The organism is Pseudomonas sp. LH21 (assembly GCF_036549575.1).
Classification (GTDB): Bacteria; Pseudomonadota; Gammaproteobacteria; order Pseudomonadales; family Pseudomonadaceae; genus Aquipseudomonas; species Aquipseudomonas peradeniyensis.
In genome coordinates, this window is the sequence record NZ_CP144367.1 from 4,581,866 (window position 1) to 4,637,521 (window position 55,656).

The window sequence follows — 55,656 nt, forward strand, 5'->3', positions numbered from 1 at the left end:
GTCTGGGCCTACCAGCAGCCGCAGCAGGTGTGCATTCGCGAGATCGTGCTGGCGGCGACCGCCCAGCAGCCCTGAGAGGGATGCGCCCCGCTCGTCGGCAAGCCCCACCCCGGGATGAAAATCCAGGCAAAAAAAATGGGCGACCGAAGTCGCCCTAAATGCCTTGCGTGCTCGTGAATCGGGAAGGATCAGCGCTGATTGCGCTTTTTCGAGTCCTTCCAGATGAAAATGCCCAGACCGGCGAAGAACGCCAACATCAACCCGACCGTTACCACACCGGCGATAACCACGTTGTCGAAGAACATGTCGGCCCCTCCCTTGATGTGCCGTCATCCGATGGGTGCAAGGTAACCAATGCCGGGAGGGGGAAAATTGACCGGAGTCAATGGCGCCCGGGGCCGGGCGCGCGAGGCGGGTGCAGGGTTGACCTGCATCAAGTTTCAGCGCTTCTTGGGTTTGCCCTTGGGCTTTTTCTTCTTGGCCTGGGTCAGCGGCATGGCCTGCTCGAAGGCCTGGCGCATGTCGTTCAGGCGCTTGTCGTTGAGGTCATGGATGCGTTTGGCGCGTTCGGCGCCGAAATCGATCAGGTTGTCTTGGCTCATGGCGGGCTCGACGGACAGCAGAGGCCTTCATGATGAAGGCAAGCGACGGTGCTGACTAGTCAGACTTCGATATCCACCAACAGCCCCTGGCGCGTGCGCTCGCCCATAGGCGCTACCGGCACGGTGTTGTCGGCGTTGAGCTCCTCGCCGGGCACGGCTTCATAGCGCTCCCCTTCGGTCTGCTTGCGCCGTTGCTGCTGGCGGCGCTGCTCCTCGCGCAGCAGCAGGGTCTGCTCCTCGGGGTCGCGGTGGTGCTTGAGATCGATGGTGCCGTCGCTGGAGGTCGGCTGCGCGGGTACTACCGGCGGGATGGTCGGCGGCGGCTTGACCGGATCCTGTTGCGAGGTCACGGGGGCGGCACTGAGCGGGATGATCGGCGGCAGCATGGTGGGTCTCCTGTAGCCTTGTTATCGGCTGGTGGTGCGCCGCCTTGAATGCCCGCGGTCGAAGGTGTGCGGCGTGTCACGGCGCCGCACCGGGCTGAAGTATAGCGCGGGCTTACTCGGCCTCGTCGTCCGGGTCGTCGTCGGGCGCGGCGCTCGACTCGCTCCAGGGCCGCTTGTAGACCTGCTGCCAGACCGCGTCCATGTGCTCGCGCACGTCCTGCGGGGCGCTCTTGAGCGAGGCGCTGTCCTCGCGCTCGCCGCCGAACGCGTCTTCACCGGGCGGGCTGATCAGTGACTGACCGGTGATGGTGTAGATCGCCTGCCCCTCGCGCATCTCGATGGCAATGTCGTGGGGATCGATGCCGCCGCCGCAGAAGGCGTGGCTGGCCACGGTCACTTCGGCGACACCGTCCTTGTTCAGGTCACCGACATCGCTGACATCGGTATAGAAGTCGACGTCCAGGTCCAGCCCGGCGCAGGTGGTCTCCTGCTCGATCTGCCAGCGCGCCTTGAAAGCATCACCGCCGGCGGCGCGGCCATACAAGGTGGCCTTGAGCACCACCTTGTCGACTTCCTCTTCGGTGTCGGGGTCGGTGGCCTGACCGTCGACCCGGCTAAGCACCAGCAGGCCTTCCCCCTCGCGGTCATGGAAGTGCACGCTCTTGATCGGTGTCTGCACACCGAGCACCTCCAGTTGCTCGACCGGAATCGGCGGCAGGACTTCGAAGCTCTTCTGTTCACAGGCAGCCAACAGCGCGAGGCTGCCCAGGCCCAGGGTGACGTTCAACCAGCGGTGCTTGGCAACCATGTTGGCGCGTGGCCCTCGTGACGGGACGGTGTTCGTCGATGAAAGCGCTAGACTCTTCACATTCATTGGTCTGGCGAAGCCGATCCGTTAACATAGCCGGCTTTTTCATCGCGGGAGTTTTGGCAGTATGGCGCAGCAGTATCAACCGGGGCAACGCTGGATCAGCGACAGCGAAGCCGAGCTCGGTCTTGGGACCATCCTGGCGCAGGATGGCCGCCTGTTGACCGTGCTCTACCCGGCCACGGGCGACACCCGCCAGTACTCGCTACGCAATGCGCCGCTGACCCGCGTGCGCTTCTCGCCCGGCGACCTGATCACCCACTTCGAAGGCTGGAAGCTGACCGTGCAGGAAGTCGAGGACATCGACGGCCTGATGGTCTACCACGGCATCGACGGCCAGAACCAGCCGCGCACCCTGCCCGAGACGCAGTTGTCGAACTTCATCCAGTTCCGCCTGGCCAGCGACCGCCTGTTCGCCGGGCAGATCGACCCGCTGTCGTGGTTCTCGCTGCGTTACAACACCCTGCAGCACACCAGCAAGCAGATGCTCTCCTCCTTGTGGGGCCTGGGCGGCGTGCGCGCTCAGCCTATCGCCCACCAGCTGCACATCGCCCGTGAAGTAGCCGACCGCATCGCCCCACGGGTCCTGCTGGCCGACGAAGTGGGTCTGGGCAAGACCATCGAGGCGGGCCTGGTGATCCACCGCCAGCTGCTGTCCGGGCGCGCCAACCGCGTGCTGATCCTGGTGCCCGAGAACCTCCAGCACCAGTGGCTGGTGGAAATGCGCCGGCGCTTCAACCTGCAGGTGGCGCTGTTCGACGCCGAGCGCTTCATCGAGAGCGACGCCAGCAACCCGTTCGAGGATGCCCAGCTGGCGCTGGTCGCCCTGGAATGGCTGGTCGAGGACGAGAAGGCCCAGGACGCGCTGTTCGCCGCCGGCTGGGACCTGATGGTGGTCGACGAGGCCCATCACCTGGTCTGGCACGAGGAGCAGGCCAGCGCCGAGTATGCGTTGGTCGAGCAACTGGCCCAGGTCATCCCGGGCGTGCTGCTGCTCACCGCCACCCCGGAACAGCTTGGCCAGGACAGCCACTTCGCCCGCCTGCGCCTGCTCGACCCCAACCGTTTCCACGACCTGGCCGCGTTCCGTGCCGAGAGCGAAAACTATCGCCCGGTCGCCGAAGCGGTGCAGGAACTGCTCGACGAAGGCCGTCTGTCGGCCAAGGCCCACGCGACTATCCAAGGCTTCCTCGGTGCCGAAGGCGAAGCCCTGCTGGCCGCGGTCAGCGATGGCGACAGCCAGGCCAGCGCCCGCCTGATCCGCGAGCTGCTCGACCGCCATGGCACCGGCCGCGTGCTGTTCCGTAACACCCGCGCGGCGATCCAGGGCTTCCCCGAGCGCCAGCTGCACCCCTACCCGCTGGCCAACCCCGACGCCTACGCCGAGCTGCCCTCGGGCGAGCGCGCCGAGTTGTACCCGGAAGTGGCCTTCCAGGCCCAGGGCGAGACCGGCGACGACGAGCGCTGGTGGCGTTTCGACCCACGGGTCGACTGGCTGATCGACACCCTGAAGATGCTCAAGCGCACCAAGGTCCTGGTGATCTGCGCCCACGCCGAGACCGCCATGGACCTGGAGGACGCCCTGCGCGTGCGCTCCGGCATCCCGGCCACGGTGTTCCATGAAGGCATGAGCATCCTCGAACGCGACCGCGCCGCCGCCTACTTCGCCGACGAGGAATTCGGCGCCCAGGTGCTGATCTGCTCCGAGATCGGCAGTGAGGGCCGCAACTTCCAGTTCGCCCATCACCTGGTGATGTTCGACCTGCCGGCCCACCCCGACCTGCTCGAGCAGCGCATCGGCCGTCTCGACCGGATCGGCCAGAAGCACACGATCCAGCTGCACATCCCGTACCTGCAGGACAGCCCGCAGGAGCGCCTGTTCCAGTGGTACCACGAAGGCCTCAACGCCTTTCTCAACACCTGCCCGACCGGCAACGCCCTGCAGCACCAGTTCGGCCCGCGCCTGCTGCCGCTGCTGGCCGACAGTGACGAGAAGAGCTGGAACAAGCTGGTGGCCGAGGCCCGCGCCGAGCGCGAGCGCCTGGAAGCCGAGCTGCACACCGGCCGCGACCGGCTGCTGGAGCTCAACTCCGGCGGTGCCGGCGAAGGCCAGGCGCTGGTCGAGGCCATTCTCGAACAGGACGACCAGTTTGCCCTGCCGATCTACATGGAAACCCTGTTCGACGCCTTCGGCATCGACAGCGAGGACCATTCGGAAAATGCCCTGATCCTCAAGCCGAGCGAGAAGATGCTCGACGCCAGCTTCCCGCTGGGCGACGACGAAGGCGTGACCATCACCTACGACCGTGGCCAGGCGCTGTCGCGCGAGGACATGCAGTTCCTCACCTGGGAGCACCCGATGGTCCAGGGCGGCATGGACCTGGTGCTGTCCGGTTCGATGGGCAACACAGCGGTGGCGCTGATCAAGAACAAGGCGCTCAAGCCCGGCACCGTGCTGCTCGAGCTGCTCTACGTCAGCGAAGTGGTGGCTCCTCGCAGCCTGCAGTTGGGCCGCTACCTGCCGCCGGCCGCGCTGCGCTGCCTGCTCGACACCAATGGCAACGACCTGGGCCCGCGGGTGGCGTTCGAAACCCTCAACGACCAGCTCGAAAGCGTGCCCAAGGCCAGCGCCAACAAGTTCGTCCAGGCCCAGCGCGACGTGCTGGCCAAGCGCATCGCCGCCGGCGAGGCCAAGGTCCTGCCGACCCACGACGAACGCGTGGCCCAGGCCCGGCAGCGGCTCACCGCCGAGGCCGACGAGGAACTGGCGCGCCTGACCGCGCTGAAGGCCGTGAACCCGAGCGTGCGTGACAGCGAGATCGATGCCCTGCGCAAGCAGCGTGAAGAAGGGCTGGCGGCGCTGGACAAAGCGGCGCTGCGCCTTGAGGCGATCCGGGTGCTTGTCGCCGGTTGATCAGGACTCACGCTTCCTCTGTAGGAGCGGCCTTGTGCCGCGAAAGGGCTGCAAAGCAGCCCCAGGATTTCAGCGTTCATGCAAAGATCGCCGGGGCCGCTGCGCGGCCCTTTCGCGGCACAAGGCCGCTCCTACAGGGTTTGTGCGGTTCAGCGATATCCATTTAGACCATCCAGCTATTGCCCTCATATCCAAATGGTAGAAATCAAAGTGCCATTAATCAGGAAGGCTTAAGCACCCGTTTCTATACTCCTGCAGGAACAGTCTCCATCCGTGCTTTTTGGGGACGAGTGAAGACTCGACGAAGAGGCCTGCAATGGAGTGGCTGGGACTGCAATTGTTCGCCGAGCTGCCGGCGACCGGACAGATCATCCTCGACTGCCGACACAACCCCTTCCTGGTGCTGCTCGCCTTCATCGTGGCCAGCGCCGCCTGTTTCGCCACCCTGGACATGAGCGAACGCCAGAGCCACTGCGAAGACCGCTTCGCCCGTCGGCAATGGCGAGTGCTCGGCGCCTGCTGTCTGGCTGGCGGGATCTGGGCCATGCACTTCATCAGCATGCTGGCGTTCCAGGCACCGCTGGAGATCCACTTCGACGCGCCGCTGACCGGTTTGTCGCTGCTGGTGGCCCTGCTCGCCGCCTGGCTGGCGATGAACAGCCTCAACCGCAGTGAAATGCGCCTGCGTCACTACCTGCAGACCGCACTGTTCATCGGCCTGGGCATCAGTGTCATGCACTACACCGGCATGGCCGCCCTGCAGACCAGCGCCCAGCAGTACTACCAGACCGGCCTGCTGTTCGCCTCCGTCGCCATTGCCGTGCTCGCCAGCCTGGTCGCGCTGCTGATGGCCCGTTACTTCAACAAGGGCAGCGGCACCCTGCACCTGCTGCTCAAGTACGGCGCCAGCCTGCTGATGGCCAGCGGCATCGTGCTGACCCACTTCACCGGCATGGCCGCCATGACCCTGGTGATTCCCGGCGAAACCGCCCTGCGCCTGCCCTCGGCCGACAACAGCCTGCAACTGGCGCTGACCATCGCCGTCATCACCCTGCTGATCAGCGGCGGCAGCATCAGCGCGGCGCTGGCCGACAAGAAGCTGCAGAGCAAGGAGCACGACCTGCGCCGGGTCAATGTGCTGCTCAGCCAGCTCGACCAGGCCCGGGCCTCGCTGCAGCAGGCCGCCCACTACGATGCCCTGACCAACCTGGTCAACCGCCGCGGCTTCAACCAGGTGTTCGCCGAGCGCCTGGCCGAACAGGCCGCCCATGAGGGCATGCTGGCAGTGATGTTCCTCGACATCGACCATTTCAAACGCATCAACGACAGCCTCGGGCATGCTGCCGGCGACGAGCTGCTCAAGGTCATCGCCGGCCATATCAAGGCCGCCACCCGCAGCCAGGACCTGGTGGCGCGCTTCGGTGGCGACGAGTTCTGCATCGTCACCAGCCTCAACAGCCGCGACGAGGCCCGCCACCTGGCCCAGCGCATCATGCAGCGGATGAAGGAGCCGATCGACCTGGCGGGCCGGCGCATGGTGATGACCACCAGCATCGGCATCAGCATCTTCCCCGACGACGGCCAGAGCACCGAGGAACTGCTGAAGAACGCCGACCTGGCGCTGTACCAGTCCAAGGGTTGCGGGCGCAATAGCCTGAACTTCTTCAACAATGGCCTGAAGACCCGCGCCACCCTGGAGCTGCAACTGGAGGAGGAACTACGTGTGGCGCTGTTCGAGGAACGCGGCCTGTGCGTGCACTACCAGCCGATCTTCGACCTGCGCAGCGGCCAGGTGGCCAAGCTCGAGGCCTTGGTGCGCTGGCAGCACCCGCAACACGGCCTGCTCAGCCCTGACCGCTTCATTTGCATCGCCGAGGCCAACGGCCTGATCGCCGAACTGGACCTGTGGGTACTGCGCCGTGCCTGCGAGGACCTGGCCCAGCTCAATCGCCATGGCTATGGCGAACTGAAGGTCACGGTGAACTGCTCGGCGCTCACCCTCGGCCGCGAAGAGCTGGCCACCGAGGTGGAGATGGCGCTGTTCCAGGCCGGCCTGGCGCCGCGCCAGTTGGAACTGGAGGTCACCGAAAACGCGCTGATGGGCGACATTCATCACACCATCAGCCTGCTCAAGCGCATCCGCGCCCAGGGCGTGGCGCTGTCGATCGACGATTTCGGCACCGGCTATTCGTCATTGGCCTACCTCAAACGGCTGCCGCTGGACGTGCTGAAGATCGACCGCTCGTTCATCCAGGACGTGCCGGGCAGCCAGAAGGACCGGGAGATCGTCCAGGCGATCATCATCATGGCCCACACCCTGCACCTGAAGGTGGTCACCGAGGGCGTCGAGACCGTCGAGCAGCACGAGTTCCTCGCCAGCCACGGCTGCGACTACCTGCAGGGCTACCTGCTCAGCCGGCCGGTGCCGCTGTCCGAGCTGCGGCCGATCCTCGAACGGCTCGACCGCCAGCCGGGCGAACTCAGTCCTTGTTGCGATACAGCGCTACCAGGGTCGCCGGATCTTTTTGCAGATAACCCTGGCTACCGTGCAGGCGCATCAACTGCGCGGCGAGGCCACTGAGCGGCGTCGCCGAGCCCTGCTCGCGGGAGAATTTCACCGCGGTGTCGAGGTCCTTGAGCAAGGTGCGCACGTGCCACTTGACCGGCTCGAAGCGGCTCTCGGCCATTTGCGGGGCAAGGATCTGCAGCGGCCTGGAGTCGGCAAACCCACCCGCCAGCGCCTCGGCGATCAGCCGCGCATCGACCCCTGACTGCTCGGCCAGCGCCACTACCTCGGCGATTACCAATGCATTGCAGGCCACGATCATCTGGTTGCACGCCTTGGTCACCTGGCCGGCGCCCACCGCGCCCATGTGCGTGACCCGCTGGCCCAGGGTCAGCAGCACCGGCCGCGCCCGCTCGAGATCATCCGCCTCGCCACCGACCATGATCGCCAGGGTGCCGGCCTCGGCCCCCGGCGTGCCACCGGACACCGGCGCATCGAGCCAGGCCATGCCGCACAGGGCGGCCAGCTCGGCGGCCATCTCCCGGGTGGCGGTCGGCTCAAGGCTGGAGAAGTCCACCAGCAACTGACCGCTGCGCCCGCCCTGGGCGACGCCCTGCTCGCCGAACACCACCTCGCGCACCACCGCCGTGTCGGCCAGGCAAAGCAGCACCATGTCCGTCGCCTGGCACAGCTCGGCGGGGCTGGCGGCCAGTCGCGCACCAGCGGCGACCAGCTCGGCGCACTTGTCCGGGCTGCGGTTCCACACAGTCAGCGGATACCCGGCGGCCAGCAGCCGACGGCACATCGGCAGGCCCATCAGGCCGATTCCGGCAAACCCCAGCGAAGGCAATGCAGTACTCATGAGCGACTCCAGATTAAAGAAGCGTGACAAACGGACGATGCAATGCGGGTGCGAAGGGAAAAACCTTAGTCCGACTAAGGAAACCCCCTATCGCATAAGAAAAAGACGCACTGATAAAGTCGCGAAATTTCTCCGTGATGGCTAGATGACATGCATCACCGGGAAGCCAACCACACCAGGCAAATGGCGCACTATGACCTCTACGAACACTTCTGCCAATGCGGCTCCCGAGCCGACCCTCAGCCCCACCTCGCTGACCGCTGGCAGTGCTCGAGACCTACCCGCCGCCCGCAGCATGCCGGCGCAGCAGTACCTGTACTTCACCGAGCAGGACATCCAGCGCATCCTCGACAACCTCGACGGCCTGCGCGACCTGGTGTTCCCGCCGAACCTGCACGTCGAGGACGAGGACCAGCTGCGCCTGGAGCAGCAGTTCCCGTCGGTGTGCCTGATCGGCCTGGGCCGCTGCGGCTCGAACATCGCCCTGGACGTGGCGGAGCTGGTGTACAACGCCCGCACCTTCTTCCTCAACGAGTACAACAACGAGGACCGCTTCAAGGGCGAGGCCGGCTACAGCCCGGCGCGCTGGATCCGCCAGAACCTGCGCCTGGTGCAGAACAAGGCCGCCAAGCCGGTGTTCCTGGTCGAGCCGCTGGTGATGCTGGGTGACCTGGACAAGGACATCGCCGGGCGCATCCGTTTCTCGCGCAAGGGCGAGCGCGGCGGCTTCCTGCGCGACTACAGCAAGATGAAGATCATGGACCTGTCCGAGGTGCATGCCGGGGGCGCCGGTAACGCGCCGATCCTTGGCCAGTACCTGGCCAAGATCATCCTCAACAAGGACACCCAGCGCTTCTCCAGCGCCGACTGGAAGCTGATCCACTCGTACCTGATCGACTCCTGCGGCATCAAGGCCAACCAGTCGCGCCTGTACTTCTACATCTTCAGCGCCGGTGGCGGCACCGGCTCGGGGATGGCCTCGGAGTTCGGCCTGGCCCAGCAGTATTCGTACATGAACAAGACCTTCGACACCAAGCCGGCCGACGAGAACGACGGCAAGAGCGGGCACTCGTTCGTCTTCGAACCGATCTTCACCAGCGGCATCTGCGTGCTGCCCAACGCCTCCGACCACCGCAGCGAGATGTCCGAGGCGCTGCACATCAACGCCGGCCGCCTGCTGTGCAAATACCTGTCGGAGGAATGGGACTTCTCGTACAACTTCGACAACGAAGACAGCAGCGAAGCCAGCGTCATGGGCCGCATCCGCCCGTGGAACGCGATGATGCTGATTTCCAACGACATCATGCGCTACGCCGAAGAAAGCGATGACGGCACGATCCAGAACATCGACGTCAACGCCATGGAGAAGCACGCCAACCAGTACATCTCCCAGCAGATCTTCAACATCCTCACCGCCCAGGCGGTGACCACCGACTACGACCAGAACTACTTCCGTCGCGCCGGCATCGACATCGGCGAGACCATCCGCCTGGACGCCAACGACCTGTTCATGAGCCTGGCCGGCCCCGTGGCCATTGCCTACGCCGAATCGGTGGTGCCGGAAGTGCCGCCGGCGGGGTCGGACAAGTTCAAGGTGTTCGAGCGCGAGCAGCCGCGCCTGGACATCGACGACCTGTTCTTCCGCTCCATCGACCTGCCGCACTTCAACAAGCAGACCCAGGCCATCGAGGGCATCAGCCTGCTGCCGATCGAGTCGCGCCGCTACCGCGCCGCGCTGGAGCAGTACCAGGCCTCGGGCTACGACGCCGCGGCCTTGCACGACCTGCACTTCTTCAAGAACTGCTCGTCGGTGGTGTCGATCGTATCCTTGCCCAAGGACTACAAGCTGTCGTACATGGACCTGAACCGGCTCAAGACCCACCTCAACAGCCTGTTCCCCAACACCACGCTCAAGCGCTACGCGCTGGTGATCGGCGCCTCGGCCAACCTCTCGCTGACCACCCTGATCGCCAAGAGCCCGTGCCTGTCGGACGACTTCCTGACGCTGATCGTGGCGTTCATCAAGCGTTGCTTCGCGCGCAACCCGTACCGCTTCGACGACACCATGGACAACGCGATCCTGGAGTTCATCACCAGCGAGCACTTCGATGAAGACAGCATCGACGACCTGCTCAACGAGTTCGAGAACCCGGCGAAGATCCTCGACACCAACTGGTACGCGATCAAGCCGATGTACGAGAAGAAATACCGCGAGCTGATCAACGACAAGAGCAGGTTCGTCTCGATCAACGATATCCGCCTGTCGCGCGAGTGCGTGAAGAAGGCGGTGAAGTACCTGCGCGAGATCTTCCGCCATCGCATCGGCAAGACCCGGGTGATTTCGCTGAACAGCCATACCGGGCGCGTGGATTACTGATAGAGCAGGGGCCACTTAGTGGCCCTTTCGCGGCACAAGGCCGCTCCTACAGGAAATCGCGCCCTCCTGTAGGAGCGGCCTTGTGCCGCGAATGGGCTGCGCAGCAGCCCCAGTTACGCATGCCGTAAACTGTTACCGGCCCGCCAAATCACCCCGCCACTGTTACCAACTTCCACCTTACGTGAGCGTCAACGCGCACCAGCGTGGGGCATCTGCGCGTTTTTGCGCACTAAAAAAGCGCGTGCTTATTCCGCTTTCTTCGCCTGGATCACGATGAACGGCGAAACCACCACCGCCCAGATCTCTGGATCGCGGGTTTGCAGGTCGAGCGCCTGCTCGGCGGAAACCGGCCCGACAGTGCCATCACTACGCCACTTGGCAAAGATCTCGCTGCGATTCTCGGCCATCGCCTCGGCAACGGTGATGAGGTCGAGGCTGGGGTCGACCCAAATCAGGTCACCCTTGGCCCAGAAACGCTCCAGGGCTTTCCACTCGATGACGGCGGTCTCGCCGAGCAATTTGGCATAGAGGGTGCTTACTTGATCAGTCATGGGTTTACCTGCGCAAAGATCGTCCAACAAAAAGGCCGGCATTTTTGCAGAAAAACCTGGTTTCAAATACGTAATTTGGTCGATCAGGCCCGAACTTGTGGGGGCGAGCCGCAGATACAGGCAAAGTGATGGCGCTTTTCTGTATCTTTATGTCGACCAGGCGACACCCCTCGAAACAGACGCTTTTCGCCCGCTTTTCAAGCGCTCGGACGGCGCTCTACACTGTACCGGTACAGTTCCGGGACATGTTCCGGGGGAAGGTGGGCTCACGGCATGGCGTAGCCAGGCCGTAGATCCCGCCCGGTCTGTAGCCCTGGCCTCAGGACTATAAGAATTACAACAGAATGAGTGGAGCACTATGATCAAGATTTCCAAGCTGTTTGCCGCGATGGTTCTGGCCGGAGTCGCCAGCCATTCGTTTGCCGCCGACACCATCAAGATCGGCATCGCCGGTCCCAAGACCGGGCCGGTGACCCAGTACGGCGACATGCAGTTCGTCGGCGCCAAACAGGCCATCAAGGACATCAACGCCAAGGGCGGCGTCGATGGCAAGATGCTCGAAGCCAAGGAATACGACGACGCGTGCGACCCTAAACAGGCCGTGGCCGTCGCCAACAAAGTGGTCAACGATGGCGTCAAGTACGTGATCGGCCACCTGTGCTCCAGCTCCACCCAGCCTGCGTCCGACATCTACGAAGACGAAGGCGTGATCATGATCACCCCCGCCGCCACCTCCCCGGACATCACCAGCCGTGGCTACAAGATGGTCTTCCGCACCATCGGCCTGGACAGCGCCCAGGGCCCGGCCGCCGGCAACTACATCGCCGACCACGTCAAGCCGAAGGTCGTCGCGGTCCTGCACGACAAGCAGCAGTACGGCGAAGGCATCGCCACCGCGGTCAAGACCACTCTCGAGAAGAAAGGCACCAAGGTCGCCGTCTTCGAAGGCCTGAACGCCGGTGACAAGGACTTCTCCTCGATCATCCAGAAGCTCAAGCAGAACAACGTCGACTTCGTCTACTACGGCGGCTACCACCCGGAGCTGGGCCTGATCCTGCGCCAGGCGCAAGAGAAGGGGCTGAAAGCCAAGTTCATGGGGCCGGAAGGCGTGGGTAACGACTCCATCTCGCAGATCGCCCAGGGCGCCTCCGAAGGCCTGCTGGTCACCCTGCCGAAGTCGTTCGACGCCGACCCTGCGAACAAGGCCATCGTCGACGCCATCAAGGCCGACGGCAAGGACCCGAGCGGTCCGTTCGTGTTCCCGGCCTATTCGGCTGTCCAGCTGATCGCCGAAGGCATCAAGGCTGCCAAGTCCGAAGACACCGACAAGGTGGCTGCCGCCATCCACGCCGGTACCTTCAAGACCCCGACCGGCGACCTGTCCTACGACGATAAAGGCGACCTGAAAGACTTCAAGTTCGTGGTCTACGAATGGCACTTCGGCAAGCCGAAGACCGAAGTCTCCCCTCAGTAACTGCGTGACTAATAGCTGACCGAGAAGCCCACTGTGCGAGCAGTGGGCTTTGTTTTACGAGGTTCTATGGACCTGATTCCCGTGATCCGGGAGCCGGTTCACCTGAAAATCTTAAAACCGTCACCCGCGGTTTCCTGGTTGTGCCCGCACAAGATCACGTGGCGTAGACCACGAGAACATGGGCCGGGGTCATCCCCCGCCAGAGAAATGCAAATCAGGTTTTTAGGAGCGCTGTAATGCCTGAGATCTACCATTTCCTACAACAACTGGTTAACGGATTGACCATCGGCAGTACCTACGCGCTGATCGCCATCGGTTACACGATGGTGTACGGCATCATCGGCATGATCAACTTCGCCCACGGCGAGGTGTACATGATCGGTTCCTACGTGGCCTTCATCGCCCTCGCCGGGCTGGCCATGATGGGCATCCACTCGTTGCCGATCCTGATGACCGTGGCCTTCGTCGCCACGATCTTCGTCACCAGCGCCTACGGCTACAGCATCGAACGGGTCGCCTACCGGCCGCTGCGCAACAGCAACCGGCTGATCCCGCTGATCTCCGCCATCGGCATGTCGATCTTCCTGCAGAACACAGTCCTGCTGTCGCAGGACTCCAAGGACAAGTCCATCCCCAACCTGATCCCCGGCAGCTTCTCGTTCGGCCCGGGGGGCGCGGAGGAAGTGCTGGTCTCGTACATGCAGATCCTGGTGTTCGTGGTGACCCTCGTCGCCATGACCTGCCTGACCCTGTTCATCTCCCGTTCCCGCCTGGGCCGCGCCTGCCGCGCCTGCGCCGAGGACATCAAGATGGCCAACCTGCTGGGCATCAACACCAACAACATCATCGCCCTGACCTTCGTCATCGGCGCCGCGCTGGCGGCGGTGGCGGCCGTGCTGCTGAGCATGCAGTACGGGGTGATCAACCCCAACGCCGGTTTCCTGGTGGGCCTGAAGGCCTTCACCGCGGCGGTACTGGGCGGCATCGGCAGCATCCCGGGCGCCATGCTCGGCGGGCTGGTGCTGGGCGTGGCCGAAGCGTTCGGCGCCGACATCTTCGGCGACCAGTACAAGGACGTGGTGGCATTCGGTCTTTTGGTTCTTGTCCTGCTGTTCCGGCCGACCGGCATCCTGGGCCGCCCGGAGGTTGAAAAAGTATGAACAGAAATCTCAAACAGGCGTTCTTCAGCGCCTTGCTGGTCTGGGCCGTGGCCTTCCCGGTGCTGGGCCTGAAACTCAGCATCGACGGCATCAGCCTGATCGTGCACAGCCAGGGCTCGTTCACCATCAGCATCATCGCCGCGTGCTCGGTGCTGATGTTCCTGCGCGTACTGTTCGACAAGCAGTGGAGCGCGGTGATGGGCCGCCGCTCGGAGCGCAAGCTGGTACCGCCTTCGGTGACCAACTTCCTCACCCTGCCGAAGACCCAGCGCTGGGTCATCATGGGGCTGATCGTGGCGGCGCTGATCTGGCCATTCTTCGGCTCGCGCGGCGCGGTCGACATCGCCACGCTGATCCTGATCTACGTGTTGCTGGGCCTGGGCCTGAACATCGTGGTGGGGCTTGCGGGCCTGCTCGACCTGGGTTACGTCGGCTTCTACGCCGTCGGCGCCTACAGCTACGCGATGCTCTCGCACTACCTGGGCTGGAGCTTCTGGGTGTGCCTGCCGATCGCCGGCCTGATGGCCGCCACCTTCGGCTTCCTGCTCGGTTTCCCGGTGCTGCGCCTGCGCGGCGACTACCTGGCGATCGTGACCCTGGGCTTCGGCGAGATCATCCGCCTGTTCCTGCGCAACCTCACCGACTGGACCGGCGGCCCCAACGGCATCAGCAACATCCCCAAGCCGGAGTTCTTCGGCCTGACCTTCGAACGCCGCGCCGCCGAGGGCATGCAGACCTTCCACGAGTTCTTCGGGCTGGAATACAACTCGATCAACAAGGTGATCTTCCTCTACCTGGTGGCCCTGCTGCTGGCGTTGCTGGCGCTGTTCGTCATCAACCGCCTGCTGCGCATGCCGATCGGGCGGGCCTGGGAAGCGCTGCGTGAAGACGAGATCGCCTGCCGCGCGCTGGGCCTGAACCCCACCGTGATCAAGCTCTCGGCGTTCACCCTGGGTGCCTGCTTCGCCGGTTTCGCCGGCAGCTTCTTCGCCGCCCGCCAGGGGCTGGTGACACCGGAGTCGTTCACCTTCATCGAGTCGGCGATCATCCTCGCCATCGTCGTGCTGGGTGGCATGGGTTCGCAGTTGGGCGTGATTCTCGCGGCCATCGTGATGATCCTGCTGCCGGAGATGATGCGTGAGTTCAGCGAATACCGGATGCTGATGTTCGGTGCGCTGATGGTGTTGATGATGATCTGGCGTCCGCAGGGCCTGCTGCCCATGCAACGTCCGCACATGGAGCTGCCTCGATGAGCCGCGAAATTCTGCAAGTCAGCGGCCTGAGCATGCGCTTCGGCGGCTTGTTGGCGGTCAACGGCGTGGGCCTGACCGTCAAGGAAAAACAGGTGGTGGCATTGATCGGCCCGAACGGCGCCGGCAAGACCACCGTGTTCAACTGCCTCACCGGCTTCTACAAGCCCAGCGGCGGCACCATCCTGCTCGACGGCCAGCCGATCCAGGGCCTGGCCGGCCATCAGATCGCCCGCAAGGGCGTGGTGCGGACCTTCCAGAACGTGCGCCTGTTCAAGGAAATGACCGCGCTGGAAAACCTGCTGATCGCCCAGCACCGTCACCTGAACACCAACTTCTTCGCCGGCCTGTTCAAGACCCCGAGCTTCCGTCGCAGCGAGAAGCAGGCCATGGAGCGCGCGCAGTACTGGCTGGAGAAGGTCAACCTGACCGAGTTCGCCAACCGTACCGCCGGCACCCTCGCCTACGGCCAACAGCGGCGCCTGGAAATCGCCCGCTGCATGATGACCCAACCGCGGATCATCATGCTCGACGAACCGGCCGCGGGCCTCAACCCCAAGGAGACCGAGGACCTCAAGGCCCTCATCGCCTACCTGCGCGAATCCCACAACGTGACCGTGCTGCTGATCGAGCACGACATGAAACTGGTGATGAGCATTTCCGACCACATCGTGGTGATCAACCAGGGCACGCCCCTGGCCAATGGCACGCCGGAAGAGATTCGCGGCAACCCTGATGTGATCAAGGCCTACCTGGGGGAGGCGTAAATGCTGAAGTTCGAGAACGTTTCCACCTTCTACGGCAAGATCCAGGCGCTGCACAGCGTCAACGTGGAGATCAACCAGGGCGAGATCGTCACCCTGATCGGTGCCAACGGCGCCGGCAAGTCGACCCTGCTGATGACCCTCTGCGGCTCGCCCCAGGCGAGCAGCGGCAGCATCAAGTACCTGGGCGAGGAACTGGTCGGCCAGTCGTCCTCGCACATCATGCGCAAGAGCATCGCGGTGGTGCCGGAAGGCCGCCGCGTGTTCTCGCGCCTGACCGTCGAGGAGAACCTGGCCATGGGCGGTTTCTTCACCGACAAGGGCGACTACCAGGAGCAGCTGGACAAGGTCCTGCAGCTGTTCCCGCGCCTGAAGGAACGCTACATCCAGCGCGGCGGCACCATGTCCGGCGGCGAGCAACAGATGCTGGCCATCGGCCGGGCGCTGATGAGCAAGCCCAAGCTGCTGCTGCTTGACGAACCGTCGCTGGGCCTGGCGCCGATCATCATCCAGCAGATCTTCGACATCATCGAACAGCTGCGCCGCGATGGCGTGACGGTGTTCCTGGTGGAGCAGAACGCCAACCAGGCGCTGAAGATCGCCGATCGGGCTTATGTGCTGGAGAACGGCAAGGTGGTGATGCAGGGTACCGGTGAAGCGTTGCTGACCGACCCGAAGGTGCGCGACGCGTATCTGGGGGGTTGAATGATCAAAGGGCCTTCGGGCCCTTTTTTCTTGCGCCTGCACAGGCCTCATCGCAGCGTGGGAGCGGGCTTGCCCCGCGATGAGGCCCTTGTGATCCATGCGCACCCTGCGTAACGTGGCCAGCTCTTTTGCAAAGTTTCCCGGAGCCCGCCGCATGCGCCTCACCCCTTCCCTGCTGCTTACCGCCCTGCTGCCGCTGTTCGCCGGCTGCCAGATGCTGGCCGAAAAACCGGTCGACCCGAACCTGGGCACCACCCGCATGCAAGGTGAACTGAGCGCGGCCGGCGGTCATCTGCTGTTCAAGCCCTGCAGCGAAAGCCGTCGCTTCATCGTCAACGACGTTGCCGCCACCGGCATCCTGCAGGAAGCCGCCAACCTGGCCGACGACGCCGGTGACAAGCTGTTCGCCGACGTCCGCGCGCGCATGACCGGCAGCAAGCAGGCCGGCAGCGACGGCCAGCTCGACGTGACCCGCCTGTACCGCCTCGAAACCTCCGAGTATTCCGGCTGCGAAGATCCGAACTTCAAGCAGCTGACCCTGCGTGCCGGCGGCCACGAGCCGGACTGGGACATCAAGGCCAGCGGCAAGGGCATGGTGCTCAACCGCATCGGCCAGGATCCGCTGGCGCTGCCCTACCTGGAAGAGGCAATGCCCGGCGGTGGCCTGAGTCTGTCCAGCGAGGCCAACGGCCAGCGCGTCGAGCTGTGGGTCGCGCCGCAGCGCTGCGTCGACGGCGCCACCGGTGCCATCCGCCACCTCAAGGCCGAGCTGCGCATCGACGGCAAGACCCTGCAGGGCTGCGCCTACTACGGCGGCGCCCGCGACCTCTGATCGCCAGGCACTTTTATCCTGCCAGTCGGGGCGGCTAACAGCTTATACTTGGCGGTTTGTGTAAAGCCGCCGGCCGCCCATGGCCGGGATACTGGACCCTGCCATGCTACGAATCACCGAACTGAAGCTGCCCCTGGACCACTCCGACGACGAATTGCGCGCCGCCATCGTCCAGCGCCTGGGCATCAGCGATGAGCAACTGCTCGGCTTCACCCTGTTCAAGCGCAGCTACGATGCGCGCAAGAAGAACAGCGAACTGCTGTTCATCTACACCATCGACCTTGAAACCAGCAACGAAGCCGAGCTGCTGCGCCGCTTCGAAGGCGACGCCAAGATCGGCGTGGCCCCGGATGTCAGCTACAAGTTCGTAGGCCAAGCCCCGGCCGAGCTGACGCAACGGCCGATCGTGGTCGGCTTCGGCCCCTGCGGTATCTTCGCCGGGCTGCTGTTGGCGCAGATGGGCTTCAAGCCGATCGTGCTCGAGCGCGGCAAGGAAGTGCGTCAGCGCACCAAGGACACCTGGGGCCTGTGGCGCAAGAGCGTACTCAACCCCGAGTCCAACGTGCAGTTCGGCGAAGGCGGCGCCGGCACCTTCTCCGACGGCAAGCTGTACAGCCAGATCAAGGACCCGAACCACCACGGCCGCAAGGTACTGGAAGAGTTCGTCAAGGCCGGCGCGCCGGACGAGATCCTCTACATCAACAAGCCGCACATCGGCACCTTCCGTCTGACCAGCATGGTCGAGAAGATGCGCGAGGAAATCATCACCCTGGGCGGTGAAGTACGCTTCGAGCAGAAGGTTACCGACCTGCTGATCGACGGCGAACAGCTCACCGGCGTGGTACTGCAGAGCGGTGAACAGCTGCACTCGCGGCATGTGGTGCTGGCCCTGGGGCACAGCGCCCGCGATACCTTCCGTATGCTCCACGCCAAGGGCGTGTTCATGGAAGCCAAGCCGTTCTCGGTCGGTTTCCGTATCGAGCACCCGCAGTCGCTGATCGACAAGGCGCGCCTGGGCAAGTACGCCGGCCATCCGAAACTCGGCGCCGCCGACTACAAGCTGGTGCACCACGCCAAGAACGGTCGCTCGGTCTACAGCTTCTGCATGTGCCCGGGCGGCACCGTGGTCGCCGCCACCAGCGAACCGGGCCGCGTGGTCACCAACGGCATGAGCCAATACTCGCGTAATGAGCGCAACGCCAACTCCGGTATCGTCGTCGGTATCGACCCCGAGCGCGACTACCCGGGCGGCCCACTGGCTGGCATCGAGCTGCAGGAACGCCTGGAGGCCCATGCCTACGTGATGGGCGGCAGCAACTACCAGGCACCGGCGCAGCTGGTGGGCGACTTCGTCGCAGGCCGCCCGTCCACCGCGCTGGGCAGCGTCGAGCCGTCCTACAAGCCGGGCGTGACCCTCGGCGACCTGGCCCCGAGCCTGCCGGACTTCGCCATCGAGGCGATCCGTGAGGCGCTGCCGGCCTTCGACCGCCAGATCAAGGGCTACAACCTGCACGACGCGGTGCTGACCGGCATCGAGACCCGCACCTCGTCGCCGCTGCGCATCACCCGTGATGCCAGCTTGCAGAGCCTCAACCTCAAGGGCCTGTTCCCGGCGGGCGAAGGCGCGGGCTACGCTGGCGGCATTCTTTCGGCCGGCGTGGATGGCATCCGTATCGCCGAAGCGGTGGCGCGAGACATGCTCGGCCTGTAATCCGATCGCGGCTACAGGCAAAAGAAAACCCCGAACAGGCCAGGCCCGTTCGGGGTTTCTTTTGTACGGCGATCAGTGAGTGACGCGGCTGGTGCCATCGACGGTCATGATGCGCACACGCTCGCCCACGCGGAAAACCTCGTTCTGCTGCACTTGCTGCACATAGGCGCGCATGCTGCCGTCGTCTTCACGCACGGTGATCTCGACACCCTGGGTGCGGGTCAAGCCCTCTTCGGCGGCGGAACCTGCCAGGCCACCGGCCACGGCACCGATCACCGCAGCCACGACGCTGCCACGGCCGCCACCGATGGCGCTACCGGCGACACCACCGACGATGGCGCCAGCACCACCACCGATCGGGGTCTTGGTGCCTTCGATCTTCACCGGACGCAGGGATTCGATGGTGCCCATGCGCACGGTCTGCACGCGGCGAGCCTCATCACGGGAGTAGCTGTCGCCGGTCAGCGACGACTGGCAGCCGCCCAGCAGCAGCGACACGGTGGTGAAGCTGGCCAGCAGCAAAGCGGATTTACGCATGGGGTCAATCTCCATAAGACAGGTGTCCATTAGACTCCGCGCCTTGACAAGTGTCACGGCGCAAACGTTATAAAATTGTTTTCATTCAGCCCAGGTACAGCCTATGCCAACTGTGTGGCGGGCTTTTACGTGAGACCAAGGATAGCCATGGATTACTTCATCGTCGTCGTGGTGACTATCGCCGGCCTGTATTTTCACGGGTGGCTGTATGTGCGCATGCGGCGCTGGATGGACCGGGACCTGGCGCTGTCGCTGGCCGGGGAGGATCCGGCGAAGCGGGATTTCATGCTCGAGTTGCTGGAGCGGGCGCGGGTCGAGAAGGTGCGGCGCAAGGAGTTGGCGGCGTGGCTGGAGCGGGAGGCGGCCGGGTATCGGTAATGCTGGGGCTGCTTTGCAGCCCATCGCGGCACAAGGCCGCTCCTACAGGGGTTACGCGATCCCTGTAGGAGCGGCCTTGTGCCGCGATGGGCCGCGCAGCGGCCCCAGATGTCAGGGCGCCAAACGCTCGCGCAGCCACTGGCCATCGACCAACCGGAAGTTCAGCCGGTCGTGCAGACGACTGGCCCGCCCCTGCCAGAACTCGACACGCTCCGGCACCAGGCGATAGCCACCCCAGTGTTCCGGGCAATGCGGTTGCGTATCGGAAAAGCGCGCCTCGGTGGCCTTGACCAGCCCTTCCAGTTCCTCGCGGTCGGCAATCACCTGGCTCTGCGGCGACGCCCAGGCGCCCAGGCGGCTGCCCAGCGGACGTACCTGGTAGTAATCGTCCGACTCCTTGGCCGTGACCTTTTCCACCCGCCCTTCGATCCGCACCTGGCGCTCCAGCGCCGGCCAGAAGAAAGTCATGGCCGCGAACGGGTTCGCCGCGATGTGCTGGCCCTTGGCGCTTTCATAGTTGGTGAAGAAGGTGAACCCTCGGGCATCTAAGGCCTTGAGCAACAGCACCCGGCAATGCGGGCGGCCGTCGGCATCGACAGTCGCCAGGGTCATGGCGTTGGCTTCCACCGGTAGCTGCTCGGTCTTCACCGCATCGGCAAACCAGTGGTGGAACAGCGCGAACGGCTCCCCCGGGGCCTGGGCTTCGGCCAGGCCATCACGGGTGTAGTCGCGGCGCATATCGGCCAGGGATTGGGTCATGACTGCGTTTCCTTGACGATCAGTTGGTCTTCGCAGGGCTGTTGGCGGCGACTTTCTTGTCGGTGACGGCCTTCTTCGCGGCAGGTTTGGCCGGAGCGGCTTTCTTCTTCGCGGCGGTGCTGGCCTTGGCCGGCGCCTTGGCCTTGGCGGCCGGTTTTTTCGCAGCCGGCTTGGCAGCGGCCTTGACGGCTGGCTTGGCGGCCGGGGCCTTGGCGTCCTGGGTGGCGACCATCGCCGCCGGGGCCGGTGCCGGGGCGGCCTGCTGGTACTTGGCCAGCAACGCGACCATGGTGTTCTGCGGGGTCAGCAACAGCTCGACGCGGCGGTTCAGGGCGCGGCCCTCGGCACTGTCGTTGGCGGCGCGCGGCATCACCGAGCCCATGCCCTTGAGCATCAGGCGGTCACGCTGCAGGCCGCTGAGGCGGAAGATCGCCGACACCGAAGCAGCACGCTCGAGGCTGAGCTTCTGGTTGGCGACGGTGGCACCGCTGCTGTCGGCGTGGCCGAGGATCAGCACGGCGGTCTTGGTGTCGGTCTCGATGGCCTTGGCCACCTGGGTGATCGGGCCGAGAGTGACCGGCAGCAGCATGTTCGGGCGGTCCGGGTTGTAGGAGCTGTCTACCGGAATGGTCACCGCCAGCACATCTTCACGGCGTTCGAGTTCGAACTTGCTGCCCTTGATCGCTTCGCGGACCTTCGGCTCGTACTGGTCGAGCCAGGCCTGGGTGGCCTTCTGGTCGATCTTCGGCACCGCCGCGACCTTGTCCTTTTTCTCGTCGCTACCGAACGGCCACCACCAGCGGCTGGCGCTTTCGGACTTGGCATCGGCCTTGGCGACGTTTTCGACGACGGCCTCCTTCACTTCCTTGTCGGCGACCTTGTCCGAGCCAAAGGGCCACCAGTTCAGGCCACTGTCCTTGGAAGCGTCCTGGGAATGGCTGGCGCAGCCGGTCATGGCCAGGCACAGGGCGAGTGCTAAGGTTTTATGTGAAGACATCAGCGATACACCATGAAATAGAAAGAAATTTTGCCCATACGCGTCAGGCGTTGGCATTGAGGATAGTCAAAGGGTCCGGGCAATACCCGCGTTACCCGATCAAAGGCAACTGCCAAGGACCCGCACCAGGCGTTGGGCACGCGGGTCCATCAGCACGTAGGGGCCCAGGGTATTGGTGACGAAGCCAAAGGCCACGTCGTGTTCGGGGTCGGCGAAGCCGACCGAGCCACCCGCGCCGGGATGACCGAATGCCCGTGCGCCAAGGCCGAAAGTGGCGTTGGCCACCTCTGGCTGGTCGAGCATGCAGCCCAGGCCGAAGCGGGTCTGGGTCAACAGGGTGCGGTCCTGGCCGAGGCTGTGCTCGCGGGTCAGTTCGTCGAGCAGCTCGGACTCCAGCAGGCTGCCGTCGAGCAGGCCGGCATAGAAGCCCGCCAGGCTGCGGGCGTTGCCGTGGCCATTGGCCGCCGGCTGCTGCATGCGCCGCCATTCGGGCTTGTTGGTGCTGGTGAGAATCGCCGGCGGGTTGGTGAAGGCCCGGGTCGACAGGGCCTCGGGCTCGCGCATGGTGACCTGCAGCAGGCGCTGGGCCGCGGCATCGCCGGGGTTGCCCTTGCCGCGGGCGATATGCGCCACACGGTGGAATTCGTCGTCCGCCAGGCCGACATGGAAATCCAGCCCCAATGGCCGGGCGGTGCGGGCCACGATCGAATCGCCCGGGCCACGACCGTCGGCGCGACGGATCAACTCGCCGATCAGCCAGCCATAGGTGATCGCCGCATAACCGTGTTCGCTGCCGGGCGTCCACCAGGGCGCTTCGGCGGCCAGGGCATCGACCATGGCCTGCCAGTCGTACAGCGCCTCGGCCGGCAGCAGCTCACGAATGGCCGGCAGGCCAGCGCGATGGCTGAGCAGCTGGCGCAGGGTGACCTGCTCCTTGCCGGCCTGGGCGAACTCCGGCCAGTAGCGTGCCACCGGCGCATCGAGGGCCAGCTTGCCCTCGCCCACCAGTTGCAGGGCTGTGACGGCGGTGAAGGTCTTGGTGCAGGAGAACAGGTTGGCAATGGTGTCGCTGTGCCAGGCCTCGCGGCCGTCCTTGTCAGCGCTGCCGGCCCACAGGTCGACCACGGTCTCGCCGCCGACCTGGATGCACAATGCGGCACCACGCTCCTGGGGATCCTCGAACAACGCGGCGAAGGCATCGCGCACCGCCTCGAACTTCAGCTCATAGTGACCCTGGATCTGCACCCGACTACCTCTCTGTACGGCCTGGCTTGCAAAGGGGTGCATTGTTTCAGTAGTTGGGCGATTTGCAAACTGGATATGGCTGGGTGGTTGTCAGGGGCCTGCCTATATTCCCTGGTCTGACGCTATCGCGGGGCAAGCCCGCTCCCACGAAAGCGCTCCTGGGGACAGCACTCATTTTTTGGGAGCGGGCTTGTCCAGTTCGGTGCGTAGCTGCGTGAGGCTCTGCAGGTTGCTCCGGCGCACCGCCTCGACGAAGCCTGGGTAGCTCACGTCGGTAATGGCCACCAGGCCCAGGTGGCCGTTCTCGCCGTCCAGCAGCCTGCCGCTGGCCGGCTGGTCGAGGTACTGGAACCAGTGCGCGCCAACGATCATCGGCTGGGCCATGGCGGCCTTGAGGAAGTTGGCATAGGCCGGGCCGCGGTCTTCCTCACGAGCCACCTCCAGCGGGCCTGGCCAGAACGGGCCACGATCGCGGGAACCGAACTGGAACTCCGAGACCAGCACCGGCTTGTCCAGCTCGGTCAAACGGGCGAAGTCGTAGCCGTCTTCAGGCTTCAAGGTATAGAAGTTGAAGCTCAGTACATCGCAGAACCTGGCGCAGGCCTTTACCGCCTCGGGCGTGCTGACCGCATAGCGCCCGCCCAGCAGCAGATGGTTGGGCGCATGCCATTTCAGGGCATCGGAAATGGTCTTGAAATAGGTTTCGGCGAACACCTGCTGGAAATACTGGTAGTCACGCTCGATTTCCGGGTGTTCCGGGTTGGGCAAGGGCGCCTCGAAGCCTGGGTCTTCCATCAGCTCCCAGGCGGTCAACTCGATCCCCCAGGCCTTGGACAAGCCTTGCTGGTTGCGGTACTTGTCGCGCAGCTGCTTGAGGAACGCGCGCTTGGCCGGCACATCGGTGGTCAGGCGCAAGGTGCCGTAGGCCAGGCCGTAGCGTGCCTTGGGATCGTCGCCGGGGGCAGCCCAGGCCAGCTCGTTGTCGGCGAAATAACCGATCAGCCAGGGGTCGTCGCGGTGATCCCGGGCGGCGATGGCCACGGCGCGCTCGGTGGCCATGGCGAAGCGCGGGTCAAACGGATCGGGCATGCGGCCCCACCAGTCCATGCCGGTACTGATGCTGGCGTAGTCACCGACAATCGACAATGGCAAGGTGAACGGCAGGCGCTTGGCTTGAGCGAGTGCCGGGTCACTCCAGTTGCCGAGGGTGTTGAAGCCCCAGGCCTGCAAGCGGTCCAGGGTATGGGCCTGCCAACGCTGGGCGTCCAGGACCGGTGTCGGACAAGCCACGCCTTCCTGCGGGCAAGGCTTGCCGTAGGTGCGCTGCAGGTTGGCCGTATAGAAATCGAACCAGCGGCCTTGCTTGAATCCCCGGCCTTGGGACGAGGCATTGCCGTCGTCGTTGTTACCCTCGCCATAGAAGGCGCTCATCGCGTCGCCTTCGCCCGGCAGGGCCTTGAACATGCCTTCGCGGCCAGCGACATAGGTACGCCCGCCATCGGCGGCAACGGCATTGACGCCGAGCGAATAGAACGGATGCCCCTCCGGCGTCACCAGGTACCAGCGGCCGTCGCGTTTCTCGGTACGGAAGAAGCCCTTGGCTTCGAAAGCCGGCCCGGCGAGCAGGCCGCCATAGGTGTCCAGCTTGAGTTTTTCGCGCTCGGCCAGCCAGGCCTTGAGCTGTGCCTGTTCGCGGTTGTCGGCGGCCTTGAGCTGCTCATCGCCGACGATCTTCTCCGGCCAGCGGCCCCGAGTCGACTGCCCATAGGCATCGATCAACTCGCTGTAGGCGGCCTTGAGCGCCTGATCGTCATCCTGCAGGCCGACTTTCTCGATCAACAGGCTCTGGGCCACCTTGGGGCGGGGAATGCTCAGGCTGATCGAAGTGACCTGCGCCAGGTCCACCGCGCCTTCGCTGCTGGTGAGCAGCAGGCGTTGCCCCTCGAAGGTCCAGGGCATCGGTGGCCCGGCGCGCATGCCCTGGCTCAGCGGCGAACTGGCCTTGAGCGGAATCATCACGGTCTGCGCGGGCCCGGCCGGCAGGTCGATGCGGCTGGTGAGGGTGCGCCCGTCGCTGCTTTGCACCGTCACATCGACGGTCAGCGCCCAGTCCATCCCGCTCTGCAGGCGCAGGGTCAGTGCCTGACCGGCGCTCCAGTCCCAGGCTCCGCCTTGCGGCGCGAGGCGCAGGGTCGGCTGCGCCACTGGGTTGAACACCACCCGCCGCAACACTTCGCCTTCGGCTGTCTGTTCCGCGTTGTACTGCGGCAGGCTGGCGTCCTGGGTGACGACATTCACCACCGAGGCCGGGCGCACGAAGCTGAACAACGTCTGTTGCCCGGCCAGCAAGGGCGCGCTAAACAACAGGGAGAACACGACAGGCAGGGTGCGGCGGATCATAGGGCGATGACTCTCCTTTGGAGCCCGTCATGGGCTCGCAATCGAGTAATGGACAACGGGTTGTGCGTCTTGCTCCGGCGCTCAGCCGATTTCCCGTCGGAAAGGTGGCAGCGCATTGAGGATAGCCTTGCCGTAGCGTTGCGTGACCAGACGGCGGTCGAGCAAGGTGATGACGCCACGGTCCTGCTCGGTGCGCAGCAGGCGCCCGCAGGCCTGGATCAGGCGCAGCGAGGCATCGGGCACGGCAATTTCCATGAACGGGTTGCCGCCACGGGCCTCGATCCATTCGGCCAACGCGGCCTCGACCGGATCGTCCGGCACGGCGAAGGGGATCTTGGCGATCACCACGTGCTCGCAGTAGGCGCCCGGCAGGTCGACACCCTCGGCGAAACTGGCCAGGCCGAACAGCACGCTGTGCTGGCCGTCATCGACCCGCGCCTTGTGCTTGTTCAGGGTCTCCTGCTTGGACAGGTTGCCCTGGATCAGCACCAGCTTGCGCCAGTCGCGGTCCAGGCCGTCGAACACGTCCTGCATCTGCTTGCGCGAGGAGAACAGCACCAGTGCGCCACGCGCGTCCTCGACGATACCCGGCAACTCGCGAATGATCGCCGCGGTGTGCGCCGTGGCGTCCCGCGGGTCGGCGCCGAGGTCGGGCACCCGCAGCAGGCCAGCGTCGCCATGCACGAACGGGCTGGGCACCACGCACTGCACTGCGTCGCGGGGCAGGCCCGAACGCATGCGGAAGCGGTCGAACTTGCCCAGGGCGGTAAGCGTCGCCGAGGTCACCAGGGCACCATAAGCGACGTTCCACAGGCTCTTGCGCAGCATCTCGGCGGCCAGGATAGGGCTGGCGTTGACCTCGATGTCGAACAGCGCGCCGCTTTCGGCCAGGGTCAGCCAGCGGGCCATGGGCGGGTTGTCTTCCGGGTCTTCGGCAGTGAACGCGGTCCACAGCTCCCAGTTGCCCTGGGCGCGGGTCACCAGGCTGCCGAACAGCGGGTACCACTCCTCGGCCTGGTGGCTGGCGATACCGATGTTGTTCTCGCCGTCCATGCCTTCCTTGAGCAGGTCGGCCAGGCGGGTGAACAGGTCGTTGAGGCGGGCGAAGCCTTTCTTGAGCTCGATGCCGACTTCGCGGATCTGCTCAGGCACCACCCCGCCTTCGAAACGGTAGCGCGGGCGGTCACGGCCTTCCATGTCCTCTCCGGCGCGGAAATCCGCCACCTGCTCGCAGAGGGTGAACATGAACTGCTGCTGGGTGCGGACTTCCCGCGCCAGCTCCGGGACCTGCTCGATGTACTTGCCAAGGTCGCCCGGCAACGGATGCTGGGCCAGCAGCTTGGTCAGGTTCTTGGCGGTCTGCTCCAGCCAGTCGGCGGTGGAGCGCAGGCGCGAATAGTGGGCGAAGTGGCCGATGGCCTTGTCGGGCAGGTGGTGGCCTTCGTCGAACACGTACATGGTGTCGCGCGGGTCGGGCAGCACGGCGCCACCGCCCAGGGCCAGGTCGGCCAGGACCATGTCGTGGTTGGTGACGATCACGTCGACCTTGCCCATGCCTTCACGGGCCTTGTAGAACACGCACTGCTGGAAGTTCGGGCAATGCCGGCCGGTGCACTGGCCATGGTCGGTGGTCAGGCGGGCCCAGTCCTGGTCCTCGATGGTTTCGGACCAGCTGTCGCGGTCGCCGTCCCAGCGGTTGCCGGCGAGCTTCTCGATCATGCTGTTGAACAGCTTCTGGCTGCGCTCGTCGACCTCGATGCGAAAGCCTTCTTCCTCGAACAGCTGGGCAGTGGCCGACTGGGCATGGCCTTCCTGCAGTAGGACATCGAGCTTGGACAGGCACAGGTAGCGGCCGCGGCCCTTGGCCAGGGCGAAGCTGAAGTTCAGCCCGCTGTTGCGCATCAGGTCGGGCAGGTCCTTGAAGACGATCTGCTCCTGCAGGGCCACGGTCGCGGTGGCGATCACCAGGCGCTTGCCGGCGGCCTTGGCCGCGGGGATCGCGGCCAGGCTGTAGGCGACGGTCTTGCCGGTACCGGTGCCGGCCTCGACGGCCACCACCGCGGGCTCGCCGGCACGGCGGCCGTCGTCGTCGCAGGCGATGTCGCCGAGCACCTTGGCCACTTCGGCGATCATCAGGCGCTGACCGTAGCGTGGCTTGAGGCTTTTGGCTTCGAGGAAACGCGAGTAGGCGCCCTGGATGGTAGCTTTGAGTTCGTTGCTGATCATGGTCTGCAGGCGCCCGGAGGGCTGGATATATTTTCAGTGTTTCGCATGGGCCGGCTATCATACCCCGCTATTGCCCTTTGTGCCGCATGGAGATCCGGATGCTTGCCTTTGCCCTGCCCTACACCTTGCATGTCCTGGCCGCCCTTGTCTGGGTCGGGGGGATGTTCTTCGCCTGGCTGGTGCTGCGACCGGCAACGGTTGCCGCGCTTGAGGGGCCTGCGCGGCTGCGGTTGTGGGTGGAGGTTTTCCAGCGATTCTTCAGATGGGTCTGGCTGGCGGTGGCGGTGTTGGCTGTCAGTGGGGTCGGGATGATTCACCTGCGGTTTGCCGGGTTCGAGACCGCGCCTCGTTACGTGCAGGTGATGATTGGCGGGGGGATTGTCATGTTTGCGTTGTTCATGCGGGTTCAGTCTTTGTTGCTGCCTGAACTGCGGACGGCGGTGGAGGCTGGGGATTGGGCTTCGGGGGCTGGGGTGCTGGGGCGGATTCGGCGGTTGGTGGGGGTTAATTTGTTGATTGGGGTGTTGGTGGTGGGGGTGGCCAGTTCGCGGGTTTGGGTTTGAGGGGGTTCGGGTTCTGGTTCCTTGGTGATTGTTTTGGTTTTTGTATGCGCATTCGTAGGTGATGTCGACATTTAGTCACCTTTTCGCCTTTACGTGAACTGACCCCCGAAAGTTGGACGGGGTACGCTATGGGTTCAGCGCTTGAGTCCGAAATTGTACCGGGCTCAAGCCATTCAGTCTTAGACTTATACGTTCTTGATTGTAGTAGGCGATGTAGTCCTCTAGCCCTGATGCCAGTTGCTCAACACTGTCAAACGATTCCAGATAGAAAAACTCGCTCTTGAGTGTACCGAAAAAGCTTTCCATCGCGGCATTGTCCAGGCAGTTGCCCTTACGCGACATGCTCTGCTGGATTTCCTTTCCGCCCAGCATATGTCGATAAGCAGGCTGTCGGTATTGCCAACCTTGATCGGAGTGCAATATCGGTTTGTCATCTGGGTTCAGCCGCTCGAAAGCTTGCTCCAACATCGTCGAGACCATCTTGAACTCAGGGCGCGGATTGATCTGATAGGCAAGAATTTCGCCGTTGTACAGGTCCATCACAGGTGAAAGATACAGCTTCTGCCCTTTCACCTTGAACTCTGTTACATCGGTTACCCATTTCTGATTAGGGGCTTCCGCCTTGAATTCACGCTTGAGCAGATCAGATGCAACAAGCCCTTCGGAACCTCGGTAGGAGCGATATTTCTTCACTTTTACCAGCGATTTTAGATCCATCATCTGCATCAACCGATCGTGTCCCAGGAAGTGGTGTAACTGAACCAGCCGAAGGCGCCCTGCGGGCGAAAGAGGATGGTCATCGTGGTTCTTGGCTAACGTTGAGTTTGCGGACTTAACCTTCACCAGAGAAACCACGATGACCAAGCCCACTATCGCATTGACCGAGTTGGTTGAGAAAGGGGCAGACGCTGATCTGCTCAAGCAAATGATCCAGTTCGTTGCCCAGCGCATGATGGAGTTCGATGTCGAAGGCCTGTGCGGCGCCGGCTTCGATGTCAAAAGCCCAGACCGGACAAACAGCCGCAATGGCTACCGTGATCGCCTCTGGCAAACCCGCGCCGGTGACGTTGACCTGAAGATCCCGAAGCTGCGCCAGGGCAGCTACTTTCCTGGCTTTCTCGAGCCTCGACGTACCGCCGAGAAGGCCATGGCAGCGGTGATCCAAGAAGCTTACATTCAGGGCGTTTCAACGCGTTCGGTGGACGAGCTGGTCAAGGCCATGGGCATGACCGGCATCTCCAAAAGCCAAGTGTCACGGCTGGCTGGTGAGATCGATGAGCGCGTTCACGCCTTCCTTGACCGACCGCTTGAAGGCGACTGGCCCTATCTCTGGATAGATGCCACCTACGTCAAAGTGCGGGAGGCCGGGCGCATCGTCTCGGTCGCCGTAATAATCGCTGTGGCCGTGAACACCGATGGTGGCCGTGAAGTCCTGGGCATGCGTGTTGGCCCATCAGAAGCCGAGCCGTTCTGGACGGACTTCCTGCGAAGCCTGATGCGGCGTGGCTTACGTGGAGTGAAGTTGGTCATCTCCGATGCCCACGAGGGGCTCAAGGCGGCTGTCTCCAAGGTCTTCAACGCGACCTGGCAGCGCTGCCGCGTGCATTTCATGCGTAACGCCATGGCCCATGTCGGCAAGGGTCAGCGCACCATGGTGGCAGCGCTTCTGCGCACGGTTTTCGCCCAGGACAGCCGTGCCGAATGTCATCAGCAGTGGCGCCTGGTCGCCGATCAGTTGCGCGAAAAGTACCCCAAGATTGAACTGACCCCCGAAAGTTGGACGGGGTACGCTATGGGTTCAGCGCTTGAGTCCGAAATTGTACCGGGCTCAAGCCATTCAGTCTTAGACTTATACGTTCTTGATTGTAGTAGGCGATGTAGTCCTCTAGCCCTGATGCCAGTTGCTCAACACTGTCAAACGATTCCAGATAGAAAAACTCGCTCTTGAGTGTACCGAAAAAGCTTTCCATCGCGGCATTGTCTAGGCAGTTGCCCTTACGCGACATGCTCTGCTGGATTTCCTTTCCGCCCAGCATATGTCGATAAGCAGGCTGTCGGTATTGCCAACCTTGATCGGAGTGCAATATCGGTTTGTCATCTGGGTTCAGCCGCTCGAAAGCTTGCTCCAACATCGTCGATACCATCTTGAACTCAGGGCGCGGATTGATCTGATAGGCAAGAATTTCGCCGTTGTACAGGTCCATCACAGGTGAAAGATACAGCTTCTGCCCTTTCACCTTGAACTCAGTCACATCGGTGACCCATTTCTGATTAGGGGCTTCCGCCTTGAATTCACGCTTGAGCAGATCAGATGCAACAAGCCCTTCGGAACCTCGGTAGGAGCGATATTTCTTCACTTTTACCAGGGATTTCAGATTCATCAACTGCATCAACCGCTGCACCTTCTTGTGATTGATCACTTCGCCGTGCCGCTCAAGCACTGCGGTGATGCGGCGATAGCCGTACCGCCCCTTGTGCTTGTGATAGAGGCTATTGATGCGCTCTTTGAGAACCGCATGCTTGTCGGTCACCAACGCTTTGCTTTGGTAATAGAAGGTGCTGCGTGCCAGCCCTGCCGCGCGTAAAAGCAGAGCTAGCCGATGCTCATGCCTCAATCCTTGGACGGTCTGCGCTTTCTTGATTGCGCAGTGCTGGGGTCCGCTTGGATCAAGGCATCGAGCTTTTTTAGATAGGCATTCTCCGCACGCAGATACTCCAGCTCTTCGAGCATCTGCTCAGGTGTCAGCTCGGTATCTGCAGGGGTAGCCGGGCTTATGCTGGGTTGTTTTGATGCTTTGCGGGGCATTCGGGATTCTCGGGCACGATGCGGGTGAAGTGCTTCTACTCCGCCTTCATCGTACAGCCTTTTCCACTGCCTGATGCTACTCGGACCTCGGATATCAAACTGTATGCAGGCTTGCTGGGCTGACAGTCCGCCTTGCTCGATGCACTGCAAAACCTTCAACTTGAACTGGGCGTCGTAGTGGCTGTACTTGGTAGTCAGACCTGCTGCGCCGTGTTGCTCATAGCCCTTTATCCAACGGCGTAGCAACGATGGACTCAGGCTATGCTTCAGTGCTACCTCATGAACACTCCGTGCAGAAAGGCACTCTTCGATGAGTGCTTGCTTGAGCGCTAGATTGTATTTCGTCATGGAACACCCTCCGGTTGGAGTCAGGCGTCCAACTTTCGGGGGTCAGTTCAACGGCGACCTACTTTTCTCTAGGGAAAAGTAGGCAAAACCGTTCCGCTCCGTTCATCCGTCCCGCTCGTGGCGGGATTCCCTCACGCCTTTGTTTGCTCCCGGGAGGACCGCGCTGAACGCCCCATCCTGGGGCGCAGCGCTTGACGGCCATCCATGGCCGTCACCTCCCTCCGCAAGAACTCCGCTCGGCCTCCTGAAGTCGCAATTGGTGTTGCCCGGACTATTGCGCGCTTAGAAGCAAGAGCAAGAGCAAGAGCAAGAGCAAGAGCAAGAGCAAGAGATGCAAAGTTAGTTGGTTGACAGTTAGTTATATATTGGCTGTTCCGACCCGTTCGCGGGGCAAGCCCGCTCCTACAGGGTTATATATAACGACGACTGTCGTGTAGGAGCGGGCTTGCCCCGCGATGCAATCGAGAGATTAATTAGATTTAAACTAGCGACAGCTGCGCCAGCCCAGGCGCCGCTCGTAACTTCGCGACTTCAGGAGGCCGAACGGAGGTCTTGCGGAGGGAGGTGACGGGCATGGATGCCCGTCAAGCGCTGGGGCCCAGGATGGGCCCTACAGCGCGGTCCTCCCGGGAGCAAGGCCGGAGTGAGGGAACCCGGAGCGAAGCGGAGGGCCGTATGAATGGAGCGAGGATTTTTTGGTGACTTTTTGATCCTTCAAAAAGTTACCCGCCGTTGAACTGACCCCCGAAAGTTGGACGGGGTACGCTATGGGTTCAGCGCTTGAGTCCGAAATTGTACCGGGCTCAAGCCATTCAGTCTTAGACTTATACGTTCTTGATTGTAGTAGGCGATGTAGTCCTCTAGCCCTGATGCCAGTTGCTCAACACTGTCAAACGATTCCAGATAGAAAAACTCGCTCTTGAGTGTACCGAAAAAGCTTTCCATCGCGGCATTGTCCAGGCAGTTGCCCTTACGCGACATGCTCTGCTGGATTTCCTTTCCGCCCAGCATATGTCGATAAGCAGGCTGTCGGTATTGCCAACCTTGATCGGAGTGCAATATCGGTTTGTCATCTGGGTTCAGCCGCTCGAAAGCTTGCTCCAACATCGTCGAGACCATCTTGAACTCAGGGCGCGGATTGATCTGATAGGCAAGAATTTCGCCGTTGTACAGGTCCATCACAGGTGAAAGATACAGCTTCTGCCCTTTCACCTTGAACTCTGTTACATCGGTTACCCATTTCTGATTAGGGGCTTCCGCCTTGAATTCACGCTTGAGCAGATCAGATGCAACAAGCCCTTCGGAACCTCGGTAGGAGCGATATTTCTTCACTTTTACCAGCGATTTTAGATCCATCATCTGCATCAACCGCTGCACCTTCTTGTGATTGATCACCTCGCCATGGCGCTCAAGTACTGCGGTGATGCGGCGATAGCCGTACCGCCCCTTGTGCTTGTGATAGAGGCTATTGATGCGCTCTTTGAGGGCCGCATGCTTGTCGGTCACCAACGCTTTGCTTTGGTAATAGAAGGTGCTGCGCGCCAGCCCTGCCGCGCGTAAAAGCAAAGCCAGTCGATGCTCATGCCTCAATCCTTGGACGGCCTGCGCTTTCTTGATTGCGCAGTGCGGGGATCCGCTTGGATCAAGGCATCGAGCTTTTTTAGATAGGCATTCTCCGCACGCAGATATTCCAGCTCTTCGAGCATCTGCTCAGGTGTCAGCTCGGTATCTGCAGGGGTAGCCGGACTTATGCTGGGTTGTTTTGATGCTTTGCGGGGCATTCGGGATTCTCGGGCACGATGCGGGTGAAGTGCTTCTAGTCCGCCTTCATCGTACAGCCTTTTCCACTGCCTGATGCTACTCGGGCCACGGATATCGAACTGTATGCAGGCTTGCTGGGCTGACAGTCCGTCTTGCTCGATGCACTGCAAAACCTTCAACTTGAACTGGGCGTCGTAGTGGCTGTACTTGGTAGTCAGACCTGCTGCGCCGTGTTGCTCATAGCCCTTTATCCAACGGCGTAGCAACGATGGACTCAGGCTATGCTTCAGTGCTACCTCATGAACACTCCGTGCAGAAAGGCACTCTTCGATGAGTGCTTGCTTGAGCGCTAGATTGTATTTCGTCATGGAACACCCTCCGGTTGGAATCAGGTGTCCAACTTTCGGGGGTCAGTTCACGTAAGGGCGGAAAGGTGAATAAGCGTCGACATCACAAATGAATGCGCATACAACTCTCAACACCAACTAAAACAACCAAACAACCAAACAACACTAATCCAAAAAATTCAAAGCCGCTGAAGAATCAACTCCCCCGCCCCCCCAGCCAACCCAGGCTGCCCGGCCTGCCCAGGCCGCCCATTACCCCCAGCATCAGTCCGATAGACCAGACACCCCTTACTGGCACCACCCAAACCAGCCTTCCCAGCAGCCCCCGCCTTGCCCGGCGCACCACCATCAAGCCTCACCACAATCCGCTCCTGCGCAAACCCTTCAGGCACCGCCAGACGAACCCGCCCACCGGAAGCCCCATCATGCCCATTACCACCATCATCACCATTGGCCCCCCGGCTGGCCTGCCCCCAGGTACAACCCCCAGGCTTGCCATTGGCCCCATCAAGCCCAACATACCCAGGCGCCCCCGCCCCGCCCCGGGCATCGATCGACAGCCGATCCGCCTCCAGCGCCTGCAACCGCAGATCCAGGTTACGCCCCGGCCGCGCCGCGCGCTCATAGGTCCCGGGCGCCCCAGGCGCGCTGAATTCGCTGCCCTCGCCCAGGTAGGCACTCAAAGCCTCGATGCTCAGGTCCCGCTCGGCCGGCGCGATGGCGATCCGCGCATCGCGCCCCAATTCGAGCCGGTCGATCTTCAGTTCGGTAAGCGTGGCCGGCAGCAACAGCGTCGCCGAGTCGGCCACCCGCAACTGCTCCAGGTGCACGCTGGCCGCCTTGTTGGGCAGACGCAGCATCGAATGGGCGGCGACCTCCAGGCTTTCGGCCTGGACCAGGGGGCTGGCCAGTGCGGCCAGCAACATCAGTTTACGCATGGCTCGACGCCTCCTGCGGACGGGGGATGGACATGACGTGGAAGATACCGGTCAGCAGGATCTGCAGGCGGTCGAACCAGCGATGGCTGCGCCCGCGCAGGCTGCCATTGAAGAACAGCACCTCCAGCGCATGCAGCGACAGCAGGACGATACCCGCGGCATTGATCAGCAGATTGAGCGGCAACGGCTGTGGCATGAACAGGTTGAACAGCACCACGCCCCAGAACGCCACCGTCAGAGCCTTGCCCAGGCCCAGGATGAACTTCATGTCCGGCCCCCATGGATTGTTGTTATGTCGGCGCGGCCTGTTCGAGCGGACCGCGCCGGCAACAGTAACCCTACTGCCAGGGCATGCGCCAGAGGGGTTCAGTTCAGGTGCAGTTCCACCCGTCGGTTGCGCGAGCGACCCTCATCGGTGTCGTTGTCAGCCACCGGCTCACTCTCGCCACGGCCCTGGCTGGTCACCTTGTTCGGCGCCAGCCCCTGACTGATCAGGTACTCGGCAACACCGCTGGCGCGGCGCTCGGACAAGCGCTGGTTGTAGCTGTCCGAGCCCACGCTGTCGGTGAAACCGATGACCTTGACACTGGCCACGCCGGGGTCGTTGAGCTTGGGCAGCAAACCTTGCAGGCGCTGCTGAGCGCCCTGGGTCAGCTCGGCGGAGTCGAAGGCGAACAGCACCTGGCCCTGGTCATCGAGCGTGATCACCTCCGGGGTTGCCGCCGGCTCCGGTTGAGGTGCCGACGCCGGATACTGCGGCAACGGGCAGCCCATGTGATTGACCTGGGTGCCAGCCGGGGTGTCCGGGCAGCGGTCGCGGCGGTCGAATACGCCATCGCCATCCTCGTCGCCATCCTGGGCATAGCAGATCAGGCCACCGGCAATCGCACCAGCAACGCCGGCACCGGCTGCCCAGGTGGAACTCTCGATGGCGCCCAGGCCGCCGCCGACCAGTCCGCCAAGCAGGCTGCAGATGGGCCAGGTCCTTTGATTGAGGGGCGCGCTGCCATCGCTGTGGGTGGCGCAGCCTGAAATCAGGCTCGTCGCCACCACCAACGGCAGGGCCGCTTTCGACAAAACACGCATGGTGATTGCTCCTGTGTCACCGGCCGCTACCGGTCACACAGGAGTAAAGACGCGCCCGCGCCACTTCTCAAGGCGCGGGCACGCGGCACTTAACGCTGGATCTTGATCTCGGTGCGGCGGTTCATGGCACGGCCGTCGGCAGTGGCGTTGTCGGCCACCGGCTGGGTCTCGCCAGCGCCCACCACCGAGACGAAGCTGGCACGCGGCACGCCGTTTTCGACCAGGTAATTGGTCACCGACTGGGCACGACGCTCGGAAAGCTTCTGGTTATAGCTGTCGGAGCCGACGCTGTCGGTATGACCGGAAACGCTCAACCGGGCGCTTGACGCCTCTTGTTTGAGGCGGCTGGAGATCTTGTCCAGGCGCATTTTATCCGCAGTGGTCAAACGATCCGAGTCAAACTCGAAACGCACATCGCGAATGACGATGACCTCTTCCTTCTGCACCACCACTTCCTCGACCACCGGCGCCGGCTCAGGCGGGCAACCGTTGGCATCGACCTGCACGCCACGCGGAGTGCCAGGGCACTTGTCGCGGCTGTCCGGCACACCATCGCCGTCTTCGTCGCCATCGCCGTGGGCCCAGCAATAGCCGGCCGCCAGGCCACCACCGAGCAATGCGCCCCAGCCAGCCCAGCTGGAGCTCTCGATCGCGCCCAGGGCCGCGCCGCCCACGCCCCCGACGGCAGCGCACTTCGGCCAGTCGGTTTTCTGCAAACCTGCACAACCAGTCAACACACTGGTGAGCAGAACCAGGGGTATCGCTGTGCGTACTATGCTCATCTTGTTGCTTCTCCTAGGGGGAATCGGTGCATTACCGATGCCCTGGGAGTAAAGACCGGCGATTACCGCTCTGCCAGCAATAAGCCCCGACGTGGCGACGCGCCTCTTTGCCCGATCGCCCAGGACCGCTAGTCTTGAGCGACCTGAACGAGGAATGGCAATGACCGAGGTTTTCTCACAACGCACGCCGCAGCAGGCCCTGGCCGCCCTGCTCGATCGCTTCACCCCGCGCCAGCTGCTGCTGGTGGGCAGTCGCTTCCCAGCTCTGGAAGCCTTCGCTGCCGCACATCCCGAGACCCGGATCGAGGTCGCCGCACCCGGTCCGCTCCCCGCCGAACAGGCGGCCCGACGCTTCGACCTGGCGGTATTGGTCGACTGCCTGGAGCACCTGCCCAAGCGCACCGGCCTGGAGCTGCTGGGCGGCATCCGCAACCTCAACGCCAGCCGCGTCGCAGTGCTGGCGGATCTGAACGCCTGCGGCTGGCAGGACACCGACTTCTATTCGCTGGCACTCTCGGCCAGCGAAAAATTCCAGCGTGACGAACAGGTGTTGAGCCTGTTCACCTATGATCTGCATGACTACAAGCAGGTCCCGGACTGGCTCAATGCGAAGTTCTGGGCCAACCCTGAAAACTTCGGCAAGTACTGGTGGTGACCGGATGAGTGTCTCGATCTGCCCCTGCGGCAGCGGCAACCTGCTCGACGCCTGCTGCGGGCATTATCACAGCGGCACTCCGGCGCCGGATGCCCAGGCCCTGATGCGTTCGCGCTACAGCGCCTACGTGCTGGGCCTGGTGGACTACCTGGTCGATACCACCCTGCCGGCCCAGCAGGCCGAGCTGGATCGCGCCGCCATGGCAGCCTGGAGCGCGCAGAGCACCTGGCTGGGTCTGGAGGTGGAAAGCGCCGAGGTACTGGGCGGGCAACCCGAGCACGCCTTCGTCACCTTCACCGCGCGCTGGCACGACCTGGAAGGCGACCACCAGCACCGCGAGCGCTCGGCATTCGTCCAGCATGCCGGACGCTGGTACTTCATCGACCCGACCGTGGCGCTCAAGGCCGGCCGCAACGACCCCTGCCCTTGCACCAGCGGGCAGAAGTTCAAGAAATGCTGCGCCAGTTACCTCGGTAGTTGAACATGCGCCCCCTGGCCCGCCTGCTCACACTCGGCCTGCTGCTGGGTTGGCTGGCGGGCTGCGCCAGTTGGGGCGACGACACCTGGCGCGAGCCACAGCTGCACCTGCTTGAGGTAAAGCCGGTGAAGATGCGTCTGCACCAGCAGGAGTTCGTCCTGCACCTGCGGGTCGACAACCCAAACGACAGCCGCCTGTTCATCCGCCATCTGACCTATTCGGTGCGCCTGGGCGACCTGCTCCTGGCCGAGGACGAGGCCAGCCTCTGGCGCAGCGTCGGCGGCCAGGCTCGGCGTACCTTCAAGATCACCGTGCGCACCAACCTCTGGCAGCACCTCAAGCCCCTGGCGAAGCTGCTCAAGAGTGGGCAACCCCTGCAATACCAACTGCGCGGCGAGCTGGCCACCGGGCTGATCGTCCATCGGGACCTGCACTTGTCGCAAAGGGGTGAGATAATCCCCGGCGATCTACAACCGGAGTAACCCCGCAATGACCCAGCAACCCCATGTCCATGGCCCCGACTGCAACCACGGTCACGACCATCACCACGACCACGACCATGGCCATGTGCACGGCCCGCACTGCAACCACGGCCACCAGGAGCCGGTGCGCAACGCCCTGAAGGACGTCGGCCGCAACGACCCTTGCCCGTGCGGCAGCGAGAAGAAATTCAAGAAGTGCCACGGCGCCTGATCGACGTCGAAGCAGGCCATCGCGGGTCAAGCCCGCTCTCCGGCAAATCGTCGCGGGAGCGGGCTTGACCCGCGATTTGCACGCACCAGCACTACCACTGGTAAATAAAGCTCCCCGGCACCTTGCACGGCGACTGCGCGCTCACTACCTTAGCGCCATTCAGAACCCCGCCACGCCCTGCAGGAGCCTAGTCATGGCCGCCCCCGTCCTTCCGCCCTTCCCTCTCCGCCTCGGCAGTGCTGCCGCGTTGCTTGGCCTGCTCGCGCTCGGCGGCTGCCAGATGGGTGGTCACCAGGACAGTGTGCTGCCGACGACCGGCGTGCAACCGCTCAAGGGCCTGGCGCAGAACGTCTCGGTTCGGCGCAACGCGATGGGCGCGCCGCTGATCGAAAGCAGCAGCTTCCATGACGCGCTGTTCAGCCTGGGCTACCTGCACGCCGGGGATCGCATCGAGCAGATGGTCGCCATGCGCCTGCTGGCCCAGGGACGCCTGGCCGAGCTGGCCGGGGCCGACGCCCTGGAGATGGACCGCCTGATGCGCGCCGCCAACCTCAAGCAGAGCGCCGGCCAGCTTTACGCCGATGCCTCGCCGCGCCTGAAGCGCTTCTTCGAGGTGTACGCCCGCGGGGTCAACGCCTACCTGTTCCGCTACCGCGACAAGCTGCCGGGCGAGCTCGCCCGCAGCGACTACCGCCCGGAATACTGGAAACCCGAAGACTCGGCGCTGATCTTCAGCCTCTATGCCTTCAGCCAGTCAGTGAACCTGCAGGAAGAACTGTCCGCCCTGACCCTGGCGCAGAAGGTCGGTGCCGACAAACTCGCCTGGCTGCTGCCCGGCGCCCCCGACGAGCCACTGGCAGAGGGCGAGATCGACAAACTCAAGGGCGTGAACCTGGCCAGCCAGCTACCAGGGCTCGGCGCACTCACCGCCGCCGGCCAGCAACTGGCCGACCTCGGCCTGCTGGGCGCCCCCGGCTCGGCCAACCTGGCCCTGACGCCCCAGCGCAGCCGCAGCGGCAAGAGCCTGCTGGCCAGCGACAGCCGCGCCACCTGGGCACTGAGCCCGGTGCAGATCCATACCACCAAGTACCGGGTCGCCGGCCTGTCGCTGCCGGGCCTGCCGATCGTGCTGGCCGGCTACAACGGCAAGCTGGCCTGGAGCAGCAGCGCGGTGATGGCCGACAACCAGGACCTGTTCCTCGAGCAGGTACGCCGCCAGGGCAACCAGTTGAGCTACCTCGCCGACGGCAAGTGGCAGCAGGCCCGCGCACGCAACGAAACCTTCCTCGTCCGCGGCCAGCGCCCGCAGCGCGAGGTGATGTACGACACCCGCCACGGCACCCTGCTGCCGGGCCATGGCAGCCTGGCCCTGGCCCTGCACCTGCCGCAGCTCAAGGAGGATCGCAGCCTCGACGCGCTGTTCGACCTGACCCGCGCACAGAACATCGAGCGCGCCTTCGACAGCACCCGCGAGGTCGCTGCGGCGGCGTTGAACTTCGTGTTCGCCGAGCCCCAGCACATCGGCTGGCAGGTCAGCGGCCGCTACCCCAACCGCCGCGAAGGCCAGGGCCTGCTGCCCTCGCCGGGCTGGGACGGGCGCTATGACTGGGACGGCTACGCCGACGCGATGCTGCACCCCTACGACCAGGATCCGCCCGCCGGTTTCATCGGCCACGCCAACCAGCGCAGCCTGCCCAAGGGCTATGGCATGCAGCTGTCGAGCAGCTGGTACTACCCCGAGCGTGCCGAGCGCATGGCCCAGCTGGCCGGCAACGGTCGTCACGACAGCCGTAGCCTGATGGCCCTGCAGAACGACCAGGTGACGCTGCTGGCTGACAAGCTCAAGCAGATGTTCGACGCGCCCGGCATGGCCCAGCCGCTCAAGCAGGCCATCGATGCCCTGCCCGCCGCTCAGCGCGACAAGGCCCGCGATGCCCTGGCCCGGCTCAAAACCTTCGATGGTCGGCTGAGCCCGGTCTCGGCCGATGCCGCGCTGTATGAACTGTTCCTGCAGGCGGTCACCCGGCAGACCTTCCTCGACGAGCTGGGCCCAGAATCCAGCCCGGCCTGGCAGGCCTTCGTCGGCAATGCCCAGCTGTCCTACTCCGCCCAGGTCGATCACCTGCTGGGGCGCGAGGACAGCCCGTTCTGGGATGATCGCGGCACGCCGCAGAAGGAAGACAAGCCGACCATCCTCGCCCGCAGCCTGGCCGCCGCGGTGGATACCGGCACCGCCCAGCTCGGCACCGATCGCCGCGCCTGGCAATGGGGCAAGCTGCACCAGTACCGCTGGCCGGCACCGGCCTACCACGGCCTGGGCGACAAGCTCGACCGTGTGCCCCTGGCGGCGGGCGGCGACTTCAGCACCCTGGCCCTGACCCCTTATGCTTGGGGGAACGGCTTCGACACCCAGCTGCCGGCCTCGGCGCGGATGATCGTCGACTTCGGCCAGGCCGAACCGCTGCAGGTACTGACCAGCAACGGCCAGTCCGGCAACCCGGCCAGCCGCCACTACAGCGACGGGCTCGATGCCTGGTTCAAAGGCCGCTTCAGCAGCCTGCCGCTGCAACCGCAAAATTTTGCAAGGGCATATGGTAGTCAGCGGTTGACGCTAGTGCCTGGGAAATAAGTCCTATCCGGTTCATCCGGGGTAATCCTGGATGGACCACACTACAAACTTAGCCGGGAGGTAAGCTCCCGGAGCCACCTCAGGCAGCCACCACTGCAAGTTCGATGCGCTGCCCCAACACATGCAAGGCATGCTCGACCTGCTCGATCTTGGAGCGATGCAACAGATCGACCAGGCGATCCACCTGAGGCCGGTTCACGCCAAGCCGTCGGGCCATTTCCGTCTTGGTTACGTTCTGGGCAATCATGGTGTTCCACAAGGCAGCCTTCGCGGCGGTCAACGCCGGCAACCTGACTACAGCCTCGGCTGATTGCAATGACGAAGGCAACGGAATGGCGACCCGACGATCTACGTACAGTGAAAGCGCTGACTCCAGGGCATCCACCGCATCGAACAGCGCCTCATCGAGCGTATCCCCCGCACTGGCCATCTCGGGGATATCCGGGCAACTGATCCAGACACTGCCTGCATCACGGTGCACGTTCACCGGATAATCGAAATTCATTTCGTCACCTCGTTGCGTGGTCAATCGCGTAACCCAAGATCCTTGAGGATCTTCTTCCTCAACCCTTCACCCATTTCCTTGGCGCCATGATCGGGGAAGATGGTTTGTCGATCACCCAGGTAAACCTTGAAATGGCTGCCTTTGGCAGGAACGAAGGTGGCGCCTTGGGACCGCAGCCATCGACGTAGCTCGCTGTACTTCATGGGTGCACCAGAAGAAAATGCAGCAAACAGGCCGCAAACGCAACATATCTGTTGCGCATTGCGATGAAGCCCCAGTAAACAACACCTGAAGGTTCAGCATTTCTTCATTTCAGGTAGTCCGTGTCTGTACCGTGCTCCTCGGTTCCGCGATCTGAATAGTGCGCCACTCCCGAAGTTATGCTTCTATCCTTGATCCCAGCCTTCGCCCTAAAACGCTGACATCAGGACCACCATGCACCACTCGACCCATGACCTGCTCTCCCCTGTTCCGGGTATCGCCCGCAAGTTGCACAGCTTCCATTTCGGCCCGCGTGGCGCCGGCAAGGTGTACATCCAGGCCTCGCTGCACGCCGACGAGCTGCCGGGCATGCTGGTAGCCTGGCACCTGAAGCAGCGACTCGGGGAAATGGAGCAGCAGGGCCGGTTGCACAAGGAGATCATCCTGGTGCCGGTGGCCAACCCGGTGGGCCTGGAGCAGGTGCTGCTGGACGCGCCGCTGGGCCGTTTCGAACTGCAGAGCGGCGAGAACTTCAACCGCAGGTTCGTCGACCTGTCCGACAGCATCGGCGACCAGATCGAAGGCCATCTCACCCAGGATCCGGCGCACAACCTGGCGCTGATACGCGAATACCTGCGCCGGGGTTTGGATGCCCACCCCGCGCACACGCCGCTGCAGTCGCAGCGCCTGACCCTGCAACGCCTGGCCTGCGACGCCGATATGGTGCTCGACCTGCATTGCGACTTCGAGGCCGTCGAGCATCTGTACACCACCCCGGAGGCATGGCCCCAGGTCGAGCCGCTGGCCCGCTATCTGGGCGTGCAGGCCAGCCTGCTGGCCACCGACTCGGGCGGACAGTCGTTCGATGAGTGTTTCAGCCTGGTGTGGTGGCAGCTGCAGCAGCGCTTCGGCAAACGCTTCCCGATCCCCCAGGGCAGTTTCTCGGTGACCATCGAGCTGCGCGGCCAGGCCGATGTCAGCCACCCCCTGGCGACCCGGGACTGCCAGGCGATCCTCGACTTCCTTACCCATGCCGGGGTCATAGAGGGCCAGCCGGCCCCGATGCCCGCATTGGTGCACCCGGCGACGCCGCTGGCGGCGGTGGAGCCGGTCATGACGCCACTCGGCGGGCTGTTGGTGTTCCACGCCGCGCCCGGCCAGTACCTGCAAGCCGGTGAACTGATTGCCGAGGTCATCGACCCGCTCAACGACCGGGTCACGCCCCTGCGCAATACCCAGGCCGGGCTGCTCTATGCGCGCAGCATCCGGCGCATGGCCACGGCGGGCATGGTGGTTGCCCATGTGGCCGGTGAACAGGTTTGCCGCAGCGGCTACCTGCTGGGCAACTGAGAAAAATCAGGCCACTGGGGCGGGAGGCGGCTCGTCGGGCAGGGTCGGCTCGCCCGGCTCCATCGGCGGGTGCTCGCCGGGTTCCGGCGGCTGCGGCGTGTCGGGATCGGGCTGGTGCGGCACGCCACCGGCCTGCATCGGCAGCGGTGTGTGGATCGGCGGGTGGGCCATCAGCGACCAGGCCAGCAATCCGATCTGGTTCGGCTGCAGGACGGCCAGCTTGGCACTGATTGCGGGGTCGAGTTTCATCGGCGGCTCCTGACGAGGCCCGGCGCACGGCATGCGCGCCGGGACTTCTCATTGGAGTGCCGGGCGCGGAAACAATTCCCGCGCTTTGTCGGCTCAGGTGCGTGGCAGGGTGACGCCACGCTGGCCCTGGTACTTGCCGCCACGGTCCTTGTACGAGACTTCGCATGCCTCGTCGGACTGCAGGAACAGCATCTGCGCCACGCCTTCGTTGGCGTAGATCTTTGCCGGCAGCGTGGTGGTGTTGGAGAACTCCAGGGTCACATGGCCTTCCCACTCGGGCTCGAGCGGCGTGACGTTGACGATGATGCCGCAACGGGCATAGGTGCTCTTGCCCAGGCAGATGGTCAGCACGTCGCGCGGGATGCGGAAGTACTCGACGGTGCGGGCCAGGGCGAAGGAGTTCGGCGGGATGATGCACACGTCGCTCTTGATGTCGACGAAGCTGCCGGCATCGAAGTTCTTCGGATCGACGGTGGCCGAGTTGATGTTGGTGAAAACCTTGAATTCGTCGGCGCAGCGCACGTCGTAGCCGTAGCTGGAGACACCGAAGGAAATGACCCGGCTGTCCTGCTCGCCGCGCACCTGGCGCTCGACGAACGGTTCGATCATGCCGTGTTCCTGCGCCATGCGGCGAATCCACTTGTCCGATTTGATGCTCATGGCGGGGTGTCCTGAAGAGTGCGGGGTAAAAAACGAGAGGTGCATCTTACCGGTCCCGACGCCCGGGTTAAAGTTTCCTCGCCCTATCCCGCGCCGGACGGGGCCTGTACAGGCCGTCGATCCGAATTTCATCAAAGCGCTTCTTGGCCATTGGCAGGTTGTGGAAAGTGGGTTAAGGTGGCGCCACTGTGCTGCACGTGACACCGAGAATCTCTAGTTTGATGCACGATCCTGATCGGCCCATCGCTGAATTTTCTGCTCTCTTTGCGCTCAGTCCCGGTCAGGGTGTTTCCTGACCGTTATCAACTTTGTCCAAGGAGACAGAAAAATGTCCAACCGTCAATCCGGTGTTGTCAAGTGGTTCAACGATGAGAAGGGCTACGGCTTCATCACCCCTCAGTCGGGCGACGACCTGTTCGTGCACTTCAAAGCCATCCAAGCTGACGGCTTCAAAACCCTGAAAGAAGGCCAGGCTGTTACTTTCGTCGCTACCCGCGGCCAGAAAGGCATGCAGGCTGAAGAAGTTCAGATCGCCTAAGTCGATCTCGCTTCCTCGCTTTCAAAAAAAACCCGCCATTGGCGGGTTTTTTTGTGCCTGTTCAAAAACTATTCGCCGGCCCCTGTAGGAGCGGCCTTGCCGAGGCGTCGGACCGGCCGGAAAGGGCCGCAGAGCGGACCCGGCAATATCTGCTTGATACACAGATTCTGGGGGCGCTTCGCACCCCTTTCGCGGCGCAAGGCCGCTCCTACAGGTAACGCGTCAGTCTTCGCTGATGGTAATGCTCGGCATCGCCGGCGCCGCCGCTTCCTGCAGCACGATCCGCGCCCCCACCTGCCGCGCCAGCTCCTGGTAGACCATGGCGATCTGGCTTTCCGGTTCGGCGATGGCGGTCGGCTTGCCGCTGTCGGCCTGTTCGCGGATCAGCATCGACAGCGGCAGCGAAGCCAGCAGCTCGACGCCGTACTGCGCCGCCAGCTTCTCGCCACCGCCTTCGCCGAACAGGTGCTCGGCATGGCCGCAGTTGGAGCAGATATGCACGGCCATGTTCTCGACCACACCCAACACCGGGATGTTGACCTTGCGGAACATCTCCACGCCTTTCTTCGCGTCCAGCAGCGCCAGGTCCTGAGGCGTGGTGACGATCACCGAGCCTGCCACCGGCACCTTCTGCGCCAGGGTCAGCTGGATGTCGCCGGTGCCCGGCGGCATGTCGATCACCAGGTAGTCGAGGTCGTCCCAGGCGGTCTGGGTCACCAGTTGCAGCAACGCCCCCGAGACCATCGGGCCACGCCAGACCATCGGCGTGTTGTCGTCGGTGAGAAACGCCATGGACATGACCTCGACGCCATGGGCCTTGATCGGCACGAACCACTTCTGATCGCGCACCTGCGGGCGGGTGCCTTCGGCGATGCCGAACATCACCCCCTGGCTCGGGCCATAGATGTCGGCATCGAGAATGCCCACCCGGGCTCCTTCGCGGGCCAGGGCCAGGGCCAGGTTGGCCGCGGTGGTCGACTTGCCTACCCCGCCCTTGCCCGAGGCCACGGCGATGATGTTCTTCACGTTGGCCATGGCCGGCACCTGGGCCTGGGCCTTGTGGGTGGCGATCACGCAGTCGATGCTCACGCTGACCGAGGCAACGCCATCAAGGTTGCCGATCGCGGTCTGCAGCACCTGCTCCCAGCCGCCCTTGAACAGGCCGGCGGCATACCCCAGCTGCAACTGCACGCTGACCTGCCCGCCCTGGATGTCGATGGCGCGCACGCAACCGGCGCTGACCGGGTCCTGGTTCAGGTAGGGGTCGGTGTACTGGCGAAGCACGCCTTCGACGGCGGCACGGGTGACGGCACTCATGGAGGCTCCCATTGGCAAACTGGATACGGAACAGGCGCCTATGCTAACCCGTCAATCGTCAGCAGATGCGTCCTTGGGGTGAAATAAATTCGCCAGCCCTTTATAGTGGCCGATCATCCTCATTTTTACCCCGTAGCCAGATAAGTAGCCGAGCCACCATGTCCGAGCCACGTCAGATTCTCGTCACCAGCGCCCTGCCCTATGCCAATGGATCGATCCACCTTGGCCATATGCTGGAGTACATCCAGACGGACATGTGGGTGCGCTTCCAGAAGCTGCGCGGCAACCAGTGCATCTATGTCTGCGCCGACGACGCCCATGGTTCGGCCATCATGCTGCGCGCGGAAAAGGAAGGCATCACCCCGGAGCAGCTGATCGCCAACGTCCAGGCCGAGCACAGCGCCGACTTCGCCGACTTCCTGGTCGACTTCGACAACTACCACTCCACGCACAGCGAGGAGAACCGCGCACTGTCGAGCCTGATCTACACTCGCCTGCGCGACGCCGGGCACATTGCCACCCGTTCGGTCACCCAGTACTTCGACCCCGAGAAGGGCATGTTCCTCGCCGACCGTTTCATCAAGGGCACCTGCCCCAAGTGCGCGGCCGAGGACCAGTACGGCGACAACTGCGAGAAATGCGGCGCCACCTATGCCCCGACCGAACTGAAGAACCCCAAGTCGGCGATCTCCGGCGCCACCCCGGTGCTGCGCGACTCGCAGCACTTCTTCTTCAAGCTGCCGGACTTCCAGGCCATGCTGCAGCAGTGGACCCGCAGCGGCACCCTGCAGGACGCGGTAGCCAACAAGCTCGCCGAATGGCTCGACTCGGGCCTGCAGGAATGGGACATCTCCCGTGACGCGCCGTACTTCGGCTTCGAGATCCCGGGCGAGCCGGGCAAGTACTTCTATGTCTGGCTGGACGCGCCGATCGGCTACATGGCCAGCTTCAAGAACCTCTGCGACCGCCGTCCGGAGCTGGACTTCGACGCGTTCTGGAACGAAGGCTCCAAGGCCGAGCTGTACCACTTCATCGGCAAGGACATCGTCAACTTCCACGCCCTGTTCTGGCCGGCCATGCTCGAAGGCGCCGGCCTGCGCAAGCCGACCGCGGTCAACGTGCACGGCTACCTGACCGTCAACGGCGCGAAGATGTCGAAATCGCGCGGCACCTTCATCAAGGCGCGCACCTACCTCGACCACCTGCAGCCGGAATACCTGCGCTACTACTACGCCGCCAAGCTGGGCCGCGGCGTCGACGACCTCGACCTGAACCTCGAGGACTTCGTGCAGAAGGTCAACTCCGACCTGGTCGGCAAGGTGGTCAACATCGCCAGTCGCTGCGCCGGCTTCATCCACAAGGGCAACGACGGCGTGATGGTTGCCGGCGATGCCGCGCCCGAGCTGACCGAGGCCTTCCTCGCCGCCGCGCCGTCGATCGCCGAGGCCTACGAGGCCCGCGACTTCGGCCGCGCCATGCGCGAGATCATGGCCCTGGCCGACCGCGCCAACGCCTGGATCGCCGACAAGGCGCCGTGGTCGCTGGCCAAGCAGGAAGGCAAGCAGGACGAAGTACAGGCCATCTGCGCCCAGGGCATCAACCTGTTCCGCCATCTGGTGATCTTCCTCAAGCCGGTGCTGCCGCTGCTGGCAGCGGACGCCGAGGCGTTCCTCAACATCGCCCCGCTGACCTGGGACGACCACCTGTCGCGCCTGGAAAACCATCAGCTCAACCCGTTCAAGGCCCTGATGAGCCGCATCGAACCGGCCAAAGTCGAGGCCATGGTCGCCGCCAGCAAGGAAGACCTGCTGGCCGCCGAAGCCAAGGCCGCTCCGGCGGGCAATGGCGAACTGGCCAAGGACCCACTGTCGGCCGAGATCGAGTTCGACACCTTCGCTGCGGTCGACCTGCGCGTGGCGCTGATCGTCAAGGCCGAAGCCGTGCCCGGTGCCGACAAGCTGCTGCAGCTGACCCTGGACATCGGTGACGAGCGCCGCAACGTGTTCTCGGGCATCAAGTCGGCCTACCCGGACCCTTCCCAGCTGGAAGGCCGCCTGACCATGATGGTGGCCAACCTCAAGCCGCGGAAGATGCGTTTCGGCGTTTCCGAAGGCATGGTCATGGCCGCCGGCCCTGGCGGTGAAGAGATCTACCTGCTCAGCCCCGACAGCGGCGCCAAGCCAGGCCAGCGTATCAAGTAAGCCCTCCTGCCCCGGCCAATTGGCCGGGGCAGTTGCATCTGCCACCCGCTGCCCGATAATGATGGCACCCTCCGATTTTCGGCATCGCCATGAGTGACTACGTCCTGATCCTGGTCAGCGCCGCGCTGGTCAATCACCTGGTCCTGCAGGCCGAGCCGGTCGAGCGTGCGCGCCTGCATGCATTGGGCCTGTGTTCGGCCCTGCTGATCCTCGTTGCACTACCTGCAGGCGTCTGGCTGCACCGGCAATTTCTCCTGCCCTTGGGGTTGCAGGACCTGCAATTGTTCATCTTCCTGCCCTTGCTGGCGGCATTGGCCTGGACACTGCCAAACCTGCTCCGACGCTTTCGTCCAGACTGGCCCCTGCACGACCTGCAACCCTTGCTAAGCGCAAACGCCGTGGTGCTAGGTTTGCTGTTATTGCTTGGCAGCGACAGCGTGGACGGGTGGGGGATTCTGGCGTGGGCCATTGTCGGCGCGCTGGGATTCTGGCTGGCCTTGGTGCTGTATGCCGATCTTGACGCCCGCTGCCGCCATGCCGAGATACCCGCAGCCCTGCGCGGCCTGCCCATCCAGCTGATCGGGGCAGGCGTGATGGCCATGGCGTTTTCGGGACTCAACGGACTCTTCACCCAATGAACCTGGGTCCACGCATCGCCCTGCCCCCGGCAACGGAAGCCATCGCTGTACAACACCTCGAGGACCTGCAAACCCATGCCGACTACTGATCCGCGCCTGCGCAGCACCATGCAGCTGGTTCTGCTGGCCTGCGCTCCTGGCCTGCTGGTGCTGTTCTGGCTGCATGGCTGGGGGGTGCTGATCAACCTGCTGTTGAGCAGTTGTGCGGCGCTGGCCACCGAGGCTGTGCTATTGCGCTGGCGGAGAATGCCGGTCGCCTGTGCCCTTGGCGACGGCAGTGCGCTGGTCACCGCCGCGCTGCTGGCCGCAGCCCTGCCCAGCCAGGCACCCTGGTGGCTGCCCGTGACGGCGGCCTGCGTCGCCATCGGCTTGGGCAAACAGGCTTTCGGCGGGGTCGGGCGCAACCTGTTCAACCCCGCCATGTTCGGCTATGCGTTCGTCCTGCTGAGCTTCCCTTTGCAGCTGAACCACTGGCCCGGCCAGGCCCCCGGGCTCGTCGACAGTCTGAACCTTGCTTTCGGCGCCAGCGAACGGATCGACGCCTGGGCCAGCCCCACGGTGCTCGATGTCCTGCGCCACAACCGCAGCCTGACCATCGACGAACTGTTCGCCAGCCACCCGGCGTTCGGCAACCTGGGTGGGCGTGGCACCGAGTGGGTCAACCTCGCGTTCCTGCTCGGCGGGGTGTTCCTGCTGCAGCGCAAGGTCTTCGGCTGGCAGGCCCCCGTCGGCCTGCTCGGCGCCTTGTTCCTGTCCAGCCTGCTGGGCTGGAATGGCTCAGGCTCCGACTCCAACGGCTCGCCACTGCTGCACCTGTTGTCCGGCTCGACCATGCTGGCCACCTTCTTCATCGCCACCGAACCGGTATCTGGCTGCAAGCAGCCGCTGGCCCGCCTGCTGTTCGGTATCGGCACCGGCCTGCTGATCTACCTGATCCGCACCTGGGGCAGCTTCGCCGATGGCACGGCGTTCGCCGTCCTGCTGATGAACCTCGCCGCCCCAACCCTGGATCGCTGGGCGGAACGCCGCCAGCAGGCCTGTCCATGACCGCCCGCTGGCGCAGTACCGCAATGCTGCTACTGGTGGCAGGGCTGGCGATTGCCGCGACGCTGGCCTGGCAGCGATTCACCGCCGGGCCGATTGCCGAGGCCTCGCGACAGTGGCAAGAACAGCAGTGGCTCGAGGTGCTGCCGCCGGGCAGCTACGACAACCGACCATTGCAAACCCCCGTGGCCCTGACAGAGGCCAAGCTGAGCCATAGCCATCTGCTGGCCGGCTACCGCGCCAGCCTGGCGGGCGTCACCAGCGCTGTTCTGCTGCACAGCAGCGTCCAGGGCTATGGCGGAGCCATCGAACTGGTGATCGCCATCGCCCCCCAGGGCCGCCTGATTGGCGTGCGCGTGCTCGCACAGCAGGAAAGCCCAGGCCTTGGCGATCAACTGGTCGACCCGGCGCGCCATTGGCTGGACCAGTTCATCGGCCGGACACTGCGCGATACGCCCGAGCAGGCCTGGGCGATCAAGCGTGACCAGGGTGCGTTCGACCAGCTGGCCGGGGCGACGGTAACCTCGCGGGCGGTCATCGAGGCGATCCAGGATGCACTGCGCTATTTTGACCAGCATCGCCCCGCATTGCTCGGTGAGACGCCTCCATGAACCGTTTCTGGCTTCTGCCAATCAGCCTGGCGCCATTGCTCGGCGCGACCAGCAGCATCGTCCAGGCGCTTGCGATCAGCCTTTGCACAATACTGCTGGTGGGCCTGCACCAGGCGTTGATGACGCCTCTGCGCCGCCACCTGGAACAAGCCCCCCGCCTGTGGACGAGCACTGTACTTGCCGCCGCCTTGGTGACCTGCCTGCACCTCGGCCTGCAAGCCTGGGCAATGCCCCTGGCCAAACAGCTTGGCCTCTACCCACTGCTGCTGGCCCTGCCCTGCCTGGCCATCGAGCAACTTCCGGCACAGCCTGGCCGATATCGCCTCCTGGGGCTCGGACTGCTTGGTTTGCTGGCGGCCTGCCTGGCCCTGGGCATCTGCCGCCAACTGCTGGCCGACGGTCTCGGCCTGCACCTCGCCGCGCTGGCGCCCGGCGCGCTGATACTGCTCGGCCTGCTGCTAGGCCTGTACAATCACCTGCGTCCATCGAATACCGCCTCACGTCGTCAAGGAACCCGTTGACCCCATGAATGCCGCCAAACGCCTGGAGATCTTTCGCAGGCTGCATGAAGACAATCCCGAGCCCAAGACCGAACTGGCCTACACCAGCCCTTTCGAACTGCTGATTGCCGTGATCCTCTCGGCCCAGTCGACGGATGTCGGCGTCAACAAGGCCACCGCCCGCCTGTTCCCGGTCGCCAACACCCCGCAGGCCATCCACGCCCTGGGCGTCGACGGCCTGAGCGAGTACATCAAGACCATCGGCCTGTACAACAGCAAGGCCAAGAACGTCATCGAGACCTGCCGTCTGCTGGTCGAACAACATGCCGGCGAAGTCCCGCAGACCCGCGAAGCCCTCGAAGCCCTGCCCGGCGTCGGCCGCAAGACCGCCAACGTGGTGCTCAACACCGCTTTTCGCCAGCTCACCATGGCCGTCGACACGCATATCTTCCGGGTCAGCAACCGCACGGGTATCGCACCGGGCAAGACCGTGCTGGAGGTGGAAAAGAAGCTGCTCAAGTTCGTGCCCAGGGACTATCTGCTCGATTCCCACCACTGGTTGATCCTGCATGGCCGTTACGTCTGCCTGGCCCGAAAACCGCGCTGTGGCAGTTGCCGGATCGAAGACCTGTGCGAATACAAGCACAAGACCTCCGACGATTGAGGCAATAGCTGAAACCTGCTCGAGGCAATTGAAAAAATCTTTTTTACCCGCTCTGCGATTCCCGTTATAAGGACGGCCAATGGCCCTTTGGCTTGGAGTGACGCATGAGCACCGATAAAGAAGAGCTGGCAATCGACGACGATTTCCAGAGTGCGGACGACGATGTGGAGCCGCAGGCCGAACCGGCCAAGACCAACCTGAGCAAACGCCGCACCATCGACAACATGCTCGAGGAACGACGCCTGCAGAAGCAACTGGCCGACTTCGACTACGACTTGTAGAACAAGCACGCAAAAGCCTCCCCAGTGGAGGCTTTTTCAATGATGCTGTCAGGCCAGCCCATGACGCTGGGCGAGCTCGATCAGGTCCACCAGCGAGCGGGCATTCAGCTTGAGCAGCAGGCGCGTCTTGTAGGTACTGACCGTCTTGTTGCTGAGGAACATGCTGTCGGCGATCTCCTTGTTGCTCTTGCCCCGGGCAAGCTGCTGCAACACCATCATCTCCCGCCCGGAAAGCCGCTCGACCATCTCCATCTCCGTGGCGCCGCTCACGCCCGAGCGCCCCTTGTGCAGCGCCTGGTTGGGGAAATAGCTGTAGCCGGACAGCACCGCCTTGATCGCGCTGAGCAGTTCGGTCAACTCCTGCTGCTTGCACACATAACCCGCCGCCCCCGCCTGCATGCAGCGCATCGAGAAATGCCCCGGCGCCTGGGAGGTCAGCACCAGCACCTTGGTCCCGGGACTTGCCAGGGTCATCCGGGCAATCACTTCAAGCCCATCCAGTTTGGGGATCCCGATATCCAGAATGACAATGTCCGGCAAATACTCCCGCGTCAGTTGCAAGGCATCCACACCATTGTCGCTCTCCGCCACCACCTCGTAGCCATGCCGCTCCATCAGCATGCGTACGGCCAGGCGAATGACCGGGTGATCATCCACGATCAGCACTTTATTCATGCGATTCCCATTGATACGTTATTTTTAGTTCGATAGACCACCACACCCGAGCATAACGATTATTTATGCAGCGGTTTCCCTGGCAAATTCACCGAAAGAAGTGGACTACTGTTAATAGAGATTCTTCCTACAAGCAGCTAATTAACAAAATGTAATAGATGCATGTTCATCGCCCCCAAAAAGTAACAGTCGGCAGAATTGGATCCAAGTGCCGCCAGGTGACACTTCATGCAGGAAATTTCGACTGTACAGACTGGATAAAAAGCGCTGCCGTAGCCTGTGGCATCACCCGGCAGGGAAATGATCCACGCTTATCGCAATCGGGAAAACGAGCTACTGATGGGCAAAGCATGGCCAGGCACTCATCATGAATCGCGACCCTATCAGTCCGTTGACCCTTATCGCTGTATTTGCCGGTGTGATCGAGGCGTCCGCCCTGGCCTCGCTGCCGTTTCTCAGCGACGACAGCCAGACTGTCTACACCTGGTTCCTGGTAGGGTTTCCGTTCTTCCTTACCGTGCTGTTCTTCCTTACGCTCAACTTCAACAACGGGTCGCTGTTTGCCCCGGACAGACGCGCCACGGGGATGGACAGGCCCCCATACCCACCTGCCGCACGGGACAAAGGGGCGATGATCATCGCCATCTCCGGCACCGACAGTCGAAAGCTCATCGAAAACCATGTGCTGCGGATGATCGAGCGCCCCCACTGCCAACAGCGGCGCTGGATCCTGTACAACCTCGATACGCGAACCTGCATCCACCTCTCGGTGTCGCCGATGCAGGAAGGCGAGGCCCCGCCTCCCCCTGAATCCCGGGCATGAAAAAACCCGGCCGAAGCCGGGTTTTTTCAGGTACACCAAAGGCTTACAGCAGCGAACGGCCCTTGTTGGCCGCGATGCGCATGCGCAGTGCGTTGAGCTTGATGAAGCCTGCGGCGTCGGCCTGGTTGTAGGCGCCGCCGTCTTCCTCGAAGGTCGCGATATTGGCATCGAACAGCGAGTCGTCCGACTTGCGGCCAACGACCGTGACGTTGCCCTTGTACAGCTTCAGGCGTACAACACCGTTCACGTTGACCTGCGAAGCGTCGATCATCTGCTGCAGCATCAGACGCTCCGGGCTCCACCAGTAGCCGGTGTAGATCAGGCTGGCGTACTTGGGCATCAGCTCATCCTTCAGGTGAGCGACTTCGCGGTCCAGGGTGATCGACTCGATGGCACGGTGGGCCTTGAGCATGATGGTGCCGCCCGGGGTCTCGTAGCAGCCGCGCGACTTCATGCCGACGTAGCGGTTCTCGACGATGTCCAGGCGACCGATGCCGTTGGCGCCGCCGATGCGGTTGAGGTCAGCCAGCACGGTGGCCGGGCTCTTCTCGACGCCGTCGATGGCGACGATGTCACCGTTGCGGTAGGTCAGCTCGAGGTAGGTGGCCTGGTCGGGGGCGTTCTCAGGGGAGACGCTCCATTTCCACATGTCTTCTTCGTGCTCGGTCCAGGTATCTTCCAGGACACCGCCTTCGTAGGAGATGTGCAGCAGGTTGGCGTCCATCGAGTACGGCGACTTCTTCTTGCCGTGGCGCTCGATCGGGATGCCGTGCTTCTCGGCGTAGTCCATCAGCTTCTCGCGGGACAGCAGGTCCCACTCGCGCCATGGGGCGATGACCTTGACGCCTGGCTTGAGCGCATAGGCGCCCAGCTCGAAACGCACCTGGTCGTTGCCCTTGCCGGTGGCGCCGTGGGAAATGGCGTCGGCGCCGGTTTCGTTGGCGATCTCGATCAGGCGCTTGGCGATCAGCGGGCGGGCGATGGAAGTACCCAGCAGGTACTCGCCTTCGTAGACGGTGTTGGCGCGGAACATCGGGAAGACGAAATCACGCACGAACTCTTCGCGCAGGTCGTCGATGTAGATTTCTTTCACGCCCATCGCCTGGGCCTTGGCGCGGGCCGGCTCGACCTCCTCGCCCTGGCCGAGGTCAGCGGTGAAGGTCACCACTTCACAGTTGTAGGTGTCCTGCAGCCACTTGAGAATCACCGAAGTATCAAGGCCGCCGGAATACGCCAATACGACCTTTTTTACGTCCGCCATGCCATCACTCCACGGGGTTGTACGGAAAGCGGATGATTCTACCGGCGTTACCGAAAAATTTACAATGGGGCGACAGCTTGTGACGACAAAGCGACAGGAATTGTCGAGGGCGCGACCCGCTGTCGCACTCAGGATTTCACTGGTGCGGACGGCGTGGCAGCGGCTGCAGGCGTCGTTGGCGCAGGCGTGGCGGCGGCGGGTGCCGGGGCTGACGACGGCGGCACCTGCGCTGCCGGTTTCTCCACCGGCTTCTCGACCGGCGTCACGCGCTCGAGCTGGATGTTCACCCGGCGGTTGCGCGCGCGGTTGGCGGCACTGTTGTTCTTGGCCAGCGGATAGCGCTCGCCATGGAAGCGTACGCTGATCTGCTCTTCCGGCACGCCATGGGCCTTGAGGTAATCGGCCACCGCCAGCGCCCGTCGGCGCGAGGTGTCGCGGTTGGTCAGGCGGTTGCCGCTGTTGTCGGAGTGGCCGTTGAGTTCGATGCGGTTGACCGTCGGATCGGCCTTCAGGTAGTCGAGCAGCACATCCAGACGGGCGCGCGCCGAGCTGTCCAGCTCGATCCCGCCTCCGGGGAAGCCAACCTGGGTCTGGCGGATCTGGTCGTAGTTCATCGGCAGCAACTTGGCGGCGCACAGTTGGTAGTCGCTGTAGGCCTTGGCGAAACTGACCGGCATCACATGCACTTCCATCGGCCGACCACCTTCGCCGCGGTAGTTGCGCACCACGGTGCTGCGACCATCGAGCAGGCCGTTGATCAGGCGGCTGGCCTGGCCCTGGCTGGAGGTGAACAGCACGCCGGTACGGGCCATGTGCACCGCACCGAGGTTGATGTCGCCGCGCCCGGGCTGCCAGGGCGCCGCAGCGGCCAGCAGGGTGGCGGAACCGGCGCCCAGGACATTGCTGTCCGAGCGCAGCTGGAAGGTCGGCTGCTCGCCGGCACGGCGCACGAATTCACCGCTGCCGAAACCGTCGATCGGCTGGATCAGGCGACATTCGAACTGGTCACCCTCGACTTTCCAGGCGACGTTCTCCACGCGGGTCTGGAAGGTCATTGCCCCGGCCGGCAGGCTGGCAACGAGGGTGAACAGGGCTAGATAACGCTGGCGCACGGGCGGCTCCACAAATTTCGACGGCTTACCTGAACGCTATCGGTCGCCCGTCGGAAAACTTGATAGCCGTGCTCCAACAGGGGTTTTCCGGTAGCATTGGCTTCTGAGTTCGACCCGCCTGGAATCTCCAATGTCCGATCGCCTGACCCTCCTGCGCCCCGACGACTGGCACATCCATCTGCGCGATGGTGCCGTCCTGCCCCACACCGTCGGTGACGTGGCGCGCACCTTCGCCCGCGCCATCATCATGCCCAACCTGGTTCCGCCGGTGCGCAACGCCGTCGAGGCCACTGCCTACCGCGAGCGCATCCTTGCCGCACGCCCTGCCGGCAGCCGCTTCGAGCCGCTGATGGTGCTCTACCTCACCGACCGCACCAGCGCCGACGATGTGCGTGCCGCCAAGGCCAGCGGGATCGTGTACGCCGCCAAGCTCTAT

The 55,656-nt window shown here is 63.6% G+C and carries 55 protein-coding genes and 2 pseudogenes (2 of these 57 only partly in view); 30 read left to right on the forward strand and 27 right to left on the reverse strand.

Annotated features, from left to right (window positions below):
• Positions 1–75, forward strand: partial view of an SDR family oxidoreductase gene (locus tag VUG52_RS20930; protein ID WP_050704246.1) — the 3' portion only. Its footprint begins 654 nt before the window's first position; 75 of the gene's 729 nt are visible here — the last part of the coding sequence; its start codon lies beyond the left edge, outside the window; the stop codon is at positions 73–75.
• A 113-nt stretch (positions 76–188) separates the two neighbouring features.
• Here VUG52_RS20930 and ccoM read toward each other — a convergent pair whose 3' ends face one another.
• The 4 genes from ccoM to VUG52_RS20950 all read right to left on the reverse strand — a co-directional run bounded on the left by ccoM (position 189) and on the right by VUG52_RS20950 (position 1,796).
• Positions 189–305, reverse strand: a complete 117-nt coding sequence (gene ccoM / locus VUG52_RS20935; protein ID WP_023629476.1) for a cytochrome c oxidase subunit CcoM — start codon at positions 303–305, stop codon at positions 189–191.
• Positions 306–440: 135 nt separating this feature from the next.
• A complete protein-coding gene (locus tag VUG52_RS20940) occupies positions 441–602 on the reverse strand; it encodes a hypothetical protein (protein WP_177330824.1) in 162 nt (53 codons plus the stop codon).
• A 59-nt stretch (positions 603–661) separates the two neighbouring features.
• Positions 662–988 carry a hypothetical protein gene (locus VUG52_RS20945; RefSeq protein WP_050704238.1) on the reverse strand — a complete coding sequence of 109 codons (327 nt, stop codon included), beginning with the start codon at positions 986–988 and terminating at the stop codon, positions 662–664.
• 112 nt (positions 989–1,100) lie between these two features.
• A complete protein-coding gene (locus VUG52_RS20950) occupies positions 1,101–1,796 on the reverse strand; it encodes a M949_RS01915 family surface polysaccharide biosynthesis protein (protein WP_262952611.1) in 696 nt (231 codons plus the stop codon).
• 127 nt (positions 1,797–1,923) lie between these two features.
• On the opposite strand from VUG52_RS20950, the gene rapA reads away from it, so the two are divergent.
• Complete coding sequence (rapA, locus tag VUG52_RS20955) at positions 1,924–4,770, forward strand: RNA polymerase-associated protein RapA (protein ID WP_280083341.1); 2,847 nt, start codon at positions 1,924–1,926, stop codon at positions 4,768–4,770.
• 316 nt (positions 4,771–5,086) lie between these two features.
• Positions 5,087–7,351, forward strand: a complete 2,265-nt coding sequence (locus tag VUG52_RS20960) for a putative bifunctional diguanylate cyclase/phosphodiesterase (RefSeq protein ID WP_331832034.1) — start codon at positions 5,087–5,089, stop codon at positions 7,349–7,351.
• Here the strand turns inward: VUG52_RS20960 and VUG52_RS20965 are convergent.
• Complete coding sequence (locus VUG52_RS20965; RefSeq protein ID WP_050704234.1) at positions 7,251–8,138, reverse strand: NAD(P)-dependent oxidoreductase; 888 nt, start codon at positions 8,136–8,138, stop codon at positions 7,251–7,253. The two genes, VUG52_RS20960 and VUG52_RS20965, sit on opposite strands and share 101 nt — an antisense overlap.
• A 193-nt stretch (positions 8,139–8,331) precedes the next feature.
• On the opposite strand from VUG52_RS20965, the gene VUG52_RS20970 reads away from it, so the two are divergent.
• Positions 8,332–10,515, forward strand: coding sequence for a hypothetical protein (locus VUG52_RS20970; protein WP_050704233.1), 2,184 nt, complete (start codon positions 8,332–8,334; stop codon positions 10,513–10,515).
• A 245-nt stretch (positions 10,516–10,760) separates the two neighbouring features.
• Here the strand turns inward: VUG52_RS20970 and VUG52_RS20975 are convergent, their stop codons facing one another.
• Positions 10,761–11,066 carry a DUF2288 domain-containing protein gene (locus tag VUG52_RS20975; RefSeq protein WP_050704232.1) on the reverse strand — a complete coding sequence of 102 codons (306 nt, stop codon included), beginning with the start codon at positions 11,064–11,066 and terminating at the stop codon, positions 10,761–10,763.
• 358 nt (positions 11,067–11,424) lie between these two features.
• Here VUG52_RS20975 and VUG52_RS20980 point away from each other — a divergent pair, with 358 nt between their 5' ends.
• The 7 genes from VUG52_RS20980 to VUG52_RS21010 all read left to right on the forward strand — a co-directional run bounded on the left by VUG52_RS20980 (position 11,425) and on the right by VUG52_RS21010 (position 18,962).
• The gene (locus VUG52_RS20980; protein ID WP_050704231.1) at positions 11,425–12,540 is read left to right on the forward strand and encodes a branched-chain amino acid ABC transporter substrate-binding protein; all 1,116 of its coding nucleotides are present in this window, start codon (positions 11,425–11,427) and stop codon (positions 12,538–12,540) included.
• A 236-nt stretch (positions 12,541–12,776) separates the two neighbouring features.
• On the forward strand, positions 12,777–13,700 hold the full coding sequence (livH, locus tag VUG52_RS20985) for a high-affinity branched-chain amino acid ABC transporter permease LivH (RefSeq protein ID WP_028692119.1): 924 nt from the start codon (positions 12,777–12,779) through the stop codon (positions 13,698–13,700).
• Positions 13,697–14,953 (forward strand): high-affinity branched-chain amino acid ABC transporter permease LivM, encoded by a 1,257-nt coding sequence (locus VUG52_RS20990; RefSeq protein WP_028692120.1) that lies wholly within the window; start codon positions 13,697–13,699, stop codon positions 14,951–14,953. The genes livH and VUG52_RS20990 overlap by 4 nt, the downstream gene beginning before the upstream one ends.
• On the forward strand, positions 14,950–15,717 hold the full coding sequence (gene livG / locus VUG52_RS20995; RefSeq protein ID WP_050704230.1) for a high-affinity branched-chain amino acid ABC transporter ATP-binding protein LivG: 768 nt from the start codon (positions 14,950–14,952) through the stop codon (positions 15,715–15,717). The genes VUG52_RS20990 and livG overlap by 4 nt, the downstream gene beginning before the upstream one ends.
• Positions 15,718–16,419 carry an ABC transporter ATP-binding protein gene (locus VUG52_RS21000; RefSeq protein ID WP_011532591.1) on the forward strand — a complete coding sequence of 234 codons (702 nt, stop codon included), beginning with the start codon at positions 15,718–15,720 and terminating at the stop codon, positions 16,417–16,419.
• A 154-nt stretch (positions 16,420–16,573) separates the two neighbouring features.
• On the forward strand, positions 16,574–17,251 hold the full coding sequence (locus VUG52_RS21005; protein ID WP_050704229.1) for a COG3650 family protein: 678 nt from the start codon (positions 16,574–16,576) through the stop codon (positions 17,249–17,251).
• 103 nt (positions 17,252–17,354) lie between these two features.
• A complete protein-coding gene (locus VUG52_RS21010; RefSeq protein WP_050704228.1) occupies positions 17,355–18,962 on the forward strand; it encodes an NAD(P)/FAD-dependent oxidoreductase in 1,608 nt (535 codons plus the stop codon).
• A 72-nt stretch (positions 18,963–19,034) separates the two neighbouring features.
• On the opposite strand, the gene VUG52_RS21015 is transcribed toward VUG52_RS21010, so the two are convergent.
• On the reverse strand, positions 19,035–19,499 hold the full coding sequence (locus tag VUG52_RS21015; RefSeq protein ID WP_050704227.1) for a glycine zipper 2TM domain-containing protein: 465 nt from the start codon (positions 19,497–19,499) through the stop codon (positions 19,035–19,037).
• Positions 19,500–19,646: 147 nt separating this feature from the next.
• Between VUG52_RS21015 and VUG52_RS21020 the strand changes: the two genes are divergently transcribed.
• The gene (locus tag VUG52_RS21020) at positions 19,647–19,877 is read left to right on the forward strand and encodes a hypothetical protein (RefSeq protein ID WP_050704226.1); all 231 of its coding nucleotides are present in this window, start codon (positions 19,647–19,649) and stop codon (positions 19,875–19,877) included.
• Between the two features lie 111 nt (positions 19,878–19,988).
• Here the strand turns inward: VUG52_RS21020 and pdxH are convergent, their stop codons facing one another.
• From pdxH to dinG, 5 genes are all read right to left on the reverse strand, one after another.
• Entirely contained in the window at positions 19,989–20,636 is a 648-nt protein-coding gene (gene pdxH / locus VUG52_RS21025) for a pyridoxamine 5'-phosphate oxidase (protein WP_050704225.1), read from the reverse strand.
• A 19-nt stretch (positions 20,637–20,655) separates the two neighbouring features.
• On the reverse strand, positions 20,656–21,633 hold the full coding sequence (locus VUG52_RS21030; RefSeq protein ID WP_050704224.1) for an OmpA family protein: 978 nt from the start codon (positions 21,631–21,633) through the stop codon (positions 20,656–20,658).
• 99 nt (positions 21,634–21,732) lie between these two features.
• Entirely contained in the window at positions 21,733–22,878 is a 1,146-nt protein-coding gene (locus VUG52_RS21035) for a serine hydrolase domain-containing protein (RefSeq protein WP_050704223.1), read from the reverse strand.
• Between the two features lie 171 nt (positions 22,879–23,049).
• Positions 23,050–25,278 (reverse strand): beta-galactosidase, encoded by a 2,229-nt coding sequence (locus VUG52_RS21040; protein WP_050704222.1) that lies wholly within the window; start codon positions 25,276–25,278, stop codon positions 23,050–23,052.
• An 81-nt stretch (positions 25,279–25,359) separates the two neighbouring features.
• The gene (gene dinG, locus VUG52_RS21045; RefSeq protein WP_050704221.1) at positions 25,360–27,504 is read right to left on the reverse strand and encodes an ATP-dependent DNA helicase DinG; all 2,145 of its coding nucleotides are present in this window, start codon (positions 27,502–27,504) and stop codon (positions 25,360–25,362) included.
• A gap of 98 nt (positions 27,505–27,602) precedes the next feature.
• Between dinG and VUG52_RS21050 the strand changes: the two genes are divergently transcribed.
• Complete coding sequence (locus VUG52_RS21050; protein ID WP_186716121.1) at positions 27,603–28,067, forward strand: CopD family protein; 465 nt, start codon at positions 27,603–27,605, stop codon at positions 28,065–28,067.
• A gap of 126 nt (positions 28,068–28,193) precedes the next feature.
• On the opposite strand, the pseudogene VUG52_RS21055 reads toward VUG52_RS21050, so the two are convergent.
• Positions 28,194–28,799, reverse strand: a pseudogene (locus tag VUG52_RS21055) (IS3 family transposase); the annotation flags it as partial.
• Positions 28,800–28,923: 124 nt separating this feature from the next.
• Here VUG52_RS21055 and VUG52_RS21060 point away from each other — a divergent pair.
• Positions 28,924–29,826 (forward strand): annotated as a pseudogene (locus VUG52_RS21060) (IS256 family transposase); the annotation flags it as partial.
• Between the two features lie 31 nt (positions 29,827–29,857).
• Here the strand turns inward: VUG52_RS21060 and VUG52_RS21065 are convergent.
• The 6 genes from VUG52_RS21065 to VUG52_RS21090 all read right to left on the reverse strand — a co-directional run bounded on the left by VUG52_RS21065 (position 29,858) and on the right by VUG52_RS21090 (position 36,135).
• A protein-coding gene (locus tag VUG52_RS21065) for an IS3 family transposase (protein WP_409077784.1) occupies positions 29,858–31,221 on the reverse strand; the annotation gives its coding sequence in 2 pieces (ribosomal slippage) (positions 29,858–30,733 and positions 30,736–31,221; 1,362 coding nt in all).
• Between the two features lie 765 nt (positions 31,222–31,986).
• Positions 31,987–33,350 (reverse strand): IS3 family transposase gene (locus VUG52_RS21070; protein ID WP_220689933.1). Its coding sequence is split into 2 segments (ribosomal slippage): positions 31,987–32,862 and positions 32,865–33,350, totalling 1,362 coding nucleotides; the frame shifts between segments, so codons are not numbered across the junction.
• 158 nt (positions 33,351–33,508) lie between these two features.
• Positions 33,509–34,267: a collagen-like protein gene (locus VUG52_RS21075; RefSeq protein ID WP_331832036.1), complete on the reverse strand. Its 759-nt coding sequence runs from the start codon at positions 34,265–34,267 to the stop codon at positions 33,509–33,511.
• A complete protein-coding gene (locus tag VUG52_RS21080; RefSeq protein WP_050704046.1) occupies positions 34,260–34,535 on the reverse strand; it encodes a DUF1145 domain-containing protein in 276 nt (91 codons plus the stop codon). Before VUG52_RS21080 ends, VUG52_RS21075 begins: the two co-directional genes overlap by 8 nt.
• Before the next feature lie 98 nt (positions 34,536–34,633).
• Positions 34,634–35,353 carry an OmpA family protein gene (locus VUG52_RS21085; RefSeq protein WP_331832037.1) on the reverse strand — a complete coding sequence of 240 codons (720 nt, stop codon included), beginning with the start codon at positions 35,351–35,353 and terminating at the stop codon, positions 34,634–34,636.
• Between the two features lie 89 nt (positions 35,354–35,442).
• Positions 35,443–36,135, reverse strand: a complete 693-nt coding sequence (locus VUG52_RS21090) for an OmpA family protein (protein ID WP_331832038.1) — start codon at positions 36,133–36,135, stop codon at positions 35,443–35,445.
• A 160-nt stretch (positions 36,136–36,295) separates the two neighbouring features.
• Here VUG52_RS21090 and VUG52_RS21095 point away from each other — a divergent pair, with 160 nt between their 5' ends.
• The 5 genes from VUG52_RS21095 to VUG52_RS21115 all read left to right on the forward strand — a co-directional run bounded on the left by VUG52_RS21095 (position 36,296) and on the right by VUG52_RS21115 (position 40,590).
• Entirely contained in the window at positions 36,296–36,790 is a 495-nt protein-coding gene (locus VUG52_RS21095; protein ID WP_028690059.1) for a DUF6231 family protein, read from the forward strand.
• 4 nt (positions 36,791–36,794) lie between these two features.
• Complete coding sequence (locus tag VUG52_RS21100) at positions 36,795–37,271, forward strand: YchJ family protein (protein WP_050704043.1); 477 nt, start codon at positions 36,795–36,797, stop codon at positions 37,269–37,271.
• A gap of 2 nt (positions 37,272–37,273) precedes the next feature.
• A complete protein-coding gene (locus VUG52_RS21105) occupies positions 37,274–37,750 on the forward strand; it encodes an LEA type 2 family protein (protein ID WP_050704042.1) in 477 nt (158 codons plus the stop codon).
• A 7-nt stretch (positions 37,751–37,757) separates the two neighbouring features.
• Entirely contained in the window at positions 37,758–37,961 is a 204-nt protein-coding gene (locus tag VUG52_RS21110; RefSeq protein WP_012313055.1) for an SEC-C metal-binding domain-containing protein, read from the forward strand.
• A 193-nt stretch (positions 37,962–38,154) separates the two neighbouring features.
• Entirely contained in the window at positions 38,155–40,590 is a 2,436-nt protein-coding gene (locus VUG52_RS21115; RefSeq protein ID WP_050704041.1) for a penicillin acylase family protein, read from the forward strand.
• Positions 40,591–40,669: 79 nt separating this feature from the next.
• Here VUG52_RS21115 and VUG52_RS21120 read toward each other — a convergent pair whose 3' ends face one another.
• Both VUG52_RS21120 and VUG52_RS21125 read right to left on the reverse strand, forming a co-directional pair.
• The gene (locus tag VUG52_RS21120; RefSeq protein ID WP_050704040.1) at positions 40,670–41,095 is read right to left on the reverse strand and encodes a type II toxin-antitoxin system HicB family antitoxin; all 426 of its coding nucleotides are present in this window, start codon (positions 41,093–41,095) and stop codon (positions 40,670–40,672) included.
• A gap of 20 nt (positions 41,096–41,115) precedes the next feature.
• Positions 41,116–41,298, reverse strand: coding sequence for a type II toxin-antitoxin system HicA family toxin (locus VUG52_RS21125; RefSeq protein ID WP_050704039.1), 183 nt, complete (start codon positions 41,296–41,298; stop codon positions 41,116–41,118).
• Positions 41,299–41,530: 232 nt separating this feature from the next.
• Here VUG52_RS21125 and VUG52_RS21130 point away from each other — a divergent pair, with 232 nt between their 5' ends.
• A complete protein-coding gene (locus VUG52_RS21130) occupies positions 41,531–42,646 on the forward strand; it encodes a succinylglutamate desuccinylase/aspartoacylase family protein (protein WP_050704038.1) in 1,116 nt (371 codons plus the stop codon).
• Between the two features lie 6 nt (positions 42,647–42,652).
• Here the strand turns inward: VUG52_RS21130 and VUG52_RS21135 are convergent, their stop codons facing one another.
• A complete protein-coding gene (locus VUG52_RS21135; RefSeq protein ID WP_050704037.1) occupies positions 42,653–42,895 on the reverse strand; it encodes a hypothetical protein in 243 nt (80 codons plus the stop codon).
• A 93-nt stretch (positions 42,896–42,988) separates the two neighbouring features.
• Positions 42,989–43,555 (reverse strand): dCTP deaminase, encoded by a 567-nt coding sequence (dcd, locus tag VUG52_RS21140; RefSeq protein WP_050704036.1) that lies wholly within the window; start codon positions 43,553–43,555, stop codon positions 42,989–42,991.
• A 328-nt stretch (positions 43,556–43,883) separates the two neighbouring features.
• Here dcd and VUG52_RS21145 point away from each other — a divergent pair, with 328 nt between their 5' ends.
• Positions 43,884–44,093 (forward strand): cold-shock protein, encoded by a 210-nt coding sequence (locus tag VUG52_RS21145; protein ID WP_003254922.1) that lies wholly within the window; start codon positions 43,884–43,886, stop codon positions 44,091–44,093.
• A gap of 222 nt (positions 44,094–44,315) precedes the next feature.
• Here the strand turns inward: VUG52_RS21145 and apbC are convergent, their stop codons facing one another.
• Positions 44,316–45,410, reverse strand: coding sequence for an iron-sulfur cluster carrier protein ApbC (apbC, locus tag VUG52_RS21150; RefSeq protein ID WP_050704035.1), 1,095 nt, complete (start codon positions 45,408–45,410; stop codon positions 44,316–44,318).
• A gap of 158 nt (positions 45,411–45,568) precedes the next feature.
• Here apbC and metG point away from each other — a divergent pair, with 158 nt between their 5' ends.
• The 7 genes from metG to VUG52_RS21185 all read left to right on the forward strand — a co-directional run bounded on the left by metG (position 45,569) and on the right by VUG52_RS21185 (position 51,349).
• On the forward strand, positions 45,569–47,611 hold the full coding sequence (metG, locus tag VUG52_RS21155) for a methionine--tRNA ligase (RefSeq protein ID WP_050704034.1): 2,043 nt from the start codon (positions 45,569–45,571) through the stop codon (positions 47,609–47,611).
• A gap of 89 nt (positions 47,612–47,700) precedes the next feature.
• A complete protein-coding gene (locus tag VUG52_RS21160) occupies positions 47,701–48,249 on the forward strand; it encodes an Rnf-Nqr domain containing protein (RefSeq protein ID WP_050704033.1) in 549 nt (182 codons plus the stop codon).
• A gap of 75 nt (positions 48,250–48,324) precedes the next feature.
• Positions 48,325–49,296, forward strand: coding sequence for an RnfABCDGE type electron transport complex subunit D (locus tag VUG52_RS21165; protein ID WP_050704032.1), 972 nt, complete (start codon positions 48,325–48,327; stop codon positions 49,294–49,296).
• Positions 49,293–49,904, forward strand: coding sequence for an RnfABCDGE type electron transport complex subunit G (locus VUG52_RS21170; protein ID WP_220689935.1), 612 nt, complete (start codon positions 49,293–49,295; stop codon positions 49,902–49,904). The genes VUG52_RS21165 and VUG52_RS21170 overlap by 4 nt, the downstream gene beginning before the upstream one ends.
• Positions 49,901–50,425: an Rnf-Nqr domain containing protein gene (locus VUG52_RS21175; RefSeq protein ID WP_050704030.1), complete on the forward strand. Its 525-nt coding sequence runs from the start codon at positions 49,901–49,903 to the stop codon at positions 50,423–50,425. Before VUG52_RS21170 ends, VUG52_RS21175 begins: the two co-directional genes overlap by 4 nt.
• A 4-nt stretch (positions 50,426–50,429) precedes the next feature.
• A complete protein-coding gene (nth, locus tag VUG52_RS21180) occupies positions 50,430–51,068 on the forward strand; it encodes an endonuclease III (RefSeq protein WP_050704029.1) in 639 nt (212 codons plus the stop codon).
• A 104-nt stretch (positions 51,069–51,172) separates the two neighbouring features.
• The gene (locus VUG52_RS21185) at positions 51,173–51,349 is read left to right on the forward strand and encodes a PA3496 family putative envelope integrity protein (protein WP_050704028.1); all 177 of its coding nucleotides are present in this window, start codon (positions 51,173–51,175) and stop codon (positions 51,347–51,349) included.
• A 48-nt stretch (positions 51,350–51,397) separates the two neighbouring features.
• Here the strand turns inward: VUG52_RS21185 and VUG52_RS21190 are convergent, their stop codons facing one another.
• Entirely contained in the window at positions 51,398–52,024 is a 627-nt protein-coding gene (locus VUG52_RS21190; protein WP_028690074.1) for a response regulator transcription factor, read from the reverse strand.
• 367 nt (positions 52,025–52,391) lie between these two features.
• Between VUG52_RS21190 and VUG52_RS21195 the strand changes: the two genes are divergently transcribed.
• A complete protein-coding gene (locus VUG52_RS21195) occupies positions 52,392–52,847 on the forward strand; it encodes a hypothetical protein (RefSeq protein WP_052896229.1) in 456 nt (151 codons plus the stop codon).
• Between the two features lie 43 nt (positions 52,848–52,890).
• Here the strand turns inward: VUG52_RS21195 and VUG52_RS21200 are convergent, their stop codons facing one another.
• Both VUG52_RS21200 and VUG52_RS21205 read right to left on the reverse strand, forming a co-directional pair.
• The gene (locus VUG52_RS21200; protein WP_050704027.1) at positions 52,891–54,108 is read right to left on the reverse strand and encodes an argininosuccinate synthase; all 1,218 of its coding nucleotides are present in this window, start codon (positions 54,106–54,108) and stop codon (positions 52,891–52,893) included.
• A 128-nt stretch (positions 54,109–54,236) separates the two neighbouring features.
• Positions 54,237–55,220, reverse strand: a complete 984-nt coding sequence (locus tag VUG52_RS21205) for a flagellar protein MotY (protein WP_050704026.1) — start codon at positions 55,218–55,220, stop codon at positions 54,237–54,239.
• Positions 55,221–55,350: 130 nt separating this feature from the next.
• Here VUG52_RS21205 and pyrC point away from each other — a divergent pair, with 130 nt between their 5' ends.
• Positions 55,351–55,656, forward strand: the 5' end (the start) of a protein-coding gene (gene pyrC / locus VUG52_RS21210; protein ID WP_050704025.1) for a dihydroorotase. It continues 741 nt past the right edge of the window; the window shows 306 of its 1,047 coding nt (coding positions 1–306); it begins with the start codon at positions 55,351–55,353; the stop codon falls past the right edge of the window.

Bases quoted from the DNA above. Each gene is read 5' to 3' on its own strand.
- VUG52_RS20960 (WP_331832034.1), top strand. From the start codon at position 5,087: ATGGAGTGGCTGGGACTGCAATTGTTCGCCGAGCTGCCGGCGACCGGA.
- dcd (WP_050704036.1), bottom strand. From the start codon at position 43,555: ATGAGCATCAAATCGGACAAGTGGATTCGCCGCATGGCGCAGGAACAC.
- VUG52_RS20940 (WP_177330824.1), bottom strand. From the start codon at position 602: ATGAGCCAAGACAACCTGATCGATTTCGGCGCCGAACGCGCCAAACGC.
- pdxH (WP_050704225.1), bottom strand. From the start codon at position 20,636: ATGACCCAATCCCTGGCCGATATGCGCCGCGACTACACCCGTGATGGC.
- VUG52_RS21175 (WP_050704030.1), top strand. From the start codon at position 49,901: ATGAACCGTTTCTGGCTTCTGCCAATCAGCCTGGCGCCATTGCTCGGC.
- VUG52_RS20965 (WP_050704234.1), bottom strand. From the start codon at position 8,138: ATGAGTACTGCATTGCCTTCGCTGGGGTTTGCCGGAATCGGCCTGATG.
- VUG52_RS21145 (WP_003254922.1), top strand. From the start codon at position 43,884: ATGTCCAACCGTCAATCCGGTGTTGTCAAGTGGTTCAACGATGAGAAG.
- VUG52_RS21160 (WP_050704033.1), top strand. From the start codon at position 47,701: ATGAGTGACTACGTCCTGATCCTGGTCAGCGCCGCGCTGGTCAATCAC.
- VUG52_RS21010 (WP_050704228.1), top strand. From the start codon at position 17,355: ATGCTACGAATCACCGAACTGAAGCTGCCCCTGGACCACTCCGACGAC.
- ccoM (WP_023629476.1), bottom strand. From the start codon at position 305: ATGTTCTTCGACAACGTGGTTATCGCCGGTGTGGTAACGGTCGGGTTG.
- VUG52_RS21100 (WP_050704043.1), top strand. From the start codon at position 36,795: ATGAGTGTCTCGATCTGCCCCTGCGGCAGCGGCAACCTGCTCGACGCC.
- dinG (WP_050704221.1), bottom strand. From the start codon at position 27,504: ATGATCAGCAACGAACTCAAAGCTACCATCCAGGGCGCCTACTCGCGT.
- VUG52_RS20945 (WP_050704238.1), bottom strand. From the start codon at position 988: ATGCTGCCGCCGATCATCCCGCTCAGTGCCGCCCCCGTGACCTCGCAA.
- nth (WP_050704029.1), top strand. From the start codon at position 50,430: ATGAATGCCGCCAAACGCCTGGAGATCTTTCGCAGGCTGCATGAAGAC.
- VUG52_RS21095 (WP_028690059.1), top strand. From the start codon at position 36,296: ATGACCGAGGTTTTCTCACAACGCACGCCGCAGCAGGCCCTGGCCGCC.
- VUG52_RS21000 (WP_011532591.1), top strand. From the start codon at position 15,718: ATGCTGAAGTTCGAGAACGTTTCCACCTTCTACGGCAAGATCCAGGCG.
- VUG52_RS21030 (WP_050704224.1), bottom strand. From the start codon at position 21,633: ATGTCTTCACATAAAACCTTAGCACTCGCCCTGTGCCTGGCCATGACC.
- VUG52_RS21195 (WP_052896229.1), top strand. From the start codon at position 52,392: ATGAATCGCGACCCTATCAGTCCGTTGACCCTTATCGCTGTATTTGCC.
- VUG52_RS21075 (WP_331832036.1), bottom strand. From the start codon at position 34,267: ATGCGTAAACTGATGTTGCTGGCCGCACTGGCCAGCCCCCTGGTCCAG.
- rapA (WP_280083341.1), top strand. From the start codon at position 1,924: ATGGCGCAGCAGTATCAACCGGGGCAACGCTGGATCAGCGACAGCGAA.
- VUG52_RS21105 (WP_050704042.1), top strand. From the start codon at position 37,274: ATGCGCCCCCTGGCCCGCCTGCTCACACTCGGCCTGCTGCTGGGTTGG.
- VUG52_RS20990 (WP_028692120.1), top strand. From the start codon at position 13,697: ATGAACAGAAATCTCAAACAGGCGTTCTTCAGCGCCTTGCTGGTCTGG.
- VUG52_RS20980 (WP_050704231.1), top strand. From the start codon at position 11,425: ATGATCAAGATTTCCAAGCTGTTTGCCGCGATGGTTCTGGCCGGAGTC.
- VUG52_RS21005 (WP_050704229.1), top strand. From the start codon at position 16,574: ATGCGCCTCACCCCTTCCCTGCTGCTTACCGCCCTGCTGCCGCTGTTC.
- VUG52_RS21185 (WP_050704028.1), top strand. From the start codon at position 51,173: ATGAGCACCGATAAAGAAGAGCTGGCAATCGACGACGATTTCCAGAGT.
- VUG52_RS21165 (WP_050704032.1), top strand. From the start codon at position 48,325: ATGCCGACTACTGATCCGCGCCTGCGCAGCACCATGCAGCTGGTTCTG.
- VUG52_RS21135 (WP_050704037.1), bottom strand. From the start codon at position 42,895: ATGAAACTCGACCCCGCAATCAGTGCCAAGCTGGCCGTCCTGCAGCCG.
- livG (WP_050704230.1), top strand. From the start codon at position 14,950: ATGAGCCGCGAAATTCTGCAAGTCAGCGGCCTGAGCATGCGCTTCGGC.
- VUG52_RS21085 (WP_331832037.1), bottom strand. From the start codon at position 35,353: ATGCGTGTTTTGTCGAAAGCGGCCCTGCCGTTGGTGGTGGCGACGAGC.
- VUG52_RS21040 (WP_050704222.1), bottom strand. From the start codon at position 25,278: ATGATCCGCCGCACCCTGCCTGTCGTGTTCTCCCTGTTGTTTAGCGCG.
- VUG52_RS20975 (WP_050704232.1), bottom strand. From the start codon at position 11,066: ATGACTGATCAAGTAAGCACCCTCTATGCCAAATTGCTCGGCGAGACC.
- VUG52_RS21125 (WP_050704039.1), bottom strand. From the start codon at position 41,298: ATGAAGTACAGCGAGCTACGTCGATGGCTGCGGTCCCAAGGCGCCACC.
- VUG52_RS21130 (WP_050704038.1), top strand. From the start codon at position 41,531: ATGCACCACTCGACCCATGACCTGCTCTCCCCTGTTCCGGGTATCGCC.
- VUG52_RS21050 (WP_186716121.1), top strand. From the start codon at position 27,603: ATGCTTGCCTTTGCCCTGCCCTACACCTTGCATGTCCTGGCCGCCCTT.
- VUG52_RS21200 (WP_050704027.1), bottom strand. From the start codon at position 54,108: ATGGCGGACGTAAAAAAGGTCGTATTGGCGTATTCCGGCGGCCTTGAT.
- VUG52_RS20970 (WP_050704233.1), top strand. From the start codon at position 8,332: ATGACCTCTACGAACACTTCTGCCAATGCGGCTCCCGAGCCGACCCTC.
- VUG52_RS21020 (WP_050704226.1), top strand. From the start codon at position 19,647: ATGGATTACTTCATCGTCGTCGTGGTGACTATCGCCGGCCTGTATTTT.
- VUG52_RS21190 (WP_028690074.1), bottom strand. From the start codon at position 52,024: ATGAATAAAGTGCTGATCGTGGATGATCACCCGGTCATTCGCCTGGCC.
- VUG52_RS21120 (WP_050704040.1), bottom strand. From the start codon at position 41,095: ATGAATTTCGATTATCCGGTGAACGTGCACCGTGATGCAGGCAGTGTC.
- VUG52_RS21090 (WP_331832038.1), bottom strand. From the start codon at position 36,135: ATGAGCATAGTACGCACAGCGATACCCCTGGTTCTGCTCACCAGTGTG.
- VUG52_RS21115 (WP_050704041.1), top strand. From the start codon at position 38,155: ATGGCCGCCCCCGTCCTTCCGCCCTTCCCTCTCCGCCTCGGCAGTGCT.
- metG (WP_050704034.1), top strand. From the start codon at position 45,569: ATGTCCGAGCCACGTCAGATTCTCGTCACCAGCGCCCTGCCCTATGCC.
- VUG52_RS21170 (WP_220689935.1), top strand. From the start codon at position 49,293: ATGACCGCCCGCTGGCGCAGTACCGCAATGCTGCTACTGGTGGCAGGG.
- VUG52_RS20950 (WP_262952611.1), bottom strand. From the start codon at position 1,796: ATGGTTGCCAAGCACCGCTGGTTGAACGTCACCCTGGGCCTGGGCAGC.
- livH (WP_028692119.1), top strand. From the start codon at position 12,777: ATGCCTGAGATCTACCATTTCCTACAACAACTGGTTAACGGATTGACC.
- VUG52_RS21015 (WP_050704227.1), bottom strand. From the start codon at position 19,499: ATGCGTAAATCCGCTTTGCTGCTGGCCAGCTTCACCACCGTGTCGCTG.
- VUG52_RS21080 (WP_050704046.1), bottom strand. From the start codon at position 34,535: ATGAAGTTCATCCTGGGCCTGGGCAAGGCTCTGACGGTGGCGTTCTGG.
- VUG52_RS21110 (WP_012313055.1), top strand. From the start codon at position 37,758: ATGACCCAGCAACCCCATGTCCATGGCCCCGACTGCAACCACGGTCAC.
- apbC (WP_050704035.1), bottom strand. From the start codon at position 45,410: ATGAGTGCCGTCACCCGTGCCGCCGTCGAAGGCGTGCTTCGCCAGTAC.